General features: G+C 62.7%; 57 protein-coding genes and 1 pseudogene (2 of these 58 only partly in view). 23 read left to right on the top strand and 35 right to left on the bottom strand.

The genetic code is table 11. The features are described 5' to 3' along the window. On the bottom strand, positions 1-1429 hold the 5' portion of the coding sequence (locus GC088_RS07950; protein WP_323958483.1) for a M13 family metallopeptidase. It extends 521 nt beyond the left edge of the window; 1429 of the gene's 1950 nt are visible here — the first part of the coding sequence; its start codon is at positions 1427-1429; its stop codon lies beyond the left edge, outside the window. Positions 1430-1654: 225 nt separating this feature from the next. Between GC088_RS07950 and leuA the strand changes: the two genes are divergently transcribed. The 3 genes from leuA to GC088_RS07935 all read left to right on the top strand — a co-directional run bounded on the left by leuA (position 1655) and on the right by GC088_RS07935 (position 4996). After that, complete coding sequence (gene leuA / locus GC088_RS07945) at positions 1655-3385, top strand: 2-isopropylmalate synthase (RefSeq protein ID WP_323961998.1); 1731 nt, start codon at positions 1655-1657, stop codon at positions 3383-3385. 70 nt (positions 3386-3455) lie between these two features. Further along, on the top strand, positions 3456-4205 hold the full coding sequence (recO, locus tag GC088_RS07940) for a DNA repair protein RecO (protein ID WP_323958482.1): 750 nt from the start codon (positions 3456-3458) through the stop codon (positions 4203-4205). Continuing rightward, a complete protein-coding gene (locus tag GC088_RS07935; protein ID WP_323958481.1) occupies positions 4202-4996 on the top strand; it encodes an isoprenyl transferase in 795 nt (264 codons plus the stop codon). Before recO ends, GC088_RS07935 begins: the two co-directional genes overlap by 4 nt. A gap of 21 nt (positions 4997-5017) precedes the next feature. On the opposite strand, the gene GC088_RS07930 is transcribed toward GC088_RS07935, so the two are convergent. Next, a complete protein-coding gene (locus GC088_RS07930; protein ID WP_323958480.1) occupies positions 5018-6100 on the bottom strand; it encodes an alpha/beta hydrolase in 1083 nt (360 codons plus the stop codon). 65 nt (positions 6101-6165) lie between these two features. Between GC088_RS07930 and GC088_RS07925 the strand changes: the two genes are divergently transcribed. Further along, the gene (locus GC088_RS07925; protein ID WP_323958479.1) at positions 6166-7245 is read left to right on the top strand and encodes a quinone-dependent dihydroorotate dehydrogenase; all 1080 of its coding nucleotides are present in this window, start codon (positions 6166-6168) and stop codon (positions 7243-7245) included. 131 nt (positions 7246-7376) lie between these two features. On the opposite strand, the gene GC088_RS07920 is transcribed toward GC088_RS07925, so the two are convergent. Continuing rightward, on the bottom strand, positions 7377-7823 hold the full coding sequence (locus GC088_RS07920; protein ID WP_416377442.1) for a DUF3043 domain-containing protein: 447 nt from the start codon (positions 7821-7823) through the stop codon (positions 7377-7379). A gap of 197 nt (positions 7824-8020) precedes the next feature. Here GC088_RS07920 and GC088_RS07915 point away from each other — a divergent pair, with 197 nt between their 5' ends. From GC088_RS07915 to GC088_RS07890, 6 genes are all read left to right on the top strand, one after another. Beyond that, a complete protein-coding gene (locus tag GC088_RS07915) occupies positions 8021-9421 on the top strand; it encodes a dipeptidase (RefSeq protein WP_323958477.1) in 1401 nt (466 codons plus the stop codon). Between the two features lie 219 nt (positions 9422-9640). Next, positions 9641-10021: a HesB/IscA family protein gene (locus tag GC088_RS07910; protein WP_323958476.1), complete on the top strand. Its 381-nt coding sequence runs from the start codon at positions 9641-9643 to the stop codon at positions 10019-10021. A gap of 207 nt (positions 10022-10228) precedes the next feature. Then, positions 10229-11113: an aa3-type cytochrome oxidase subunit II gene (coxB, locus tag GC088_RS07905; RefSeq protein ID WP_323958475.1), complete on the top strand. Its 885-nt coding sequence runs from the start codon at positions 10229-10231 to the stop codon at positions 11111-11113. Positions 11114-11117: 4 nt separating this feature from the next. Next, positions 11118-12845: an aa3-type cytochrome oxidase subunit I gene (ctaD, locus tag GC088_RS07900; RefSeq protein ID WP_323958474.1), complete on the top strand. Its 1728-nt coding sequence runs from the start codon at positions 11118-11120 to the stop codon at positions 12843-12845. Beyond that, on the top strand, positions 12846-13247 hold the full coding sequence (locus GC088_RS07895; protein ID WP_323958473.1) for a cytochrome c oxidase subunit 4: 402 nt from the start codon (positions 12846-12848) through the stop codon (positions 13245-13247). Positions 13248-13409: 162 nt separating this feature from the next. Next, the gene (locus GC088_RS07890) at positions 13410-14192 is read left to right on the top strand and encodes a GntR family transcriptional regulator (RefSeq protein WP_323958472.1); all 783 of its coding nucleotides are present in this window, start codon (positions 13410-13412) and stop codon (positions 14190-14192) included. A gap of 81 nt (positions 14193-14273) precedes the next feature. Here GC088_RS07890 and GC088_RS07885 read toward each other — a convergent pair whose 3' ends face one another. From GC088_RS07885 to GC088_RS07870, 4 genes are all read right to left on the bottom strand, one after another. Beyond that, the gene (locus tag GC088_RS07885) at positions 14274-15959 is read right to left on the bottom strand and encodes a cytochrome bc1 complex cytochrome b subunit (protein WP_323958471.1); all 1686 of its coding nucleotides are present in this window, start codon (positions 15957-15959) and stop codon (positions 14274-14276) included. Positions 15960-15961: 2 nt separating this feature from the next. Beyond that, entirely contained in the window at positions 15962-16987 is a 1026-nt protein-coding gene (locus tag GC088_RS07880) for a cytochrome bc1 complex Rieske iron-sulfur subunit (RefSeq protein ID WP_323958470.1), read from the bottom strand. A 72-nt stretch (positions 16988-17059) separates the two neighbouring features. Next, positions 17060-17854 carry a cytochrome bc1 complex diheme cytochrome c subunit gene (locus GC088_RS07875; protein WP_323958469.1) on the bottom strand — a complete coding sequence of 265 codons (795 nt, stop codon included), beginning with the start codon at positions 17852-17854 and terminating at the stop codon, positions 17060-17062. 111 nt (positions 17855-17965) lie between these two features. After that, positions 17966-18604, bottom strand: a complete 639-nt coding sequence (locus tag GC088_RS07870) for an aa3-type cytochrome oxidase subunit III (protein ID WP_323958468.1) — start codon at positions 18602-18604, stop codon at positions 17966-17968. Between the two features lie 148 nt (positions 18605-18752). Between GC088_RS07870 and trpD the strand changes: the two genes are divergently transcribed. Continuing rightward, positions 18753-19811 (top strand): anthranilate phosphoribosyltransferase, encoded by a 1059-nt coding sequence (trpD, locus tag GC088_RS07865; protein ID WP_323958467.1) that lies wholly within the window; start codon positions 18753-18755, stop codon positions 19809-19811. 57 nt (positions 19812-19868) lie between these two features. Here the strand turns inward: trpD and GC088_RS07860 are convergent, their stop codons facing one another. After that, positions 19869-20150: an Lrp/AsnC family transcriptional regulator gene (locus tag GC088_RS07860; protein ID WP_323958466.1), complete on the bottom strand. Its 282-nt coding sequence runs from the start codon at positions 20148-20150 to the stop codon at positions 19869-19871. Further along, complete coding sequence (locus GC088_RS07855; protein ID WP_323958465.1) at positions 20147-20593, bottom strand: DUF3054 domain-containing protein; 447 nt, start codon at positions 20591-20593, stop codon at positions 20147-20149. The genes GC088_RS07860 and GC088_RS07855 overlap by 4 nt, the downstream gene beginning before the upstream one ends. An 85-nt stretch (positions 20594-20678) precedes the next feature. Between GC088_RS07855 and GC088_RS07850 the strand changes: the two genes are divergently transcribed. The 3 genes and pseudogenes from GC088_RS07850 to GC088_RS15470 all read left to right on the top strand — a co-directional run bounded on the left by GC088_RS07850 (position 20679) and on the right by GC088_RS15470 (position 22319). Further along, on the top strand, positions 20679-20954 hold the full coding sequence (locus GC088_RS07850) for a DUF2277 domain-containing protein (RefSeq protein WP_323958464.1): 276 nt from the start codon (positions 20679-20681) through the stop codon (positions 20952-20954). Between the two features lie 133 nt (positions 20955-21087). Beyond that, positions 21088-21507, top strand: coding sequence for a VOC family protein (locus GC088_RS07845; protein ID WP_323958463.1), 420 nt, complete (start codon positions 21088-21090; stop codon positions 21505-21507). Positions 21508-21690: 183 nt separating this feature from the next. After that, positions 21691-22319 (top strand): annotated as a pseudogene (locus tag GC088_RS15470) (peptide deformylase). A gap of 6 nt (positions 22320-22325) precedes the next feature. Here GC088_RS15470 and GC088_RS07830 read toward each other — a convergent pair. Then, positions 22326-24341 (bottom strand): S9 family peptidase, encoded by a 2016-nt coding sequence (locus GC088_RS07830; protein ID WP_323958462.1) that lies wholly within the window; start codon positions 24339-24341, stop codon positions 22326-22328. A gap of 65 nt (positions 24342-24406) precedes the next feature. Between GC088_RS07830 and GC088_RS07825 the strand changes: the two genes are divergently transcribed. The 4 genes from GC088_RS07825 to GC088_RS07810 all read left to right on the top strand — a co-directional run bounded on the left by GC088_RS07825 (position 24407) and on the right by GC088_RS07810 (position 27377). Further along, positions 24407-25270, top strand: coding sequence for a putative RNA methyltransferase (locus GC088_RS07825; protein ID WP_323958461.1), 864 nt, complete (start codon positions 24407-24409; stop codon positions 25268-25270). Between the two features lie 100 nt (positions 25271-25370). Further along, a complete protein-coding gene (locus GC088_RS07820) occupies positions 25371-25850 on the top strand; it encodes an NfeD family protein (protein WP_323958460.1) in 480 nt (159 codons plus the stop codon). Between the two features lie 35 nt (positions 25851-25885). Next, on the top strand, positions 25886-26839 hold the full coding sequence (locus GC088_RS07815; protein ID WP_323958459.1) for an SPFH domain-containing protein: 954 nt from the start codon (positions 25886-25888) through the stop codon (positions 26837-26839). A 190-nt stretch (positions 26840-27029) separates the two neighbouring features. After that, positions 27030-27377: an RNA polymerase-binding protein RbpA gene (locus GC088_RS07810; protein WP_026543576.1), complete on the top strand. Its 348-nt coding sequence runs from the start codon at positions 27030-27032 to the stop codon at positions 27375-27377. 86 nt (positions 27378-27463) lie between these two features. Here GC088_RS07810 and GC088_RS07805 read toward each other — a convergent pair whose 3' ends face one another. From GC088_RS07805 to GC088_RS07720, 18 genes are all read right to left on the bottom strand, one after another. Continuing rightward, positions 27464-28213, bottom strand: a complete 750-nt coding sequence (locus GC088_RS07805) for a polyprenol monophosphomannose synthase (RefSeq protein WP_323958458.1) — start codon at positions 28211-28213, stop codon at positions 27464-27466. 515 nt (positions 28214-28728) lie between these two features. Next, a complete protein-coding gene (locus GC088_RS07800) occupies positions 28729-30357 on the bottom strand; it encodes an amidohydrolase (RefSeq protein WP_323958457.1) in 1629 nt (542 codons plus the stop codon). A gap of 28 nt (positions 30358-30385) precedes the next feature. After that, positions 30386-33202, bottom strand: coding sequence for a DEAD/DEAH box helicase (locus tag GC088_RS07795; protein ID WP_323958456.1), 2817 nt, complete (start codon positions 33200-33202; stop codon positions 30386-30388). A gap of 58 nt (positions 33203-33260) precedes the next feature. Next, positions 33261-34088, bottom strand: coding sequence for a twin-arginine translocase subunit TatC (gene tatC, locus GC088_RS07790; RefSeq protein ID WP_323958455.1), 828 nt, complete (start codon positions 34086-34088; stop codon positions 33261-33263). Between the two features lie 8 nt (positions 34089-34096). Beyond that, on the bottom strand, positions 34097-34372 hold the full coding sequence (gene tatA, locus GC088_RS07785; protein WP_323958454.1) for a Sec-independent protein translocase subunit TatA: 276 nt from the start codon (positions 34370-34372) through the stop codon (positions 34097-34099). A gap of 39 nt (positions 34373-34411) precedes the next feature. Further along, positions 34412-34744 carry a hypothetical protein gene (locus tag GC088_RS07780; protein ID WP_323958453.1) on the bottom strand — a complete coding sequence of 111 codons (333 nt, stop codon included), beginning with the start codon at positions 34742-34744 and terminating at the stop codon, positions 34412-34414. Between the two features lie 9 nt (positions 34745-34753). Beyond that, positions 34754-36754 carry a helix-turn-helix transcriptional regulator gene (locus tag GC088_RS07775; RefSeq protein ID WP_323958452.1) on the bottom strand — a complete coding sequence of 667 codons (2001 nt, stop codon included), beginning with the start codon at positions 36752-36754 and terminating at the stop codon, positions 34754-34756. Between the two features lie 111 nt (positions 36755-36865). Then, positions 36866-37261, bottom strand: a complete 396-nt coding sequence (locus tag GC088_RS07770) for an FKBP-type peptidyl-prolyl cis-trans isomerase (RefSeq protein WP_323958451.1) — start codon at positions 37259-37261, stop codon at positions 36866-36868. A gap of 9 nt (positions 37262-37270) precedes the next feature. Next, positions 37271-38212, bottom strand: coding sequence for an FKBP-type peptidyl-prolyl cis-trans isomerase (locus tag GC088_RS07765; protein WP_323958450.1), 942 nt, complete (start codon positions 38210-38212; stop codon positions 37271-37273). 128 nt (positions 38213-38340) lie between these two features. Beyond that, positions 38341-39702, bottom strand: a complete 1362-nt coding sequence (pafA, locus tag GC088_RS07760) for a Pup--protein ligase (protein WP_323958449.1) — start codon at positions 39700-39702, stop codon at positions 38341-38343. Further along, positions 39702-40433, bottom strand: a complete 732-nt coding sequence (gene prcA / locus GC088_RS07755; protein ID WP_323958448.1) for a proteasome subunit alpha — start codon at positions 40431-40433, stop codon at positions 39702-39704. The genes pafA and prcA overlap by 1 nt, the downstream gene beginning before the upstream one ends. Positions 40434-40435: 2 nt before the next feature. Continuing rightward, positions 40436-41251 carry a proteasome subunit beta gene (prcB, locus tag GC088_RS07750; RefSeq protein WP_416377528.1) on the bottom strand — a complete coding sequence of 272 codons (816 nt, stop codon included), beginning with the start codon at positions 41249-41251 and terminating at the stop codon, positions 40436-40438. Between the two features lie 6 nt (positions 41252-41257). Next, positions 41258-41467 carry a ubiquitin-like protein Pup gene (locus GC088_RS07745; RefSeq protein WP_323958446.1) on the bottom strand — a complete coding sequence of 70 codons (210 nt, stop codon included), beginning with the start codon at positions 41465-41467 and terminating at the stop codon, positions 41258-41260. Between the two features lie 38 nt (positions 41468-41505). Further along, a complete protein-coding gene (gene dop, locus GC088_RS07740; RefSeq protein ID WP_323961995.1) occupies positions 41506-43089 on the bottom strand; it encodes a depupylase/deamidase Dop in 1584 nt (527 codons plus the stop codon). A gap of 65 nt (positions 43090-43154) precedes the next feature. Then, entirely contained in the window at positions 43155-44918 is a 1764-nt protein-coding gene (gene arc, locus GC088_RS07735; RefSeq protein ID WP_323958445.1) for a proteasome ATPase, read from the bottom strand. 109 nt (positions 44919-45027) lie between these two features. Beyond that, the gene (locus GC088_RS07730) at positions 45028-46092 is read right to left on the bottom strand and encodes a tRNA (adenine-N1)-methyltransferase (protein WP_323958444.1); all 1065 of its coding nucleotides are present in this window, start codon (positions 46090-46092) and stop codon (positions 45028-45030) included. A 78-nt stretch (positions 46093-46170) separates the two neighbouring features. Beyond that, on the bottom strand, positions 46171-47325 hold the full coding sequence (locus GC088_RS07725; RefSeq protein ID WP_323958443.1) for a site-2 protease family protein: 1155 nt from the start codon (positions 47323-47325) through the stop codon (positions 46171-46173). Beyond that, a complete protein-coding gene (locus tag GC088_RS07720; RefSeq protein ID WP_323958442.1) occupies positions 47322-48071 on the bottom strand; it encodes an HAD family hydrolase in 750 nt (249 codons plus the stop codon). The genes GC088_RS07725 and GC088_RS07720 overlap by 4 nt, the downstream gene beginning before the upstream one ends. Positions 48072-48217: 146 nt before the next feature. Between GC088_RS07720 and GC088_RS07715 the strand changes: the two genes are divergently transcribed. Then, the gene (locus GC088_RS07715; RefSeq protein WP_323961993.1) at positions 48218-49060 is read left to right on the top strand and encodes a proteasome assembly chaperone family protein; all 843 of its coding nucleotides are present in this window, start codon (positions 48218-48220) and stop codon (positions 49058-49060) included. Here GC088_RS07715 and mshC read toward each other — a convergent pair. Together mshC and GC088_RS07705 are read right to left on the bottom strand one after the other, a co-directional pair. After that, the gene (gene mshC, locus GC088_RS07710) at positions 49057-50340 is read right to left on the bottom strand and encodes a cysteine--1-D-myo-inosityl 2-amino-2-deoxy-alpha-D-glucopyranoside ligase (RefSeq protein WP_323958441.1); all 1284 of its coding nucleotides are present in this window, start codon (positions 50338-50340) and stop codon (positions 49057-49059) included. The genes GC088_RS07715 and mshC overlap by 4 nt on opposite strands. Positions 50341-50392: 52 nt before the next feature. Beyond that, complete coding sequence (locus GC088_RS07705; RefSeq protein WP_323958440.1) at positions 50393-51217, bottom strand: undecaprenyl-diphosphate phosphatase; 825 nt, start codon at positions 51215-51217, stop codon at positions 50393-50395. A gap of 49 nt (positions 51218-51266) precedes the next feature. Between GC088_RS07705 and GC088_RS07700 the strand changes: the two genes are divergently transcribed. Further along, entirely contained in the window at positions 51267-52193 is a 927-nt protein-coding gene (locus GC088_RS07700) for an aldo/keto reductase (RefSeq protein ID WP_323958439.1), read from the top strand. Positions 52194-52203: 10 nt separating this feature from the next. On the opposite strand, the gene GC088_RS07695 is transcribed toward GC088_RS07700, so the two are convergent. Beyond that, on the bottom strand, positions 52204-52446 hold the full coding sequence (locus GC088_RS07695; protein WP_323958438.1) for a hypothetical protein: 243 nt from the start codon (positions 52444-52446) through the stop codon (positions 52204-52206). Positions 52447-52487: 41 nt separating this feature from the next. Between GC088_RS07695 and GC088_RS07690 the strand changes: the two genes are divergently transcribed. Next, positions 52488-52721, top strand: a complete 234-nt coding sequence (locus tag GC088_RS07690; RefSeq protein ID WP_323958437.1) for a DUF5703 family protein — start codon at positions 52488-52490, stop codon at positions 52719-52721. A 6-nt stretch (positions 52722-52727) separates the two neighbouring features. On the opposite strand, the gene GC088_RS07685 is transcribed toward GC088_RS07690, so the two are convergent. Together GC088_RS07685 and GC088_RS07680 are read right to left on the bottom strand one after the other, a co-directional pair. Beyond that, positions 52728-53879, bottom strand: coding sequence for an acyl-CoA dehydrogenase family protein (locus GC088_RS07685; protein WP_323958436.1), 1152 nt, complete (start codon positions 53877-53879; stop codon positions 52728-52730). Continuing rightward, positions 53879-55180, bottom strand: a complete 1302-nt coding sequence (locus GC088_RS07680) for a M20/M25/M40 family metallo-hydrolase (RefSeq protein ID WP_323958435.1) — start codon at positions 55178-55180, stop codon at positions 53879-53881. Before GC088_RS07680 ends, GC088_RS07685 begins: the two co-directional genes overlap by 1 nt. Before the next feature lie 176 nt (positions 55181-55356). On the opposite strand from GC088_RS07680, the gene GC088_RS07675 reads away from it, so the two are divergent. Continuing rightward, positions 55357-55956, top strand: a complete 600-nt coding sequence (locus GC088_RS07675; protein WP_323958434.1) for a DUF6318 family protein — start codon at positions 55357-55359, stop codon at positions 55954-55956. A 69-nt stretch (positions 55957-56025) separates the two neighbouring features. On the opposite strand, the gene GC088_RS07670 is transcribed toward GC088_RS07675, so the two are convergent. Continuing rightward, entirely contained in the window at positions 56026-56787 is a 762-nt protein-coding gene (locus GC088_RS07670; RefSeq protein WP_416377441.1) for an NAD(P)-dependent alcohol dehydrogenase, read from the bottom strand. Further along, positions 56745-56984, bottom strand: a complete 240-nt coding sequence (locus tag GC088_RS07665) for a hypothetical protein (RefSeq protein ID WP_323958432.1) — start codon at positions 56982-56984, stop codon at positions 56745-56747. The genes GC088_RS07670 and GC088_RS07665 overlap by 43 nt, the downstream gene beginning before the upstream one ends. Before the next feature lie 155 nt (positions 56985-57139). On the opposite strand from GC088_RS07665, the gene GC088_RS07660 reads away from it, so the two are divergent. Further along, positions 57140-57671 carry the 5' portion of a TetR/AcrR family transcriptional regulator gene (locus GC088_RS07660; protein ID WP_323958431.1) on the top strand. Its footprint extends 134 nt past the window's final position, so the window shows 532 of its 666 coding nt (coding positions 1-532); its start codon is at positions 57140-57142; the stop codon falls past the right edge of the window.

Raw genomic sequence — 57671 nt, 5'->3', positions numbered from 1 at the left:
CTCCATAGTTGGCAGCGGGGTCCGCCTCGGCATCGAAGAAGGGTGGTTGTAGGATCGCCGCGGGGAACACAATCTCATTCATTGTCGGCATGTAGTAGGCGTTGACGGTCTGCGGCGTGAGATGCCATTCCTCTCGGTCAATCGGCCCTCCCAGTTTCGCCAACTGCCGCGCCGTCTCGAAGGCGGTCGCCCGCTGCACGTTGCCGACCAGGTCTCCGGGAACGATATTTAGGGAGGAGTAGTCGATCCAGCGTTCGGGGTAGCCGATCTTCGTGGTAAACAGCCGCAGCTTCTCCAGGGCGCGTCCGCGCGTTTCCGCGCTCATCCAGTCGAGGCGCTCAATGCGCTCGTGGTAGGCGGCCAGCAGGTTCTCCACCAGTTGGCGCATCTTTGCCTTGTGCGACTCCGGGAAGTGGCGTTCGACGTACTGCCGGCCAACGGCTTCTCCCAGGGCGCCTTCGACGACGGCGACACCTCGCTTCCAGCGGTCCTTCAGCTTGGGTGTTCCACTCAGGGCTGTCCCGTAGAAGGCGAAGTGGGCACTGACGAAATCGTCGCTTAGGAACGGCGCAGCCTGGAGCAGTACCCGAGCAGCGAGCCAGTTCTTCCAGACGCTTAGAGGTTCACTTTCAACCAGTTTCAGCATGGCCGAGAGGTAGCCCGGCTGGTTGATGATGAGTTCGGCAGGCAGGTCCGTACCTACAGTGAGTTCGGCTAGCCAGACTTCGAACAGCCCGGATTCAGAGGCGAGGTCGACGGTCCGCCGCAGATTGTAGGTCGCCTGTGGGTTGCGCCTCGTGACGGTATCCATATGCGACGCTGCCAGCCGGGTCTCGAGATCGAAGACTCCAGCGGCAGCGGCCCGGCTATCAGGCAGGTCCGCCAGCTCGAAGAGACGGGATAACAGGGCTGCATAGCCGATGCGCGCTTCTTCGAACTTCTCCTCCCGGTAGTAGGACTCATCGGGCAGCCCTAGTCCGGACTGATACAGGTGCAGCAGGTACCGGTCCGGGTTACCGGCGTCGTTGCTGACGTATGGCAGCACAAGACCCGCTGCTCCCGAGCGGGTCAGCTCGGCATCCAGTCGGACGAATTCGCTGACCGAGGTGACGCTGTCAATGGCATCGAGAACCGGACGGACAGGGGAGCTGCCTTGCGCATTGATCCGGTCCGTGTTCATGAAATCGGCGTAGAGGGTGCCCATCCGGAAGCGGTCGCCGGTGTTGTCGGGGTCATCAGCGGCATCCTCAATGATCTCGCGGACCGCGATTTCTGCGGCATCGGCCAACTGCGAGAAGGAACCTTCCCGGGGTCGATCGTCGGGGATCGGCGTCTTTTTCAGCCAGCCGCCGTTGACGTGGCGGAAGAGGTCATCCTGTGGGCGGACGTCGGGATCTACATTGGCAAGGTCAATGCCGGCAGCGGTCACGTGGGCTCCTTTGTTGGTGCGTCCTCTCATCCTAGGGGCGTGCTAGTGTTGAAGGGTGCGCGCAGAGCTGCTCCTTCTTAGCTGCCGTGGCGGGGCTCAACCGACTGGCTAGTCACTGATTGACTACCCTTTCGCAGGCCGAACCCCCGCCGCGGAGTCTGTGTTGCCGGCCAACATCCTGTGAAACAGAGCCAACAGCTCATCAACGGAAAGGCCACCATCGCCATGCGCAACGCACAGAAAACCTCCGGAATGCCGTTCCATAAGTACGTGCCGTTCCAGGACCAGATCACTGTGGAGCTGCCCGACCGGACCTGGCCGGACAAGATCATCACCAAGGCACCACGTTGGTGCGCTGTAGACCTCCGTGACGGCAATCAGGCGCTCATCGATCCCATGAGTCCGGAGCGCAAGCACAAGATGTTCGACCTCCTGGTGCAGATGGGCTACAAGGAGATCGAAGTCGGGTTCCCGTCGGCATCGCAGACCGACTTCGACTTCGTCCGCCAGCTGATTGAAGGCGACAAGATTCCCGACGACGTCACTATCCAGGTCCTGACGCAGGCGCGGGAGCACCTCATCGAGCGCACCTACGAATCGCTGGTCGGTGCCGACCGTGCGATCGTCCACCTCTACAACTCGACGTCGGTCCTTCAGCGCCGCGTGGTGTTCAACCAGGACATGGACGGCATCATCGACATCGCGCTCACCGGCGCACGCCTGTGCCGGAAGTTCGAGGAAACCATGGGTGATACCCAGATCACCTACGAGTACTCGCCCGAATCCTTCACAGGGACCGAGCTTGAGTTCGCAGCTCGTATCTCCAATGAAGTCGCCGCTGTCTTCGAGGCTTCCACCGACCGGCAGATGATCCTGAACCTGCCTGCAACCGTGGAAATGGCCACCCCCAACGTCTACGCGGACTCCATCGAGTGGATGTGCAGGAACCTGGCCAACCGTGACAGCATCATTCTCTCCCTGCACCCGCACAATGACCGGGGCAGCGGAGTCGCGGCAGCTGAGCTTGGTTATATGGCCGGCGCAGACCGCATCGAAGGCTGTCTCTTCGGCAATGGGGAGCGGACTGGAAACGTTGACCTGGTCACGCTCGGCATGAACCTGTACGGACAGGGAATCGACCCGCAGATCGACTTCTCGGACATGGACCACATTCGCCGCACCGTCGAATACTGCAACCAGCTCAGCGTTCCCGAGCGCTCTCCCTATGGCGGAGACCTGGTGTTCACAGCATTTTCCGGATCGCATCAGGACGCGATCAAAAAGGGCTTCGAGCGGATGGAAGCCGATGCCGCTGCTGTGGGAAAGACCGTCGACGAAATTCCCTGGGCCGTTCCGTACCTTCCGATCGACCCCAAGGACATCGGACGCTCCTATGAGGCAGTTATCCGCGTCAATTCGCAGTCGGGCAAGGGCGGCGTGGCCTACCTGCTCAAGCACGAGCACAGCCTGGACCTGCCGCGCCGCGCCCAGATCGAGTTCTCCGGCGTCGTGCAGCGGCGTACCGATACTGTCGGCGGCGAAGTGAGCGGCGCGGAACTGTGGGAGATCTTCCAGGACGAGTACCTGCCCTCGCGCGAGGGAACCTGGGGCCACTATGTCCTGACCTCCACCAACACGGACACCTCGGAGGACGGCCTCCTCAATATGACCGCAACGCTGGTCATCGATGGAGTCCAGCAGCGCCGCACCGCACAGGGCAACGGTCCGATCGATGCACTGCTTGGAATCCTGGGGCAGGACGGCGTTGACGTGCGGGTGCTCGATTACACCGAACACGCGCTGTCCTCGGGCGGTAATGCCCGGGCGGCCGCCTACGTCGAGTGCGCAGTGGGGGAGCGGGTCCTGTGGGGCATCGGGATCGACGCCAACTCCACCATGGCCTCCCTCAAGGCGGTTATCTCGGCCGTCAACCGCGCTATCAGGGACGCGCACTAGTTTCCTGGCACCACCCCGGTCGGGCGCGGCGCGTGCGCCGCGCCCCACTGAAGAATGGGAAAATGAGAGCGTGGCCAGATCATTCGCCTCGCGGACCTATCGCGCAGAGGGAGTCGTCCTGCGCACCTACAAGCTGGGCGAAGCCGACAGGATCATCGTCCTGTTGACCCGTGAGCACGGACAGGTTCGGGCCGTTGCAAAAGGGATCAGGCGCACCAGCAGCAAGTTCGGTGCCCGCCTAGAACCGTTCATGACGGTAGACCTGCAGCTCGTCTCGGGCAGAACCCTCGATGTCGTGACGCAGGCGCAGACCCGGGGCGCGTACGCCCAGAACATTGCATCCGACTACTCCCGCTATACAGCAGCTGCAGCGATCGCGGAGACAGCTGAGCGCCTGACTGACACCGATGGCGAATCCGCAGGTGCCCAGTACGCCCTGGTGATCGGCGCGTTTTCGGCACTGAGCCGCGGGCTGCACGCGGCCGAACTCATCCTCGATTCGTACTTGCTTCGTGCACTGGCAACAGCGGGCTGGGCCCCCAGCTTCACCAGTTGCGCGCGGTGCGGAGCCGAGGGACCCCACTCCGCTTTCTCCGCCGCACTGGGCGGCGCCGTCTGTCCGGACTGCCGGCCACCCGGGTCAGCATCGCCGTCGCCGGCCGCGATGATACTGCTCGGAGCGTTGCTTTCCGGCAACTGGGACATCGCTGATGCATCCGACGACGCCGCGAGGCGGGAAAGTGCGGGCCTGGTGGCCGCTTACGTACAGTGGCATTTGGAACGAGCAGTAAAGTCCCTCAAGCATGTGGAGCGCGTGTGACAACATTCCCCCGAACGGTGCTACAGCCCTGGCCCCATCCCAGCGGTGCGGTACCCCCGGTGCTGCCCGCCGAGCTGGTTCCCAACCACGTCGCGATTGTGATGGACGGTAACGGGCGTTGGGCAAACCAGAGGGGCCTGCCGCGCACGGAGGGTCACCGCGCGGGTGAGGCTGCGCTGTTGGACGTCGTGGCCGGTGCGATTGACATCGGTATCAGGCACGTCTCCGTCTACGCGTTCTCGACCGAGAACTGGAAGCGATCACCGGATGAGGTCCGGTTCCTCATGGGCTTCAGCCGTGATGTCCTAAGGCGCCAGCGCGACCAGCTGAATGAGTGGGGAGTGCGGATCCGGTGGGCCGGCCGGCGCCCACGACTGTGGCGATCGGTGATCAACGAGCTGGAGACCGCGGAGGAATATACGCGGGGAAATTCGGTCTGCACGTTGACCATGTGCGTGAATTACGGCGGCCGTGCCGAGATCGCGGACGCCGCGCGCGCCATTGCGGAGGACGTGGCGGCAGGCCGGCTCAAGGCCTCAGCAGTGTCAGAGCGCACGGTGCAGCGTTACCTGGATGAACCCGACCTTCCCGATGTGGACCTGTTCCTGCGCACCTCGGGTGAGCAGCGCACGTCGAACTTCATGCTGTGGCAGGCAGCGTACGCCGAGATGGTATTCATGGACGTCCTCTGGCCGGACGTCGACCGCCGGACGCTGTGGAAAGCCGTCGAGGAGTACGCCTCGCGCGACCGACGCTACGGCGGCGCGGTTGATCATGCGAAGGCCACCTGACGATTCTGGCCGTTTCGGTCATCATTGACCCTCGGCTGGTCCCGCTTCCGCATCCACCATCGGGCGCGTGTAGCACTGCACCCAACGTTCCAGCTCGGCATAAACCCGTTCGCGTACGGGTGCGGGCGAGAGCAGCGTGTCATGGAGGGCGCCGTCGAACCGGCAGACCGTCACATGCCGGCCGAGCTGCAGCGCGCGCTGGGTCATGACAGTCACGTCCAGCACGCTGTCGGAAGCAAGCATCGCCTCATTCCACACCGGACTGATCGTCGATTTTGACGAGGCCAGGACCAGCACGGGCGCGTCGATGTCCAGTCCCTTGCGCACTTGGGTGTGGCCGGAAAGCACGGCAGTGAGCCAACCGGCGCGGATGGGAAAACCGAACTGCGGCCGCCACCGGCCGTCCAGCTCCCATTCGCCGTCCGCCTGATTACTGATGCTGCGCCAGTAGAAGCCGAACTCGGGCAGCTTCAGGCGCGCTTTGGGCCGGAACCGCGTGATCGGTTCCAGCAGTCCCTGGGTGGTGCTTCGGACAATGGAACTGCCCTGCACGTCCAGCCACGGACTGTTCAGGATCAGGCTCGTAACCCTCCCGGGGAAGCGGTTGGCCCAGAGCGAGGCGATGAGGGCTCCGGTCGAGTGGGCCATGAGGGTGATGCCTGTCGGCACGGCGCCGGTCTTGGCGACCACATCCGCGCTGAGGGTATCTAGTGCCGCGGTGATGTCGTCGTCGTACTCGGAGAGGTCGCCCACGTAGCCGGGAGTCTGCCAGTCGCGGAGGCTGCGGCCGTACTTCCGCAGGTCCAGGGCGTAGAAGGCGATACCCCTGTCTGTGAAGAAGCGGGCTAATTCCCGCTGGAAGAAGTAGTCGCTCCACCCGTGGACATACAGCACGGCCTGCACGGGAACCGCCGGCTCATTGCCTCCCGTGACCCGCCGAACCACCCTGCGTGCGGTGCTCCGCAGGTCGGGCTTGAGGTCGGGAAGGGGCGGTGTGTAGGAGATGAGCGTGGCAACGCAGGGACCCTCGTCGTCGGCACCCAGGTCGAGCTCGGTCAGCGCGAATCCATCGCCGAGGTGGTCCGGCTGCCAGTTGATCCCCATGTCCTGAGGATATCCATGCACCCATCAAGTTGGAGAAGGGGCGGCAAGCGTGGCAACTTTGAAGGATGCGTATCTACCCCGTCTTCTTCCGCATCGTCTTCAGCGGCATGGACCCTGAGCGTGCACACCGGATCGGATTCCGGTTGATCCGGTGGGCGGGCGCGACGCCGGCAGGAGCGGTTCTGCGCAAGCTGACCGCACCCGCACCTGCTCTTGAGACCACTGCCTTCGGGGTCACCTTCCCGTCTCCATTTGGCTTGGCTGCGGGATTCGACAAGGAAGGGCACGGCATTGCGGCTCTGACGGACCTCGGCTTCGGTCATATCGAGGTTGGTACCATCACCGGGCAGGCCCAACCCGGTAATCCCAAGCCACGGCTCTTCCGGCTGGTGGAGGACCGGGCAGTCATCAACCGGATGGGCTTCAACAACGACGGCGCCGCGGCAGTCGCACCGCGCATCGCCGCTGCCCGGCGAACCCTGGAGCGGCGCTATCCCAACCGGCGGCCGGTCATCGGCGTCAATATCGGCAAGACGAAGAATGTCGACCTTCGCGACGCCATCTCCGACTATAGGATTTCCGCGTCGACGCTCGCCCCGGTCGCCGATTACCTGGTGGTGAATGTCAGCTCACCGAACACTCCTGGGCTGCGTCTCCTTCAGAGCGTGCGTTCCCTGCGTCCCTTGCTCACTGCCGTCCGAAAGGCAGCGGATGAGAGCGCCGGCCGGCATGTGCCGCTGTTGGTGAAGATTGCACCGGACCTTACCGACGAGGACATCGACGACGTGGCTGCACTTGCCCTCGAGCTCGGGCTGGACGGCATCATTGCAACCAACACCACGATCACCCGCGAGAACCTCGTCACGGATACCCAAACGGTCATGTCTTATGGCGTCGGCGGGTTGAGCGGAGCCCCGCTGAAGGAGCGCTCCCTTGAGGTGCTGAACCGGCTGCGCCGGGCCGTGGGACCTGAACTCGCGCTCATTTCCGTGGGGGGTGTGGAAACGGCTGACGACGTCGAACGCCGCCTGGACGCCGGCGCAACGCTGGTGCAGGGCTACACCGCATTCCTCTACGAGGGGCCCTTCTGGGCTTCGTCGATCAACCGGGCGCTCAAGCGCCGGGCAACTGTCGAGGCCAAGTAGGCGCGCGGGCCTGATCCGAGCGGCCGGACCCGGACGGGGCAGGCCCGACCTGCAGCATTGAGAAAGCGCCGGCAGCGGAACCGTATCTGGTCCGCGCCGGCGCTTCTTTATTGGACGAATCCGTTGAAGGGCTAGGCGGGGTATTGGCCGCGGCCGACCAGCGGCTTGGGGAGGCGCAGGCGCCGGATCTGCATGGCGCGCGTGATGCCGTACCAGAGGTCGCCCTGGGCGGCCCCACCAAACTTGTCCGTAAGCCGCTTCCGAAGCTTGCGCCGCAGCACGATGCTGTCCACGACCACGGCGACGATGATGATCCAGAAGGCGAGCATGACGTAGCCCTGGAGGGTGAGGTTCGGAATGAAGCTCAGGAAGACGAAGATCAGGGCAGCGAACATCAGGAACTCAGCGATGTTCCAGCGGGCATCGACGTAATCGCGAATGTAGCGCCGGTTCGGGCCCTTGTCACGGAACGGCAGATGACGCTCATCGCCGGTCTCCAGCGCCTGGCGCATTTTGATCTGCGCCTCGCGGCGGGCGAGCCGGTTGGCTTCGCGGGCAGCCTTCCTGTCGTTCGGCACGAGCGGCCGCTTGCGGGCAGCTTCCTGGACACTGCGCTTCGGCGTGGGTGCTCCCTTGCCTACGGCCCTAGCGGCCGTTTCCGGTGCAGGGGCTTGCGTGGCTACGTCAGAGGCAGAGTCTTTTTTTCGTCCAAACACCCCTCTAGGATACCCGTCCCACCCGATCGGTTTCCCCGCGCCTGTGTAGGCTCTGGAGCATGACTGCCCAACCTTCTGAAGTCCTGTCCGAGACCACCGTTGCCGCCCTCAGCCGGAGCATCGACGCCGCGTTCGGCAGGACGGTCGAGGACCTCACCCGTCTAGTCTCGATCCCGGGTATCGCCTGGACCAGCTTCGATCCTGCCCAGCTGGACCGGAGTGCTGAAGCGGTGGCCGAGCTTGCCCGCACTGCCGGGATCGAAGACGTGCAGATCCTCCGGGTCGACAACGACGGCGCGCCGGGAGGTCCCGCCGTCGTCGCCCGGCGGCCGGCCGCTGACGGCAAGCCCACGGTGCTGCTGTATGCGCACCACGATGTCCAGCCTCCGGGGGAGCGAATCCTGTGGGACAGCGAGCCGTTCACGGCAGAGGAACGGGACGGGCGCCTGTACGGCAGGGGAGCGGCAGACGACAAGGCCGGCATCCTGGCGCATATCGCCGCATTCCGTGCACTCAAGGAGGTGCTGGGTCAGGATTTCGGGGTCGGCATCACCCTCTTCATAGAGGGCGAGGAAGAAGCCGGGTCACCGACCTTCCGAAGGTTCCTCGAGACGCACCGGGAGCTGCTGCGTGCCGACGTGATTATCGTCGCGGACTCCAGCAACTGGAAGATCGGCGTTCCTGCACTCACCACCAGCCTCCGTGGCCTGGTGGACGGCACGATTGAGGTGCAGGTGCTGGAACATGCCGTTCACTCGGGTATGTTCGGCGGTCCCGTGCTGGACGCACCAACGCTCCTGTCGCGCCTGATCGCTACCCTTCACGACGACGACGGCAACGTCGCCATTCAGGGCCTGGTCGCACAGGACTCCGCAGAAGTGGATTACCCGGAAGCGGATTTCCGCGCCGATGCGTCCGTTCTCGACGGAGTTCAGCTTGCCGGCACGGGCTCCATCGCGTCCCGCCTGTGGACCAAGCCTGCCCTGTCGATCATCGGTATGGACGTGCCGGCTGTCTCGGTTTCGTCCAACACGCTGTTGCCCACCGCCCGTGCCAAATTCAGCCTGCGCCTGGCCCCGGGGCAGGACCCCGAGGACGCGATGGCGGCGGTCGAGCGCCACGTCCTCGCCAACGCCCCTTTCGGTGCGAAAGTGGTGTTCACCGCGGGGGAGACCGGTAGTCCCTTTCTGACTGATACATCCCGCCCGGCAGCGCAGGTTGCTCTGTGGGCACTGCAAACTGCATGGGGGACGCAACCGGTTGAGTCCGGAATCGGAGGCTCGATCCCGTTCATCGCTGACCTGACGGAGGTCTACCCCGAGGCCCAGATTCTGGTCACCGGGGTAGAGGACCCGGATTCCAGGGCCCACAGTGCGAACGAGTCGCTCCACCTGGGCGAGTTCCGTCGGGCTGTCCTGGCTGAAGCGCTGATGCTGGCCCGGTGGAACGCAATGGCGTAAGCGGTCCACTCGACTCGGGGGAGCGGCCGGCGGTCGCCTCCGCCCGGAATGATTGAAGGGCATGGTTCGTTACATAGCTGGGCATCGGATCACCGCTGGACGTACCATTGAACGGACAGTACCGCCAGTACCGCCAGTGCTGACGCCGTGACCGCCCCGGCGTCGTTCCCACGGCCAGGGAAACGGAGCGGCAGCACAATGCTAAGGAGAACGCACATCATGAGCACATCAACGAGCGAACCGACCACCACAGCTGCAGAAAGCGAGCTGCCGGTACACGAGGTCACCCTGTCCGATGTAGCTGCCGACAAGGTACGCAGCCTGCTTGAGCAGGAGGGGCGCACCGACCTTCGCCTTCGCGTCGCGGTCCAGCCGGGCGGCTGCTCAGGTCTCATCTACCAGCTGTACTTCGATGAGAGGGTTCTGGACGGTGACGCAGTCCGGGATTTCGATGGTGTCGAAGTGATCGTGGACCGCATGAGCGTTCCTTACCTTGCGGGTGCGTCAATTGATTTTGAGGACACGATTTCCAAGCAGGGCTTCACGATTGACAACCCCAACGCAGGCGGTTCCTGCGCCTGCGGAGACTCATTCCACTAAGGAATAAGAGGGGTCAATCCAACAGCCTCCGTCACGTGTCCGAAACGGGCACCTGACGGAGGCTTTGTTGTCACAGGATGGCTACCGTTGCGGGTAAGCTCTACAGTGAGTAGTAAAACTGGAAGTGCATTGCGGTCATCGGCCGGTCTGCACCGGAGATGCTGCCACTGTCTGTGGCACGGCACGTAAGAAAAGGAAGGGCCGTCTGTGAGTTCGCAGGACCGAACCGGCAGCCGACGCGCGAAGATCTTCAAGGTTTCCAGCCTCGTGGTCATTGCAGCGCTGTTTTTGTCTGGTTGTTCATCGGAAGTCCAAAGAGGTTGGTTGCCTGCTGAACGCGACAACACCAACCACACCGGCCGGATCATCGATCTGTGGGTCAACTCCTGGATCGCCGCCCTCGTTGTCGGCGTCATCACCTGGGGACTGATCATCTGGTGCATCGTTGCGTACCGTCGTCGCCGCAATGAAACCGGATATCCCCGGCAGGTCAGCTACAACCTTCCGCTGGAAGTGTTCTACCTGACAATCCCGCTGTTCATGGTCCTGGTGTTCTTCTACTTCACCGACCGCGACCAGCAGGCTATTGACACCCGCGTCGCAGACCCGGACGTCATCATCGATGTCCGCGGAAAGCAGTGGTCCTGGGACTTCAACTACGTCAACGAGAACAAGTACGACGCAGGTGTTCAGGGACAGCTCACGGGCGAGCCAGGCGCCGAGGAAGCACTGCCCACGCTTTACCTGCCGGTGAACCAGACGGTCGAGTTCCGCCTGAATGCACGCGACGTCCTCCACTCCTTTTGGATCCCCGCATTCCTGCAGAAGCGGGACATGATTCCTCAGCGTGAGAACTACATCACGCTCACACCCACCCGCGAGGGTGTCTTCCAGGGCAAGTGTGCAGAGCTTTGCGGTGAGTACCACTCGGAGATGCTGTTCAACGTGGCGGTTGTCTCCGAGGAGGAATATGAAGCGCACCTCGAGACTCTCGAAGATGGACAGCTTGGCGAAGAGTACGATCGCAATCCTCAGCGTGATGTAGAGGGCGAAACTCCGAGCAGCGTCAACGATCAAATTGGGCAGGATTAATCGGATGTCTACTTACGAATACACAGCTGAGGACGCCGGCACCACGGTTGCCCCGCGCGTTGTGCCCCGTTCCAAGGGACGCATCGTCGTCAACTGGATCACCTCCACCGACCACAAAACCATCGGGTACATGTACCTGATTGCATCCTTCGTGTTCTTCTGCCTGGGCGGCGTGATGGCTCTGGTCATCCGTGCCGAACTCTTCGAGCCGGGCATGCAGATCCTGCAGACCAAGGAACAGTACAACCAGCTGTTCACGATGCACGGCACCGTGATGCTGCTAATGTTCGCAACTCCGCTGTTCGCCGGGTTCACCAACGTGATCATGCCCTTGCAGATCGGTGCCCCGGACGTGGCGTTCCCGCGGCTGAACGCCCTGGCCTTCTGGTTCTTCCTTTTCGGTAGCACCATTGCGGTATCCGGCTTCATCACTCCGCAGGGCGCTGCTTCCTTCGGTTGGTTTGCGTACGCTCCGCTCTCCAACACAACGTTCTCGCCCGGTGTCGGTGGAGACCTATGGGTGTTTGGTCTCGCACTTTCGGGCTTCGGAACCATCCTTGGCGCGGTCAACTTCATCACCACGATCATCTGCATGCGTGCACCGGGTATGACCATGTGGCGTATGCCGATCTTCACCTGGAACGCGCTTGTCACGTCCATCCTTGTCCTGATGGCGTTCCCGCCGCTCGCAGCGGCACTGTTCGCGCTGGGTGCGGATCGTCGTTTCGGAGCGCACATCTTCAATCCGGACAACGGTGGAGCCATCCTATGGCAGCACCTCTTCTGGTTCTTCGGACACCCGGAGGTTTACATCATCGCGCTGCCGTTCTTCGGTATCGTCTCGGAGATCTTCCCGGTATTCAGCCGTAAGCCCATCTTCGGTTACAAGGGCCTGGTCTACGCAACGATCGCTATTGCAGCGCTCTCGGTGACTGTGTGGGCACACCACATGTACGTCACAGGTGCAGTGTTGCTTCCGTTCTTCGCGTTCATGACCATGCTCATCGCAGTCCCCACCGGCGTGAAGTTCTTCAACTGGATCGGAACTATGTGGCGGGGCTCAATCACGTTCGAGACGCCGATGCTCTGGAGCCTCGGCTTCCTCGTGACGTTCCTCTTCGGCGGTCTCACCGGTATCATCCTGGCTTCTCCTCCGCTGGACTTCCATGTTTCCGACACTTACTTCGTTGTCGCACACTTCCACTACGTGGTCTTTGGCACCGTCGTATTCGCTATGTTCGCCGGCTTCTACTTCTGGTGGCCGAAGTTCACTGGAAAGATGCTGAACGAACGCCTGGGAAAGATCCATTTCTGGCTGCTCTTCCTCGGTTTTCACGGAACGTTCCTCATCCAGCATTGGCTCGGTGTGATCGGTATGCCCCGTCGGTACGCCGACTACCTCCCCGAGGACATGTTCACAGCAATGAACCAGTTCTCGACCATCGCTTCGTTCGTGCTCGGCGCGTCACTCATTCCTTTCTTCTGGAACGTGTATGTGACCTGGCGCAGCGGGACCAAGGTCGAGGTCGACGATCCCTGGGGCTTCGGCGCCTCGCTCGAGTGGGCAACCTCCTGCCCTCCGCCGCGACATAACTTCACGTCGCTGCCGAGGATCCGCTCGGAGCGTCCTGCACTAGATCTGCACCATCCGGAACTCGCTCAGTGGCATACCCCCAGCTCACCGGCACCGGCGGCACAGCTGCTCGGTTCCGCAGACCGGAAGGACGCATAAGTGAAAGTAGAAACTCGGCTCTTCTTTTGGGGCGTTCCCTTCTTCGTCCCGGTTGCGCTTATCTACGGTTTCCTGACCAACTGGTCGGAGTGGGTCGGTATCCTGGGCATCCTACTCGTGGGTGGACTGGCCGGTATGATCGGCTTCTACCTCGGCTTCACCGCTCGCCGTGTTGGACTTCGGCCGGAAGACCGCCGAGACGCTGAGATCCACGAGGGATCTGGCGAACAGGGTCACTTCAGCCCATGGAGCTGGTGGCCACTGGTACTGGGCCTATCTGCTGCGGGTGGTTTCCTGGGTCTCGCTGTAGGCTGGTGGATCCTCTACATCGCGGCAGGACTCGCAGCGATTGCGCTGGTTGGCTGGGTCTACGAATACAGCCGCGGAGATCACGCCCACTAGGGTTACACAAAGTCGAAAGAGCCTCGCACATCAGTGCGGGGCTCTTTCGTTGTATGCCCATCTCTGTAGAACGCAGTCCGTCTACCGATCTAGACTGGGATAGTTCCTATACCGGTATAGCCGGGTTGCTGCTGTTTGCGCCGCCCGGCCTCAGGAGGCAGAGTGCACGATTCACTGGCAGGGTTACGAACGTCCTTGGATGGCAAGGAAGCCAAGCATGTGCAGTTGCGGGAGGCTTTGCGCGAGTACATCCTTGAGCATGCGGAGCCCGGAACGGCCATACCCTCTGAACGTCGCTTGACGGAGCATTTTGGTGTTGCACGAATGACTGTGCGACATGCCATCGATGCCCTCGTTGCCGAGGAGGTGCTGGAGCGCATCGTTGGGCTTGGCACCTTCGTGGCTCACACCAAGCTTGATCTGCAGATGAAGCTGACCTCCTACAGCGAGGAAATGCACAGGCGTGGGATGGTCCCGGATGCCCGTGTGCTCACCTTCGAGCAGATGGCCGCTACGCCCCTGATCGCAAGAGAGCTGCAGATTGACCAGGGCGCTCCGGTAATCCGCTTCAGGCGGCAATTGCTGGCCGACCGTGAACCAATGAGCGTCGACGAGAACTTCATTCCCGCACACCGCGTCCCCGGCATCTTGGATGACGAGCCGCCAACGTCCCTGTACAACGTGCTCAGCGAGAAATACGGCCTTGTGATGGAGTGGGGGGAGGACACCGTGGAGGCGACGGCTGCGTCCCCTTCTATCGCCCGTCTGCTCAACGTAGAAATGGGGGCACCGTTGCTCAAGATTCAACGACATGCCTACGTTGCGCGGGCGATGATCGATTATTCGGTCTCGTACTATCGCGCCGATCGGTACAAGCTCTGGGTACCGCTGCAGAGACCAGGCGTAAGGACGCCGCGAACCTACACAGCCAAACGCGTCGGGTGACCGGGTAGGGCGGAGCTCAGCACAAAAAGAGGCGGGACGCACGATGTTCGTGCGTCCCGCCTCTTTCGGCTGTGCTAGAGATTAGTGGCTCGAGATCGAAGCCTTGTCATGCTCGCTGGCCACTTCGCCGTGGTGGCCGTGTGCGTGTGCCGCTTCGAGCTCCGCCGGCGTCACCGGTGCCACGCGATCCTCGAAGAAGAACCGGGAGGCCCAGGCGCGACGCTTCTCACCCTTCGAGATGTGTCCGTTGACGTCGGCCTGCGCAGGCACTGCAGCCGGCGAGTCGAAGCTGACCAGCCTGTACCGCTTGTATTCGTCGAGGGGCTCGTGCACCTCGATGAACTCACCGTGGGGGAGCCGCACGATACGCCCGGTCTCGCGACCGTGAAGCACGATCTCACGATCCTTTCGCTGTAGCGCGAGGGCGATGCGGCGCGCCACGATGAACCCGATGACCGGGCCGATGAAGAAGAGTGCCCGGAGCCAGTAGGTCACATCGTTCAGAGAGACCATGAAGTGGGTGGCAATGAGGTCCGAGCTGGCAGCTGCCCACAGGACACAGTAGAAGATGACACCGGCAACACCGATTCCGGTACGCGTAGGAGCGTTACGGGGCCGATCAAGCAGGTGCTTCTCGCGACGGTCCTTGGTTACCCAGGCTTCAATCCAGGGCCATGTGAACATCAGGCCGAGAACGATCATCGCAGGGACGAGGGCGGGCAGGAGCACGTTCAGCGACAGCGTATTCACACCCCATGGGAGCGGGATCTTCCACTCGAAGGGGAAAGCACCCAGTACACCCGGCATGAGACGCAATGCGCCGTCAACCCATCCGATATACCAGTCAGGCTGGGTACCCGCAGAAACCGGCGAGGGGTCGTACGGGCCGTAATTCCAGATCGGGTTGATGGTGAATGCAGCTGCAATTGCGGCCACGATTCCGAACACGATGAAGAAGAAGCCGCCAGCCTTTGCCGCGTAAACCGGTCCCACCGGGTAACCGACCACATTGTCATTGGTACGGCCCGGGCCAGGGAACTGGGTGTGCTTGTGAACCACGACCAGGAAAAGGTGGATCGCAATCAGGAGGAGGATCAGGGCCGGAATAAGGAGGATGTGAAGTACGTAAAGGCGCGGAATGATGACTGTGCCAGGGAACTCGCCTCCAAAGAGGAAGAAACTGAGGTAGGTTCCGACGACCGGGATCGCCTTCATGACACCGTCAATGATCCGCAGGCCATTGCCGGAGAGCAGATCATCGGGGAGGGAGTAGCCGGTGAAGCCGGCTGCCATCGACAGGACGAGCAGGACGCCGCCGACAACCCAGTTCAGCTCCCGGGGGCGACGGAAAGCACCCGTGAAGAAAACGCGAAGCATGTGCACTGAGACTGCAGCAACGAACAGGAGTGCTGACCAGTGGTGCACCTGCCGCATGAAAAGTCCGCCGCGGATGTCGAACGAGATATCCAGCGAAGACGCGTAGGCCATGGACATCTCGATGCCTCGAAGAGGTACGTAGCTTCCGTCGTAGTGGGTTTCGGCCATTGACGGATCGAAGAAGAACGTAAGGAAGGTGCCGGAGATCAAAAGGATGACGAAGGAGTACAGCGCCACCTCGCCGAACATGAAGGTCCAGTGATCGGGGAAGATCTTTCGCCCGAATTCCTTCACAATGGCGGACCCGCCGACGCGGGTATCCACAAAGTTGGTGATCTTGCCGACGTTGGTCTTGGGCTGGTAGTGCTGCCCAGTTGCCGAGCTGCTCATGATCAGCCACGCTCCCAGTAACTTGGTCCTACGGGTTCTTGGAAGTCGCTCGTCGCTACCAGGTAACCTTCCTCGTCAACGGAGATTGGAAGCTGGGGGAGCGGTCGGGCGGCCGGGCCGAAGATAACCTTGCATTCCTGAGTCAGGTCGAAGGTCGACTGATGGCACGGACACAGCAGGTGGTGCGTCTGCTGCTCGTAGAGGGCTACCGGGCAGCCCACATGTGTGCAGATCTTGGAGTAGGCAACGATGCCGTCGTATCCCCAGTCTTCGCGTCCCGGCGACGGGTTCAGCGACTCCGGGTTCAGACGCATCAGGAGGACAACGGCCTTGGCCTTCTCTTCGAGCTTGTGCTCAGATTCGTTGAGTCCTTCAGGAATAACGTGGAAGGCGGAACCGATAGTCACATCGGAAGCCTTGATCGGTGTTCCACTCGGATCGCGGGTCAGGCGAACGCCCTCGTCCCACATGGTGTGGCGGAGAACGTCACCCGGCAGGGGCCCGAGGTCGCGGAAGATTGCGATGGCCGGGAAGATTGCCAGGATGCCTGCGCCCAGCAGGGTGTTGCGGATCAGCGGGCGACGCTTGATTCCGGACTCTTCGAGAATGTCACCAACGATCTTCTCTGCGTCAGCGCGGTCCGCTTCCGGCCGGATTTCGTGCCGATCCTCAGCGATCTCATGGTCCGGCATGAGCGTCTTAGCCCAATGGACAATGCCTACGCCAATTCCCAGCATCGAGAATGCGGTGCCCAGCCCGAGCAACAGGTTCTGGAGACGGAGGGTTCCGATGGTCTGGTCGAGCGGTATGAAAAAGTAGCCGAAGAAGAACAGCAGTGTTCCCAGGACCGAAACGAGGAAGAGCACCCCGACCTGACGTTCTGCGCGCTTCTCCGCACGGGGATCTGTGTCCGCCAAACGGGGCCGGTGCGGCGGAAGCCCAGGGTCCTGGAACTTCTGAACGCCGCCCTGACCAGGCTTAGCTACGGTGCCCGCACTGTCCGGGCTGCCGTGACTATGGTCGGCCATGATCCCTCTCATCCTTCTTTAGATACTTCACTCATCAATCCTGTGTACTTGTACTTCTGCCGGGCCGCGCCGCTACGACGAGCGGGAAGTGAGCCAGACGGTGAACGCGATGATTACCCCAAGGCCCGCAACCCAGATGAAGAGACCTTCAGATACGGGACCCAGCGAGCCGAGATCTGCTCCACCCGGTGAGCCCTGATCCTCGATCATCTTGAGGAAGGCAATGATGTCCTGCTTGTCCTCAGGAGTGATGTTGGCATCGCTGAAGACCGGCATGTTCTGGGGGCCGGTCACCATTGCCTCGTAGATGTGCTTCTCGCTCACGCCTTCAAGGGTCGGTGCGAACTTGCCGCGCGTCAGGGCGCCACCGGCTGCGGCGGCGTTATGGCACATCGCGCAGTTCACGCGGAAGAGCTCGCCACCGGCTGCAGGATCCACTCCTTCACCCGAGGTGCTCAGTATCTCCTCGCCAGGGATGGCGGGGCCGGCTCCAAGGGAGGCGACGTAGGCAGCCATCTGCTGGATCTGCTCTTCGGTGAACTGAACCGGCTTCTGAAGCGCCTGGGGGCCCTGCATCTGTAGGGGCATGCGTCCGGTGCCAACCTGGAAGTCGACAGCGGCCGCGCCGACGCCTACCAGCGATGGCCCATCCTCGGTTCCCGAGGCGCCCATACCGTGGCAGGTTGCGCAGTTGGCGATGAAGAGCTTCTCGCCTTCCTCGATATCGCTGGCTGAGAACCCGGTCTGCGCTTTGGCTTCATTCGCGTTGCTTGCGACGGCGTAGATGCCTCCGGTGAGCAACAATCCCATCAGCAGCAGTGCTATCGCTGTAAGGGGGTGGCGCCGCCTCTGCGAAAGTGCCTTCACGTCCTGTTTCCTGCCTTCTGTATTGCCTTTTTACGTTTCACAGTTGGTGTCAGCCCAGCTTGCGACCGCCACGCTAATTCTACCCCGGGTAGAAAAGGGTTCAAGAGAAATCTACTTCAAGAAGTAGATGATGATGAACAGGCCGATCCAGACCACGTCAACGAAGTGCCAGTAGTACGACGTGACGATCGCCGAGGTTGCCTCAAAGTGGCCGAACCGTTTGGCAGCGTATGCCCGGCCGATGATGAAGAGGAAGGCAACGAGGCCGCCGATAACGTGCAGACCGTGGAAGCCGGTGGTGATGTAGAACGAGGAGCCGTAGGCGTTGGAGGAGAGCGAAATTCCTTCGGCTACCAGCTCGGCGTACTCGTACGCCTGTACAGCGACGAACACTGCGCCCATGAGGAAGGTCAGCAGGTACCACTCAACCATGCCCCACTTGGCGATGTTGAAGACTCCGCCGACCCGGCGGGGCTGCAGCCTCTCTGCCGCGAAGACGCCCATCTGGCAGGTGAACGAGCTCGACACGAGGATGATCGTGTTGATAAGTGCGAAGGGCACATTGAGCTTCTCGGTCTCAGTGGCCCACATTTCACCAGAGGTGGAACGCAGGGTGAAATACATCGCGAAGAGTCCTGCAAAGAACATGAGTTCACTGGAAAGCCATACAACAGTGCCAACCGAGACCATGTTCGGTCGGTTCAGTGTTGGATGCGCAGTGGTGCTGGGGGCATGGGTCGCTGTCGTCACCCTGACATTATGTCTCTAAAAGTTCCCAGTTCACCAATGCGAAGGGGCCCCGGCGTGGCACAGCAAGAGGCCTGCGCGGCCCTAACCCAGTAACGGCGCGGGAGTAACCCCATAATGACTTTCTACATTTCGTAGATAACCTAGGGGAGTGACTGCGAATTCCGGATCCGACGTGCTCTCCACCACATGGCCGCAGCTGATTTCCACTCTCATTGCGGGCAGGGATCTGACGGCGTCGCAGACGCGATGGGCGATGGATTCGATCATGGAAGGCATTGCCACGCATGCGCAGGTGGCCGGGTTTCTGATCGGCCTCCGCGCGAAGGGGGAGTCCGTGGAAGAGCTGGTGGGCCTGGTTGAGGCGATGCTGGCCCGGGCCCACCGCATTGCTGTACCGGGCGAGGCACTCGATATCGTCGGTACCGGCGGTGATGGGCTGAACACACTCAATATCTCAACCATGTCCTCGCTGGTGGCAGTAGGGGCAGGGGCGCGAGTCATCAAGCACGGCAACCGCGGCGCTTCATCATCCGCCGGCGCCGCCGACGTCATCGAAGCCCTGGGGGTACGGCTCGACCTCCCGATCGCGGACGTTGCACGTTCAGCTCAGGAGGCGAACATCACGTTTTGCTTCGCGCAGGTCTTTCACCCGTCCATGAGGCATGTGGCGGTTCCGCGGCGCGAGCTTGGAGTGCCCACGGCCTTCAACTTCCTGGGCCCTCTCAGCAATCCCGCTGGCGTCGAAGCGCAAGCCCTTGGCTGCGCAAGCGATCGCATGGCGCCGCTCATGGCCGGGGTGCTGGCAGCGCGCGGAATCCGTGCACTCGTGTTCAGGGGAAGCGACGGTCGCGACAAGCTCACCACCAGCGGGTCCTCCACGGTGTGGGAGGTTCGCGACGGGTCCATCACCGAGCACACCGTCCATCCGGAGGAATTCGGTCTGAAGGTGGCGCCGGTCGAGGCCCTCCGCGGCTCGGACGCCAAAAGCAACGCAGGAGTGGCCCGCGCGCTGCTGGCGGGGGAGAAGGGACCGGTGCGCGACGCCGTCGTACTCAATGCCGCAGCGGGGCTCACCGCTTTGGACACCGATTACAGCGCACCGCTGGTTGACCGTATCTCCCGGAATATGATGCGGGCCGTCGAATCGATTGATTCCGGTGCCGCCCAGGCCGCACTCGACCGGTGGATAGAGGTGACCAGCCGGTAAGGTTTCGGGCCGCGAGCGGGAAGCGCGATTGAGCGCTTCCCGCCCCGAACTCTGTTGCTAGCTGTCGAAGCCGAGGGTGAAAGCTGCGTCCAGGTCGTGCTTGGAGTACGAGCGGAAGGCTATGTGGGTTGTGGTCGACTCCACGCCTTCAACTTTGGAGAGCCTGTCCGCGATGACGTCCGCAAGGTCTTCATGACGGTTCACTCGTGCCATAGCGATCAGGTCCCAGTCGCCCGTGACTGAATAAACCTCGCTGATGCCCTCGATCTCGGAAATTTCCTGCGCGGTTTCCGGAATGCGGGAGGCATCGGTCTGAATGAGGACGAACGCGGTAATCATCTGGCAACTCCTTGGCTTGGGCTGGCGGAGGAACTCGGTGTCTGGGAGGAACGACGGCGCACTTCAGTGAGGAGGGCAGCCAGTAGTCGGGGAGTCAGCAGGAAAAGGCCAAGCGTGACAATGCTGACAATCTGGAAGGGAAGTGCAGCACTGTTGCCCAGAACCACCCGCAAAAGCAGTCCTCCGACCGCCGTACCGACCCACAGCGGCACGCCCGTACGGACAAGTGATTCCGGCCGGCGCCAGGCCAGGCACAGCACGAACGAAATCCCATAAGCGGCAAGAAAGGGCGCGGCCGTCCCGGCCACACCGGCAGGGGAGAGGGTGCCGTAATGGGACAGGTGCCCGATAGCAGCAAACACGATCACAAGCACGACGTCGGCAGCCGCCCACAGCGCCGGGCGGCTCTGCAGTCCCCGTTCGGAGATTCTCCTGCTCCTCATCTCCTCAGACTACTGCTTCCTGGTCATGGAATTTGCCCTTCCGCAGGCGTTCCGTGGCGCCATTCACCGACCTAACCTTGAAGATATGTGCAGGAACATCAGGACCCTTCATAATTTCGAGCCGGCAGCCACGAGTGATGAGGTGCATGCCGCAGCGTTGCAGTATGTCCGGAAGATCAGTGGGGCCACCAAGCCTTCCAAGGCAAACCAGGAGGCTTTCGATCGGGCAGTGAAGGAAATCGGCGTCGCGACTGAACGTCTGCTGGCCTCCCTCGTCACGACTGCGCCCCCGAAGGACCGCGAGGAAGAGGCCGTGAAGGCTAAGGAACGTTCGGCGCGCCGCTTCGCGTCAATCGCCTAGAAATTCGTCGAACCCTCTCTGTGAAGCTGCATCAACCTGGGGCAGTATTGTCCGTGAGGCAGCTCTGGGACCCGTGCATCTGGGCGTCCCAGGCGCCCAGCCCAGGAACGCACACCCTTCCGAGGAGACAGACATGAGCACCCGCCTAAATCCCTACCTTGGTTTCCGCGACACCGCCAAGGAGGCAATGACCTATTACCAATCGGTTTTCGGCGGTGACCTCACGCTGAGCACCTTCCGTGACTTCCAGGCCAGTGAAGACGAAGCCGAATTGGACAAGATCATGCACGGGATGCTCACCACCGACAACGGCATGGTCCTGATGGCGGCCGATACGCCGAACAGTATGGAGTACAACCCGGGCAACACTTTCTCGATCTCGCTGAGTGGTGAGGATGAGAAGGAGCTGCGCGGATACTGGGACCGGCTGGCGGGTGAAGGCTCCGTGACCGTTCCACTCGAGGTCGCGCCCTGGGGTGACCGTTTCGGCATGTGCACCGACAAGTTTGGTGTCGCATGGCTCATCAACATCGCTGGAACGCCTCAGCAATAGCGTTCCACTGTAGGCGTCGTGGCCGTGCTGTTCTCCTGCGCGCAGGGGACAGCACGGCCAAATTTGATCCGGCTTTCTCGCTGTTAGTTGACATAATGTAGATTATCGGCTCTTTATATGGCTAGCGGGAGCGGCACATGGTTGGCTCACTACGAGCCATGCTGAGCTGACTACGATGAGCCAGTGAGTTCATACACACGGCATGAAATTCGGTTAGCCGTCCAGCGAGTTCTGGAGCAGGAGCATCCGCAGATCGTCCAGCTCGGCGATCCGGTGCTGCGTACGCCGGCTGCCGAGTTTGACGGGCAACTCAATAACGTGAAACTTATCGAACTGCTGGCAGCAATGCGCAAAGCCATGCATGACGCTCCCGGCGTGGGTCTGGCGGCTCCGCAGCTCGGCATTCCGCTGCGTATCGCAGTGATCGAGGATGTAATCCCGCAGCCCGACGAGATTGTCCTGGCCCGCGAGCGGAGTCCGCTGCCGTACTTCGCTGTTATCAACCCCAGCTACACGCCCACATCCCCGGACAAGGCAAGCTTCTTCGAGGGCTGCCTGTCTTTCAACGGCTGGCAGGCCGTTGTCGAGCGCCACCGCGAAGTCCAGCTGGACTACCTTACGCCTGACGGAGTTCATGTCACGCGGCACCTCAGGGCTGGGCCGCGCGGATTGCCCAGCACGAGACCGACCATCTCAACGGAACCATCTACATTGACAAGGCAAATACGCGTTCGCTTGTCAGCAGCACAGCCTACAGCGAGCGCTGGGCTCAGCCCGGAATAGAGCTGGCCCAGCGTTCCCTGGGTTTCTAAGGGTTCTCAGGCCGGCTGATTCTTCTTGCTGGGAAGCTTCTCGGCCCACCACCGCAGGATGTGCTCAAAGCGTTGGCGCCGGTGCCATGGCGTGCCCGTTCGTGACAGCTCATGGGTCTCCCCCGGAAAGATAAGCATTTCCGCCTCGATGCCGTGACGCTTCAGCGCCGTGTAGTAGCGCTGGGCCTGCTCGAGCGGGCATCGCAGGTCCTGTTCCGAGTGGATGACGAAGGTCGGCGTACGGACCTTGTCCACGTGCGCGTACGGGCTCTGTGCGCGCATCTTTTCGGGCTCTGCACCGGTATACGCCTCCGAGAAGAACCAGCCGATATCCGAGGACCCGATGAAGGATTCGGGATCCAGGAATCCCCTCTCCACGATTGCTCCCTGGAAACGGTGGTCGTGCGCAATCAACCATGCAGTGAGATACCCTCCGTAGGACCCGCCCATCACCCCCAGACGCTGGCCGTCGAGCTGAGGATAGGCGGCGACGGCGCCCTCCAGGAAGGCGAGGACATCATGCATGTCCACGGTTCCCATGGCTTCCTTGATAACGCGGCCGTGCTCTTGCCCGTAGCCGGCGGCCCCGCGAGGGTTGCACATCACTACCGCATATCCAGCCTCAACGTAGACCTGCGCCTCGTCGAAGTAGCCCCATCCGTACTGGGCGTACGGCCCACCGTGAATGTTCAGAAGAACGGGATGGGGTCCGTCACCTTCGGGAACCAGGACCCATCCGTGGACCGGATATCCGTCCGGAGCCTCGAATACTTCCTCCCGCATGTCCGCAATAATCATGTTGGTTCGCAGGTTTGCGGAGAAATCGGTCAGCGTGGCAAGCTCGCCACCCTCGACGCGGGCTACGTCGCCCGGAGTTTGCGGATCGGTGAACGCCACTACGAGCGTTCTGCCTGCGCAGGCAGCGCCGGTCACGATGTACTTCCCACCGGCAAGAACGCTTGCGCTTCCGCTGGAAGCGATGTGGAGGATCTCCCCCGCGCCCCGGCTACGGTTGAAAACGACGACGCTGTCCCCATCCGCCGGGACAATGTCACCGATCTCCCCCAGGTCCGTGGTCTCGGGGTCGGTCAGGACACGCACCTCTTCAGGGCGGCCCACGGGCGCAGCATAGAGTGCGGTGTTGCGCGCAACGAAGTCGAGGCCGGAGGGTGACAGGTCGCTGCCCAGGTAGAACAGCCACTGGCCGTCAGCGCTCTCGACAGCCTTACTGCAGCTGACAATCTCATTGGAGAAGTTGCTGAGGCGCTGACGGTCGACTCCGTCGAGCGATACGGAGTAGATGTCGCTGCGAAGTGTTGTCTCGGAATCAGCTTCCAGTGCGGCGGTGAACAGCAGACGTGCGCCGTCCGCGGAGAACGACGGCGAGGTGTGGTCCGCGTCGTCTTCGGTCAACTGGCTTGCCTCAGGGAAGGGTGAGGGTCCCTCCTCACCCAAGGATTTCTGGGCCCGGCCTACCGGCTTGACGAACGGCTCCTCGTCGAGCGGTGGAACCTCAAGGAGGAACAGTTGAATTCGCTTGTCGCGAATGTAGCCCACGCCGTTCATCTGGTATTTGAAACCGCGGACGAGGCGGGGGTCTTCTTGTCCCGGAGAAATGCCGTCCACGGTTCCGTAGCGGCCCTCCTCCGGTACGCGTGCGCAGAAGGCTAGGCGCCGGGAGTCCGGCGACCAGGCGAACTCCGAGACGCCGAGGGGTTGGTCGGTGATCTGCCGGGGTTCTCCTCCCCTGCTGTCCATAATGAACAGTTGGGGCTTGCCTCCCTGTTCGGCGCGCAGGAAGGCGGCGCTTCGACCGTCCGGAGCGAATTGAGGGGCAGTGTCACGGAAGCCCCGGGTCAGGCGTCTTGGTGGTCCGTCGTCGAGCGGTACTTCCCACAACTGGCCTACGTACGCGTCGGCGTCGAAATCCGGTCGGGTGACGGAAACGATGCAGCGCTGACCATCCGGATGGAGCGAGGGTGTGCTCACTGAATTGAGGAGATTGAGTGTGTCTGGTTTCACATGCCGAGCCTATGCGCCCGGGGTGCTCCCGCTCAAAGCGGGAGCACCCCGCCTACGATGGTCACGTGCCGCCATTCTCAGGACCCGCCATTGTCTGCCCAGTCTGCACCGGGGATCTCACCCTTGAGCGGGCAGCGCGGCCGGACTCAACTGACGACGGCGCCCCCCGGCTTCTGCGCTGTGAGCAGGGGCATCGGTTCGACGCCGCCAGGCAGGGATACTTCAACCTGTTGACCGGGCGCGGAACCGTGTTCGAAGCGGACACCGCTGCCATGGTGCAGGCGCGCATCGATTTCCTGGGGCGCGGACACTACCGGCCCCTAGCCGATGCGGTTTGTGCCGCAGTGGAGGACCATGCCGCTTCACACCCCCGCATCCTGGACGCAGGAGCCGGCACAGGCTACTACCTCAAATCGGTAATGGAACATACGTCTTCCCCTGGCGCCGTTGCCATCGACATCTCTAAGTTCGCATTGCGGCGTGCCGCCCGGGAGTTGGCAGGAACCGTCTGCCTTGTCTGGGATGTATGGCGGCCCCTGCCCCTGGCGGATGCCAGCGTGGATGTGCTGCTGAATATTTTTGCCCCGCGAAATCCTGACGAATTTGCGCGGACGGTTGCGCCGGGCGGCCTTGTAGTAGTGGTCACTCCCCTGCCGAACCATCTTGAGCAGGTTGCTGAATCGGCGGGTCTGCTTGGCATCCCGCCCGACAAAAGCCGCGACGTCGCCCAGAGTCTGGCGGAAAACTTCACCGAGGTCGCGTCTACTCAAGTTGAATACACAATGCTGCTTTCAGCGCTGGACATCACCAACGTTGCGGCGATGGGGCCGGCGGGACACCACGGGCTTCGGCCCGAAACCGTTGACGGACCGGCCGAGACGACCGTTACTGCCGCCTTCACGGTGCAGGGCTTTCGCAGACGGACCTGATATTCCCAAAGAGCTATATTTGCGGCGTCGGCTTTGGCATGATGGTAAGAGGCAACTACTTCGGCAAGCCCTTGCCGCCCGCCCGCTTGAGGGAGAGCACATGTTCGATTGGCTCGTACAGAACACCTGGGTCCTATGGCTGGCTGTCATGCTCGGATTGGCCGCAGTCGAAACCCTCACCCTCGACCTTTTCTTCATCATGCTCTCAATGGGCGCCCTTGCCGGATTGGTTGCAGCGCTCGCCGGCGCCGCCTTCTTTATTCAGGTCATCGCATTCTGCGTTGTCTCACTGATGATGGTTCTGCTTGTCAGGCCGGTCGCACTCCGGCATCTGAAGCGGGGACCAGCTGACCAGAGAAGCAACATCGATCGCCTCGTCGGCGAATCGGCGCTGACCCTGGAACCCGTCACCGGGCTGGCCGGGACGGTTAAGATCGGCGGGGACACCTGGACGGCCCGCACGATCGACGGCTCAGCGCTTCCGGCAGGTGAGAGGGTGACGGTCTCGAAGATCGAGGGAGCCACCGCCGTCGTCGCCCGTGTCCAGCCGTCGGAGTCAGGACCAAAGAACGCTTCCTGATTGCCAAGTTACAGCCGCCACTTGAAGGGGGAACCATGTTCACAGACTCAGGGACAATCGGGCTGACAATCGTTCTGGTTGTTCTGATCGTTTTCGTCCTGATCGTCCTGGTGAAATCCGTGCGGATCATTCCACAGGCGCGGGCAGGTGTGGTGGAGCGGCTCGGCAAGTACCAGCGCACCCTGCAGCCCGGCCTCACCATCCTTATCCCCTTCGTCGACCGGTTGCTGCCCTTGATGGACCTACGTGAGCAGGTTGTTTCCTTCCCGCCGCAACCGGTTATCACCGAGGACAACCTGGTGGTCTCCATCGACACGGTGGTGTACTTCCAGGTGACGGACGCCCGTGCTGCCACCTACGAGATTGCCAACTACATCCAGGCTGTGGAGCAGCTCACCACTACTACGCTGCGAAACGTCGTGGGTGGTCTGAACCTTGAGGAAGCCCTGACTTCGCGCGACCAGATCAACGGACAGCTGCGCGGCGTGCTCGACGACGCCACCGGAAGGTGGGGAATCCGCGTGTCCCGTGTAGAGCTCAAGGCCATCGATCCACCGCTGTCCATACAGGATTCGATGGAGAAGCAGATGAGGGCTGAACGGGACCGACGCGCCGCAATCCTCACGGCGGAGGGTACCAAGCAGTCGCAGATTCTGACCGCGGAGGGCCAGCGGCAGGCAGCAATCCTGGCAGCCGAGGGCGACGCGAAGGCCGCAATCCTCCGTGCCGATGGTGAGGCGCAGGCCATCCAGAAGGTCTTCGATGCAATCCATAAGGGAAACCCGAGCCAGAAACTGCTCGCCTACCAATACCTGCAAACCCTTCCGAAGCTGGCAGAGGGCAATTCCAACAAGCTTTGGATAATCCCTAGCGAGGTGGGCGAGGCACTCAAGGGCATTGGTAATGTGCTGGGAACGGCCGACGGCGATAATCCCCTTGCGCGGGCAACAGCTCCAACACCCCGGTCCGGGGAGAACTCACAACCCTGATTGGGCGACCAGACGGCATATCGACTATAGTTGGGTGTTTGCCGTAGTACCTCACGCCTTGGGAACACACGGCGTTGATTCCGCGTTATACCTAGGTAGCACGGCATGGACGTCGCCGTGGGGTGCGCACCGGCCGTGTGCATCAAGGCATCTGGGAGTCCAGGATGCCATGCGTAATTAGGGAGAGAAGATGAGCGACCGTAGCCTCCGGGGCATGCGCCTTGGCGCCCAGAGCATGGAGACCGAATCCGGCGTCGAGCCGGCACCCCGGCAACGTATTGAGTACCGCTGTGAAGACGGTGAGCGTGTGTTTGTGACGTTCGCGGCAGAGGCGGAGATCCCACCTGTATGGGTATCGAAGACCGGCAAGGAAGCACTCCTCGTTGACGGCGAGCGTCCGGACACTTCGGGTGACAAGCCCGTACGCACCCACTGGGACATGCTCCTCGAGCGTCGTTCCATGGAAGAACTGGAACAGATTCTTGAGGATCGGCTGAACATCCTCCGCGAGCGTCGCGGTGAGCGTCGCTCCGCCTAGGCAAGACCGCATGTCTTGAGACAGGGAGCCCGGGTACTGGTTGCAGTACCCGGGCTCCCTGCGTTAACTGCTGGCCAGCAGGGTGTTCAGGAAGATGCGTGGTTCGGCTTGCGCCATCTTCCGACCAGCGTGGCCCATCGCGCAGCCATGCCCCAGCGGGTGACATTGGCGATGGCTTCGAGAACGATATTTCCGCTCATCTTCGAGTCACCGTATTCACGTTCGACGAAAGTGATGGGTACCTCCACGATCTTCAGGCCCTCCTGGGCTACGCGGAAGGTCATATCCACCTGGAAGCCGTAACCCACCGAGTCAACGCTGTCGAGATCGATGCGTTCCAGGGTTTCCCGCCGGAATGCGCGGTAACCGGCTGTGATGTCACGGACTCCCAGGCCAAGCATCATTCGGGAGTAGAAGCTGCCTGCGCGTGAAAGTAGCTTGCGGTGGAACGGCCAGTTCACCACGGATCCGCCCGGCACCCACCGGGATCCGATGACAAGGTGCGCCGCCGAAACTGCATCGAGCATTGCGGGCAGCTGCTCCGGCTGATGTGACCCGTCCGCATCCATCTCCACCAGAACGTCGTATCCGCGTTCCAGGGCCCAGCGGAAACCGGCCTTGTACGCCGCGCCAAGGCCCTCCTTGCCTTTACGGTGGAGCACGTGCACACTCTCATCCGTCCCTGCAATCTCGTCCGCTAGAACGCCTGTACCGTCGGGGCTGTTGTCATCCACCACCAGGACGTCCGAACTCGGGACGGCTGCCCTGAGCCTGCCTAGGGTCAGCGGCAGCGATTCACGCTCGTTGTAAGTAGGAATGATCGTGACAACGCGCACGCAGGAACCTTTCGACAGTGAGGGTGCGCATGGCGCAGCAGCTCGCGATCAGGACGGAATTCCCAGTATAGGCAGACCGGCGCGAGGACTTTTACGCTTGCCTATCCGCGGCGCGGTCGCGCGCGAAGGCAGAATCCTGCGGCAGGGACACGCGTTAGCGGACAGCGTTCGGTAACGAGGAAGGGAGCGCAGATTACGGGTAGGCTTGCACGCCTTCGGGCCAGCAGTGATCACCGATCGGCGCTGTTTTCTACTGGCGTGCAAACCTACCCGTTTTGAGTACCAAGCCTTCCACCGCCGCGAGGAAGAGTTACCAGCACGTCTGGTCCCCCTTGGCGTAGTCTGCGTGGCTTGGCCAGGTCTGTCCGTTGTCGGATTCCGACCCGTAGATCTAACAGCTTACGTGGTGTGGAGGACGTGTCAACAGCGCCCTGACCTGCGGTTATGGATGTTCCCGCAGGTCAGAGTCCGCCTGTCCTACATCAGAGTTCATCCGTCGTTAACCAGTCCCGTTCCTACCGTCCCGGCAGGTCACCGCTGGCGTAGAGCCGCTCCCCGAGGTGAACGGTTTCCAGGCATCGCGGCTCCTCTCCGCCATCCAGGGCGGGCAGCAGGGGCGTTCCCGCCCGAGGGTCCGTGCTCCACGACTGGACCCGGGTATCCGGTGTCTGAATCATCAACTCGGCCACTTCCCAAACCGCGAATGAGGCCGGAGCACCCGGCACAAGTTGTCCCAGCATCGGGTGCCCTACTCCGGCCGCGCGCCAGCCGGCACGGGTGTGCGCAAGGAAGGCTGCACGCGCAGAGATTCTTTCCTCCGGACTTGCGTGGGTGAGGCATGCGCGCACCGACTGCCAGGGCGACATTCGAGTCACCGGAGAGTCCGAGCCGAGACAGACCGGGACGCCCTGGCTTAGCAGGCTACCGACCCGGTTCATGGGACGATAGCGGGATTCTCCCAGCCGCTGCTCGTAGAGCCCACCCGGCGCACCCCACAACGCGTCGAATCCAGGCTGAGCGCTAACCGTGATGCCGAAGCCGGCCAGTGCGGAGATAGCTGCGTCGTCAGCCAGCTCCACGTGTTCCAGCCGATGCCGGGCCGCACGCACCCTGTCGATCCCGTGACTGGTGGCAGCCTTTTCGAGGCCGGCGATTACGGTGTCCAGGCCTGCATCACCGATAACGTGGAACCCGGCCTGAGTGCCCAGCGCGGTTGCCGCGCCAAGGTGGGCGGCGACGTCGTCGGCATGCATGAAAGCGGTTCCGCAGGAGGGTTTATCTGCATAGGGCACGCGCATCCTGGCGGTATGCGAACCAATGGAACCGTCCACGTTCAGGTCTCCCCCAAGGCCCAGCACCCGCCCTTCGAAGCCTGCCAGCAGCGAACGCATCTCCTCCTCGGAACTCGCTGCCTGGCCCCAGTACGCCAACACTTCGGGTAGCGGGCCTGAAAGGGCGGTAAGCGAGAGGAGGTCCTCACGGGGGGCGATATGAGGAGCCGCCATCTCCACAACTGCCACAATGCCCTGTGAAGCGGCATGCGTGAGTGCTGTCCGCTGCAGGTGCTCCCGGGCTCCCGCTTCGAGGGTTCGCACTGCCGTCCGTGCCGCGAGATGTGCTTCCCGAACCACAAAGCCCTCATCCCAGCCGTCGAGGGTGTGCAGATCCAGTCGCTGCCCAAGTGAGGCGGAAACCACCGCTGAGTGCACATCTGCGCGGACCAGATAGACGTCTCGGCCACCGCCCGAGGCATTCTCCAGCTCATCGGCAGTGGGCGCCCGGCGCTCCGGCCACCTGGACTCGTCCCAACCGTTTCCCATGATGGTGCCGGCGTCCTCCTTCGCCGCCCGGGCGACCATGTCCAGCAGCTCACCCATGCTGTTCACTCCATTGAGGTCGAGGGAGGTAAGCGCGAGTCCGGTCTCAGTCGTGTGCACGTGTGAGTCCACGAAGCCGGGAGTGATCAGGGCCCCCTGCAGGTCGGCGACGTCCATGCTGCTGTCAGCAAGCGCCTCGGCAGCGTGCTCTGATCCCACCCACGCAACCGTGTCACCGGTTACGAGCATTGCGGTGGCGAAGGGGTCCGCTGCACTGTAGACGGAGCCGTTGCGGTAGAGGACAGGCTTGGACTCGTTTGGCGACACGTATACAACTTTCGGGGTTGGAGCGGGATTATTCGGAGACGGCGGAGTATGCAACGACGCCGCGGCGTACCAGGTCGATGGAGTTGATGCACAGCTTGCGGAAACCGGGCGGCAGGTCAGGTACCTTGGCGAGCTGATCCACCAGGTCGATGATCTGCTTCGCCCAGCGGACGAAGTCGCCGGCCGCGAGGTCGGTTCCCTGCAGCGCGCTCTGGAGGCCCTTCCCCCGCGCCCACTTATAGACCGGCCAGACGAGCCCGAAGTCCGGTTCGCTCGTGACGGACAGGCGGTGCTGTTCCTCAAGGTCGGTGAGCTTGGACCACTGCCGGATTACGACGTCGACGGCGGACTCCAGCGACACGCTCGGCATGCGCGGGCGCAGGCCCCGCTCCTCCCGCTTAGCTTGGTACACCAGTGCCGAAGCCAGGGCAGCCAGTTCTGCGGCGTCGAGGTCGTTGAAGGCGCCATGCTCCAGCGACAGGGCGATCAGGAGATCCTTCTCCCCGTAGATGCGGCGGAGCTTCTGCCCGGCAGGTGTGATGGCGAGGCCCTGCTGCTCATGTTCCTGCAGGTAGCCGTAGGTCACAAGTACTTCCGATACCCGGTCGAACGTCTTGGCGATCGTGTTGGTGCGTCCCTGGATCTGCTGCGCGAGGCGGTCCGTCTCCCTGCGCAGCTTCCACCAGCGCTCGGCCCACCGGGCGTGCTGCTCGCGATCGCTGCAGCCATGGCAGGGATGTGCTCGCAACCGCCGGCGAAGGTCGGCTATAGCCTTCTCCTGGCGGTCGGTGCCGACTATGCGGAACTCGGGGGTGGAGTGCGTTGTAGGGGGACGCCTCTCGTTCAAGGAGTTTCGGAGCGAGGCAGCAAGGTCCCGACGGTCCTTCGGCTTTCGGGCGTCGAACTGCTTCGGAATCCTGATCCGCGAAAGTACCTCAAGGGGACCGTCGAGGTCCTGAACTGATACCCGGCGCACGTGCTTTTCCATGGTGAGCACTGTGGGCCTGGGCTCCCGCGCCGCCTCATTGGTTAGAACTACCGCGTATCCCGCGATCCGGCCGGCAGGGATATCGACGACGTCCCCTGGGCGGAGTGCCTCCAGGGAGGAGGCTGCCGCGCTGCGGCGATTCCGCGCGCCCGCCTTGGACGCAGCTGCCTCCAGATCCGACAACTCACGCCGCAACGCCGAGTATTCCGAAAAGTCCCCGAGGTGGCAGGTCATCGCCTCGGCGTAACCCTTGAGCGATTCTTCCCGCGTACGCACTTGGCGAGCGAGGCCGACAACGGAGCGGTCCGCCTGGAATTGCGCGAACGAGGTCTCGAGGATCTCACGCGTCCGGTACTGACCGAACTGGGACACGAGATTGATGCTCATGTTATAGGTCGGCCGGAAGCTGGAATTGAGGGGGTAGGTGCGGCGTGATGCAAGTCCCGCCACAGCGCCGGGATCGGTTCCCGGCTGCCACAGAACCACCGCGTGGCCTTCGACGTCGATTCCACGTCGCCCCGCGCGTCCGGTGAGCTGCGTGTACTCCCCCGCGGTGATGTTCACGTGTGCTTCACCGTTGAACTTGTCCAGCTTTTCCAGCACGACGGACCGCGCCGGCATATTGACGCCGAGTGCCAGGGTCTCAGTAGCGAAAACGGCCTTGACCAGGCCCTCTTCGAACAACTTCTCCACCACCTCTTTGAAGGTGGGAAGCATGCCGGCATGATGCGCTGCGAAGCCGCGGATAAGGCCCTCCCGCCAGGACCAGTATCCGAGGACTTCGAGGTCTTCCTCCGGGATATCGAGAGTGGCTTCCTCGATTCGGTCGCTGATGATGCCCCGCTCGTACTCCGTGGTTAGCCAGAGGCCGGCCTCCAGGCATTGCCCCACCGCGGCCTCGCATCCGTTGCGGGAGAAGATGAAGGTGATCGCGGGCAGCAGGCCCTCCCGGTCGAGGGCGGTTATCACCTGGGGACGGCTGGCACGTCGGATCGCAGTTGGCGCCGGCCGCTGGTACCGGTTCGGGGCACCGCGGCCCCGCTTGGCTCCCGCGCCCCATCGGGCCCGCTGGTTCAGGCGCGTTTCGCTGGTTGCCAGGTCGAGCAGTTCGGGGTTCACCGCAAACTTTTCCTCCGCTCCGCTGGAGCCCTCCGGAGCCGCCTCATCGAAGGCAACCTCTCCAGCGAAGAGGTCCAGCAGGTCCGAGCCCACCATCACGTGTTGCCACAGTGGAACGGGTCGGTGTTCAGAAACGACCACGTCGGTGTCACCGCGAACGGTGTGGAGCCAGGCTCCAAACTCCTCGGCATTGGATACCGTGGCGCTGAGGGAGACCACCTTGACCTCGGTGGGCAGGTGGATGATCACTTCTTCCCACACTGCACCCCGGAAACGGTCCGCGAGATAGTGGACCTCATCCATCACTACGTAGCCGAGACCGGCGAGAGTGTCGGAGTCGGCGTACAGCATGTTGCGGAGCACTTCCGTTGTCATGACGACGACGGGGGCTTCTGAATTGATGCTTGTGTCACCGGTGAGCAGCCCCACCTGGTCGGCGCCGTGCAGCGCCGCGAGTTCGGCGTATTTCTGGTTGCTGAGCGCCTTGATCGGGGTGGTGTAGAAGGCCTTCAAATGATTGGTGAGCGCCATGAACACGGCGAACTCCCCGACTACTGTCTTGCCTGCTCCGGTCGGCGCGGCAACCAGCACTCCCCTGCCGGCTTCCAGCGAGGTGCATGCATCCCGCTGGAACTCATCCAGCTCGAAGTCGAGGGTCTGCTCAAACTGGTGGAGCCGGGTTTTCGCGTACCGGTTGCGTGCCTGCGCTGCCTGATACCGCTCGGCTGGGGAGGTCATGGTCCAAGCCTAGACTCTCCTGACCTGCATGAACGCACCCGTTGGGTTCAGAGGGCGTTCAGAGATCGTCTATTTTGGACGCCGTGTCCGCGTTGGCCTCGATGTAGGCGTCGCGTTCGGCGTTACGCTTCTCGCGGCGCTTGTCATTGAGCATGCACAAACCGATCGCGACGAAGAACAGCAGCAGCAGCGGGACCGCGAGGTAAAACATGCTCATGGCATCTCCGCCCGGCGCAGCCATAGCCGCGAACAGGCAGATTAGGAAGACGGTGATCCGCCAGGCCTTCAGCACCTGCTTGCCCTTGATGATGCCCACCATGTTGAGGCCGAACAGCACAACTGGCAGCAGAAACGCAATACCGAACGCAAGCATCAGCCGCAGCATGAAGGTGATGTACACCGGAACGGTGATGAAGTTGGCGAAGCCTTCCGGTGTGAAGTCAGTCAGCACCCGCACGGCGCTGGGCAGGATGAGCCAAGCCAGATACAGACCGGCCAGGAACAACGGCACGGCTACAGCGATGAAAGCGAGGGCAACCCTGCGCTCCTTCGTCTTCAGGCCGGGAGTTATGAACGCCCAGAGTTGATACAGCCAGACCGGACTGGCGATCACCAAACCGAGGAAGACCGAGATCTGGATCATCAGGTCAAAGGGTGATCCGACGCCGTCGAAATTCAGCGCAGCGTTCCGTCCGTCCACCTGATTGATCTGGCGGACTGGTTCCGACAGTGCCGTAAGCACCGGGTTGTAGATGAAGAACCCGATTACGGTACCAACGACAACCGCGATTGCGGACTTGAACAGCCGGTTGCGCGCCTCAATGAGATGTTCCTTGAGCGCCATCCGCCCTTCAGGGTTTGCCTTGCGCCCTTTCACCCGCGGCATACTACTGCTCAGGTGGTGGAAGACGTGCTACCCGGCTCCGAGGAGCGGGTGGAACCGGTGTTCCGGTGGGTGTCCTGGCGCGGGGAATCGACGACGCGGCCTTCTACCGGTGAGGAAGCGTCGGCGTCGTTAGGGCCGTTCTCTTCCTTCATCTGCCGGACTTCCGACTTGAAGATGCGCAGCGACTGCCCCACGCTGCGTGCGAGACCCGGAAGCTTGGGCGCACCAAACAGCAGGATCGCAATGACGATGATGATGAGAATGTGCCAACCCTGAATCTGCATGACGAAAAGTCCTCTCGGTGCGTTCGTGTTAAGTCTAGGTCATAGGTGCGGCATGTCACGCAGCAGCTGCGGCTGGCCGCGCAGTGACCGGCGTCGCACTCTGCGTTCCAGTCGCCGCCACCTGCGTTCCCGGGCGGCAACCGCGATGTGCGCCCGCACTTCCGCCGGGTCGCGGAATGCCGCGGGCAGTTGTTGCACCGGGTCGCTTTCCTCGTTGACAGGATTCGACGGCGTCAGCAGCTCGCCTGCCCGGCCCAGTTCGTCCATCAGGGCAGTGAACCCCTTGAAGAGCCGCCAGGCGAGGAACCCCAGGAAGAGAAGGGACAGCGCAACGAGGGCAAGCCACAGCAGTATCCAAGTCCACCATTCCATAGGGACAGTCTAGGTGCCGCGAACCGGTGCGTAATTCTCAAGCGCCGCCCGCGCAAAAGTGAGGGCCTTTTCCCTCAGAAGGGAAGGCGCGGCAACCGTGCATTCGCCGCCCTGTCCCGCAATGAGACCGGGAATCCACGACGTTGTTGTGACCTTGATCTCGGCAGCCAGGCGCCCGTCGTCCGTAACAGCGGAGCGCTCGGCCGTGTAGGACTGCGCAATCCATCGAGCGCTTGAGGCCAGGACCAGGATGACGGACTCGGAAGCAACGGAGCGGTCGAATACGTCCGGAGCCGGGTTGAGAGAGCTTTCATCCATGACTGCCGGCGCATCCGTGAGTTCGATTGCCCGGATCCGATCCAGGCGGAAATTCCTTCGTCCGCCTGCCCGATGGCACCAGGCGTCGAGGTACCAGGCGTCTTCGTGGAGGAAGGCACGCAGCGGCTCAACGAAACGCTCAGTCATCTCGTCGCGCGCGGGAACGACGTACCGAAGGTGCACCTGCCTACGCTGCTCGATAGCTGTCCGTAGCGTGGACAGGACCGGAGTCAGCTCATCTTCGGTAAGCACGGCGGCCAACGAGTCGTTCAGCCTGGAGGTGCTGCCGGCCGCAGCGCGAAGTTTCTCGCGGGCAGACCGGACCGCGGAATCGTCGGGCAGCCCCGGCAGGTTGGCCAGGGTATCCAATCCAACCAGTAGCGCGCACACCTCATCGAGCCCGAATCGGATGGGCTCCCCCAATGCCTGTGGATCACTGAGCTGGATGCGTCCCTCCTCCAACTGAATGTCGATCAACCCGTCCGGATAGAATCGCGGACCGCTTACGAACAGGAGCTCCACGTCCTTGATGAGCTGCGCAGGCGAGATACCGAAGTCCCGCGCGGCGGCGGCCACCTCTACCCCGGGATGGTTGAGCAGGTACGGCACCAGGTCGAGCAGCCGCAGCAACCGGTTTTCAGCGGAGCTGCTTTCTCTTCGGCCCGTGGCTCCAGCCGTCTGCGGCTCCGGCTTTTCAGGCAGAGTGAACGACGGCGGCGCGGCCTCCAGCCCCGCAACGGCACCTTCCAGCCTGCGTACAACCTCAAACGCAAGCGACGGGGGCGATATAACGACGGCGTTGGCGCCGAGCGAGGCAATCTCGGCGGCGGCGGTGGCCTCGTCGGTGAACCCATAGTCCACGACGTCCCACTCATCGCTGCGCACCCCTACGACTGCCCCGGGACGGGTTCGCAGCAGCTGACAGGTTCCCTTGCGCACCTCCACAGTTGCGCGGCTGCTTCCATGTACAGCGGGCAAGGAGGCAAGGGAAGCCGACATCAAGAAATCGGCAGGCACGCTGTAGGTGCCCTCGACCGTCAGCGGAGCTGAAGTCATGCGGCTGAGCCGGAACCAACGCTCGGCGCGGCGGTCGACGTCGTAACCTACGAGGTACCAGTGGCCGAAACGGGTCCCGAGGCCCCAAGGCTGAACCGTGCGCTGCCGTTCATCCCCGGTACTTGCCGCCCGGTAGCCGAATCGAACCGTCCGCCGTTTCGCCGTTGCCTCCCACAGCGCATCCCAGAACGGTTCATTGGTGTGAATGCGCACGTCGATCGGACTTGTGGGGCCTGTCCCAGCGCCCACTCCGAGGCCCTCAAGCTTCCGGAGGGCCCGGGCGGCAGAGGATCCGAGTGCGGCTTCGGCCCACATGCCTGCGGCAACCGTAAGTGCGGCTGACTCCGCCGCCGTGAAGCTCATGCCCGGCAGGCGGTAATCCTCGGCGTTGATCCGGTAGCGGATGGATGTATTGTCCTGTTCGAACAACGGATCCTCGCTGAAGGACTCCACGGGAATCCCCTGTTCCCGGAGGGTCGCCTTGTCCCGGTCGAACAGCTTCTCCCTCGCCGCGGGAGTGGGTGCCTCCGCGTACAGTTCGATCTCGCGAAACAGCTCCTCCTTGGTCCAGCCCCTCCGGCTGGACAGGAGCAGCATCACCAGAGTGAGCAGACGCTCGGTTCGTTTCGCTGACACGGTGGAAAGGATACCCTTTTCCCTCTTCGACACATGACGAGGGGCGGGCAACACCGCTTGGTGTTGCCCGCCCCTCGCTCGTCGACGGATCCGGTTTCAGAAGCTGCCGGACTAGCGGACGCCCATCAGGTCCACCACGAAGATCAGGGACTCGCCGGGCGCGATTGCAGAACCGGCGCCCCGGTCTCCGTATGCCAGATGCGGCGGAATCTCCAGGCGGCGACGGCCACCGACCTTCATGCCGGGGATTCCCTGGTCCCAGCCCTGAATGACCTGTCCCACTCCGATTCGGAAGTCGAGCGGCGTACCCCGGTTCCAGGAGGAGTCGAATTCCTCACCCGTGGAGAAAGCCACACCGACGTAGTGCGCGGAGACGGTGTCGCCAGGCTGGGCTTCCCTGCCCGTACCCTCGATGAGGTCCTTGATCACGAGATCCTGAGGAAGATCGTCGCCGGGGAAATCCACTTCCGGCTTTGTGCGGTCGTAATCACGCTGTCCAAATGACATGGGTGTTCCTTACTGTGCGGGTACTTTTTCAACGATCTCGACATAGAACGCCAGCGGCCCTCCGGGCTGGCCTCCTGCCGGTGCGTCACCATAGGCCATGACGGACGGGATGACCAGCAGGACCTTGGAGCCGACCTTCAGCCCAGAGAGTCCCTGCGTCCATCCGGGAATCACGCCACTGAGCGGGAACTCCGAAGGCTCTCCCCGGTCAAAGCTGGAGTCGAACTTGTCGCCCTGCCAGCTCCATCCGGTGTAGTTGGCAGCAATGGTGTCTGCCTCGGTGACTTCCTCACCGGAGCCCTCTTCAATGACCTTTACCACCAGGTCAGCGGGAGCCTCATTCTCGGGGAACTCAATCGACGGAACCCCTTCTCCGTCCACGGTGACGGTCGGCAGCTGTCCTGCTTCCTCCAGCCCCGCAACTTCCTCCGAAGAGAGCTTCTTCGGCGGGTTCTCGGCGCTGATGACCTGCAGGACGAGGAGCACGTCCTGGCTCTGGGGCTGCGCCGCGTCGGCGGGAATTGCGAACGCGATCTGCGAGCCGACCTTCGCGCCCACCAGCACCTCGTAAAGCGGCGGGTAGATTTCCTTGAGCTGCTCGTCCATGGCCAGCATCTGCGGTGCGCCCGACTGGTATGAGTCCTGGATCGACGAGCCGTCCTCGGTGTTCAGGGAAACTACGTGCAGGTCAACGTTCTGGCCGGCTTCCACGACTGCTCCATCACCTTCCGTAACGGAGCGCGCGCCCTGTTCGGTGATGTCGAGCGGAGTGTCAAAGGTGACCTCCGGAGCGGTATCGGGTCCGGCGTCTTCAACCTCGACAGATTCGAGGCTTTCGGCGGCTCCGGCGGTCCTGCCGCCGTCGTTGCCGAAATCAGCGGGAGTGCTGGCGCCGCCGCACGCTGTCACGAACAGCAAAAGGGGCAGCAGGAATGCTAATACTTTTCGCACGGTATTTCTTTCGAGTGGGATGGAGAACGCGGTTTCGCGATCCTGCCGGCCGCCCTCTCGGCACCGGACTTTCCTACCCTAACGGGTCTGATCGGCCAGTTTCTCCCGAACAGTCCCGAAAGGGTGCATCAGAGGTGTTCCAGGAGGGCGCTCACGCGCTCGTCCTCGGAGGCAAACGGATCCTTGCACAGAATTGTTTGCTGCGCCCGATCATTCAGCTTCAGGTGCACCCAGTCAACCGTGAAGTCCCGGTTGGCCTCCTTCGCCCGGCGCACGAAGTCTCCGCGCAGCCGCGCCCTGGTGGTCTGCGGAGGTACGTCAACTGCTGCCTTGATATCGACGTCGTCCACCACGCGTTCGACCTCTCCCCGCCCCTGCAGCATGAAGAACAGGCCGCGCGAGCGCGAAATGTCATGGTAGGTGAGGTCGATCTGTGCGACGCGCGCCGAATCGAGGTCAAGATCATGCTTGGACATGTATCGCTCAATCAGCTTCTTCTTGACCGCCCAGTCGATCTCACGTTCCACCAGTGAGTGATTGTCAGTCTCGATTGCGCGCAAAGTACGTTCCCAAAGCTCGAGAACCCGGCCCAGGTGCGGCGTATGGGCGCCCTCCGACTCAACAAAGCTGCGGGCGCGGGCCAGATACTCGCGCTGGATGTCCAGGGCTGAAACGCGCCTGCCGTTGGCGAGCTTCAGCGGCTGGCGACCGGTGAGGTCATGGGAGATCTCGCGGATGCTGCGGATCGGGTTCTCAAGACGGAAGTCGCGCATGATGACTCCGGCCTCGATCATGCGCAGGATCAGGTCCACGGATGCGACTTTGAGGAGGGTGGTGGGCTCAGCCATGTTCGAGTCGCCGGCAATCACGTGCAGCCGGCGGTAGAACTCGGCATCGGCGTGCGGCTCATCGCGGGTATTGATGATGGGCCGGGACCTGGTCGTCGCCGAGGAGACGCCCTCCCAGATGTGGTCGGCCCGTTGCGAAAACGCGTAGATGGACCCTGACTGCGTCTTCAGCACCTTCCCGGCACCAACCAGCAGTTGGCGCGTAACCAGGAACGGGATCAGGATGTCCGAGAGACGTGAGAACTCAAGTTTGCGCGGAATCAGGTAATTCTCGTGCGAGCCGTAGGAATTGCCCGCCGAGTCCGTATTGTTCTTGAACAGGTAGACCCGGCCGTCGTAACCCTCCTGACCCAGCTTCCGCTGGGCTTCGGTGATGAGGTCCTCGAGGATGAGCTCGCCGGCCCGGTCGTGTGCGATCAGTTGGGCAACGTCGTCGCACTCAGCCGTGGCGTACTCGGGATGGGATCCGACGTCGAGATACAGTCGTGAGCCGTTGGTCAGGAAAACATTCGATGACCTGCCCCAGCTCACCACCTTCCGGAAAAGGTAGCGGGCTACCTCCTCCGGGGAGAGCGGACGGGAATTCGGTCCGGAATACGCAATTCCGAACTCCGTCTCAATTCCGTAGATCCGCCGGTCCATTACAGTGTCGCCCGTTCACTGTTCAGCATGGAGTCCAGCTCACCGGCTGAGATTCGCCGGAAGGCGCGGGCGCTCCCGCGGGCAGTATGGGGATCGCGGTCTAGAACGGCCACTTCGAGCGTCTTCGAGCCCAGCTCGGCACGCGGCTCAGAGGAGGTGCCGCCGTCATACCGGAGAGAATCGACCGCGGCACGAATTGCCTCGCTAAAGTCCAGTTCCGGGCTCCACCGGCCCCGTAGGGCCTCGACAACCGCGTCTGCCTGACCGCCCATAACGATGAATCCGGTTTCATCCGCGATCGAACCGTCGAAGGTGAGCCTGTAGATGTGGTCCTGTTGCACAACGGCGCCCACCTCGGCGACGGCGAGCTCAACCTCGAACGGCTTGCTTTCGGCAGTGAAAACCGCACCCAGGCTCTGGGCATAGACGCTCGCCAGCCCCCGCGCAGTGACATCCTCGCGGTCGTAGGAGTACCCGCGCACGTCGGCGTAGCGAACACCGGCCTGACGGAGGCTCTCAAACTCGTTGTACTTGCCGACAGCCGCGAAAGCGATGCGGTCGTAGATCTCACCGAGCTTATGAAGGGATGGAGAGGGATTCTCTGCCACCAGGGCAATGCCCTCCCGGCAGCTGAGAACGACGACGGATCGCCCGCGTGCAATGCCCTTCCGCGCGAAATCGGCGCGGTCCTTCATCAGCTGTTCCGGAGACACATAAAACTGCTGTGTCATGGTCACGCCTCCCTTCCGGACACGGAGCGGGACGCGATGACCTGCTCGGCGGCTTCAGCCAGGCTGCGCTCCGGAATCCGACGTGCGCCGGCTCCGTTCACCGTGTAAACCACCGGCCACAGCTGGCGCACGACGTCGGGACCTCCGGTAGCGGAATCGTCGTCCGCGGCGTCGTACAGCGACTCAACGGCCACCCTCACGGCATCATCTTCCGAGAGGTTCGGCTTCCAGAGCTTCTTGAGAGCACCACGGGCGAAGACCGATCCTGATCCGACCGTGTGGTGCTCCTGCTCCTCGTACCGTCCACCAGTGACGTCATAGGAGAACAGGCGCCCGATCCTTCGTGTGGTGTCGAACCCGGCGAACAGGGGAACCACCGCAAGGCCCTGGAGCGCAAGCGGAAGGTTGGCCCGGATCATTGCCGCAAGGCGGTTGGCCTTCCCGTCGAGGCTCATGCGCGTACCCTCGATCTTCTCGTAATGCTCAAGCTCCACCTGGAACAGGCGGGTGATGTCCAGGGCGATGCCTGCACTTCCGGCGATACCCAGGACGGAGAACATGTCCGCCGGAAACACCTTCTCAATGTGGCGGCTGGCGATCACGTTGCCCATGGTGGCCCTCCGGTCGCCTGCCATCAGCACGCCTCCGGCATAGGTCAGGGACACGATGGTGGTAGCGTGCGGCACCAGATCCGACGTAGCGCCCTGACCCGCGACGGCGCGGGCTGACGGCAGGGCGGCTGGGTTTTGATCAGCTATGTATTCAGAGAAGGAGGTGGATGCGGCCCGGCCGATCGCTGCGGCCGCGTCTTCCGGCAGCATGCGTTACTGTCCGCCCTTCTGTACGAACCCGCGGACAAACTCTTCGGCGTTGGACTCCAGCACGCCGTCGATCTCGTCAAGCAGGTCGTCCACGCCCTCCGTCTGGTTGGTGTCCTGGGCCTGGCCGCCGGTGGCGGCGGGTGCGGGGTCAGGCGCGACCTCATCCTGTTCCTCGGGGCGCGATCCGGTGTTTCGCTGATCCTGTGTTGCCATGATGAGAGCCTTTCTCTTCGGCCTGTTATCCGCTACTTCTATGGTGCCATGCTGGGTTCTGGACCGCCTTGAAGGCGGGAAACAAATTCCTCAGCCGTGCGCGAACCCGCGAACAAGCCTTCCGTGAGAGCTGCGGTCCCGCGCAACGGCTCCCGCGTCTGAATACGCTGCAGCCGCCGCTGAGATGGAAGCTCGAAAATGATCGAATCCCAGCTGGCACCGACCACTTCCTTCGGGAAGGACGAGATGCACCTGCCCCGGAAGTAGGCGCGCGTGTCGCGGGGCGGCTCGCTTACCGCACGAACGACGTCGTCATCAGTAATCAGCCGCTCCATCGCGCCCCGCGCGGCAAGGCGGTAGTAGATTCCCTTGTCGGGCCGTAGGTCCGAGTATTGAAGATCGATGAGCGCGAGGCGGGGGTCGTGCCATTCGAGGCCGTCCCTGTCCCGGTAGGCCTGGAGCACCTTGAGCTTTGCGATCCAGTCCACCTGCCGGGCTGCCTCAAGCGGGTCACGCCTCAGCGTTGCAATCAGGGACTCCCAGCGGGACAAGACGTCAGAGGTCTGGGAGTCGGCGCCGCCCTGCCCATCGATCGCCCGCTGTGCCGACTGCAGGTACATCTCCTGAATATCCAGCGCCGTGACTTTGCGCCCGTCGGCCAACCTCACCAGATGGCGAAGGGAGGGGTCGTGGCTCACGGCCTGGAGTTCGCGCACTGGCTCCGCAATTTCGGGGACCGGTGCCAGTTCGTGCTCGATAAGCGCCAGGATCAGGGATGTTGTTCCGAGTTTGAGGTAGTTCGACACCTCGCTGAGGTTGGCATCGCCGATGATGACATGCAGCCTCCGGTACTTCTCCGCCACAGCGTGCGGCTCATCACGGGTGTTGATGATAGGCCGGCGGACGGTGGTCTCGAGTCCCACCTCGTTCTCGAAGAAGTCGGCGCGCTGGCTCACCTGGTAGCCGGGTTGCTGGTTTAGGGCGCCTATTCCGATCCGGCCGGCGCCGCAGATCACCTGCCGTGTCACGAAGAACGGAATGAGCGCCGTCGCGATCCGGCCGAACGGAACGCTGCGCGGCACCAGATAGTTCTCGTGGGAGCCGTAGGAGACGCTCTTGCCGTCAGTGTTGTTCTTGTACAGATGCACCGGCGCGAAGCCCGGGGTGGCGGCAATGCGCCGCATCGCGCGCTGCACGACGACGTCGCCGGCCCGGTCCCAGCGGACCGCATCGAGCGGACTGGTCACCTCCGGGCTGGAGTACTCGGGGTGCGCGTGGTCGACGTAGAGACGGGCGCCGTTGCCCAGCACCAGGTTCATCAGCACCGCGGGATCTTCCGCCGGGTCGTTTATGCCCTGGTCCACCAGCGCAATTTGCTCTGCGGACAGGACGGGCGGTTCGTCAGTGAGCTGCGAGGGATCCGCGGAGTTCCTGCCGATCTGCCAACCCCTGGCATCCGAGAGCGGCGCCTCATCCGTGTAATCCCACCGTGTGCCGGCCAGGTTGCCCAATCCCTCCCGGAGCGTGGCCGCGTAGGCGTTGATTACCTGGGTGGAGAGCACAGTAGCGTTCGCATCGGCGATTCCGGGCGCGATGATTCCGTACTCGGTCTCGGTGCCCATCACTCGATGGACGGTGAGGGTGGAAGGACCATTTCCGGAGGGAACAGGAGCGGTGGGGACTTCTGTCACAGATACTGTCCGGTGTTGGGTGTGGTTTCGATAGTCTTGCCGGGCTCCTGCCCCGCCTTGCCCTGCACGATGGTGCGGATATACGTGATTCGCTCGCCCTTCTTTCCCGAAATCCGTGCCCAGTCATCGGGGTTCGTGGTGTTGGGCATGTCCTCATGCTCGCGGAACTCATCAACCACGGCGTGCAGGAGATGCTCGATGCGGAGACCTTTCTGGCCATTGAGGAGCAGGTCCTTGATGGCGTTTTTCTTGGCCCTGTCCACTACGTTCTGGATAACGGCTCCCGAGTTGAAGTCCTTGAAGTAGAGCATCTCGGTGTCGCCGTTTGCGTAGGTGACCTCGAGGTACTCGTTGGACTTCTCAGTCGAATACATCTTCTCGACGGTTCGCCCGATCATCGCCTGGATGGTCGCGGGCACGCTCCCGCCGTATTCTGCCAAGTCATCGCGGTGCAGCGGGAGGTCCTCGGTGATGTACTTGCCGAAGATCTCGGCCGCACCCTCTGCGTCCGGCCGGTGGATCTTGATTTTCACATCCAGCCGTCCGGGGCGAAGAATCGCCGGATCGATCATGTCCTCGCGGTTGGAGGCACCGATGACGATTACGTTCTCAAGCTTCTCGACGCCGTCGATCTCGCTGAGGAGCTGCGGCACGATCGTGGTTTCGACGTCCGAGGATACGCCTGTTCCCCGGGTTCTGAAGAGTGAGTCCATCTCGTCGAAGAAGACAACAACGGGCGAACCGTCCGAAGCCTTCTCCCGTGCACGGGCGAAGATCAAACGGATATGGCGCTCAGTCTCGCCGACATACTTGTCCAGCAGCTCAGGACCTTTGATATTCAGGAAGTAGCTGCGCGTCTCCTCCGAGCCTGTCCGCTCGATGGCGCGCGCGGCGAGCGAATTGGCCACTGCCTTGGCAATAAGGGTTTTGCCGCAACCCGGAGGGCCATAGAGCAGGATGCCTTTCGGAGCCTTCAGTCCATGCTCCCGGTAGAGATCAGGGTGAAGGAAAGGAAGCTCAACGGCATCGCGGATCTGTTCAATCTGCGGGCCGAGACCGCCGATGTCTTCATAGGCAATATCCGGAACCTCCTCGAGCACAAGGTTCTCCACCTCGCTGCGCGCGATCTTTTCCAGCGCATACCCGGTTCGGCTGTCCACGGACAGGGCATCCCCAACCCGAATCTTCTCCTTCTGCAGCGGCCCGCTGAGCCGGACGACGCGTTCCTCATCGGCGCGGCCGATCACAAGTACCCGGTCTCGGCCGAGCAGCTCCTTGATCGTGACCAGTTCACCTGTTCGTTCAAACGACAGGGCTGCAACGATGGTGAGCGATTCGTTAAGCAGAACTTCCTGCCCGGGCATCATTTGATCGACGTTGACCAGCGGACTGACAGACACACGCAGCTTCCTGCCGGACTGGAAAATGTCCGCGCTGTCCTGGAGGGCCGCCTGCGCTCCCTGGGCATCACCGGTGGAACGCGCGTTGACCTGAACAACTGTCGCGAAGCTGAAGGGTGCGGCGCCTTCCTTTTCAAGCGCGGCCTTCAGACGGACAATCTCAGCCCGGGCCGCCTCGAGCGCGGTGACCAGCTTTGAATTGTTCTGCGTAGCCGCGGCCAACTGCCGGTCAATATGCCGGATCTTGTCACGCAGGACATTGATCTGGCGCTGGGCAACCGCAAGTTGGCCGTCGGTCTGTGTCCTGGCAGATTCGGGCACTGACGTGGGCGTTTGGGACCTGTCATCCGGAGTATCCATCACACTCGCCGCCTTCACCGTTGTCTGATGCGTCCACTTTCGACGATAGCGCAGTAGGGCTGGAATTAGGCTGAAAGAGATGACTTCGTCACCTTGAGCCCCTGCGACTTCAGTCCGTGATGCCCTGCGACTTGCGCCGCGCCTCGGCTTCCTCAGGCGGCAGGGCTCCGCGCTGAATTGTCGAGCTCGCATCCCGTGCCACCCTGCGCAGCCGCTTGTCGGAGACTTCACGCTCCCCGACCGCCTGCGGCGTCCAGGCGTTGAGGTCCTCTTCGCTGAAGCCCGTCTTCGACGGCCGTCGTTTGGTGCTGATCCCCGTTACCCCGTGAGCAAGCCGCCGGGTGGTCAGCAGGAACCCGGTGTGCGCCACCATCCGGTGGTCGGGCCGGACTGCGAGGCCCTCAAGATGCCAGCCGCGCACCATCGATTCCCAGGCATCGGGCTCGGTGAAACGGCCGTCGGCGCGGATCGCTTCGGCCGTACGCGACAGCTGGGTGACCGTGGCAACGTAGTTGATCCATACCCCGCCGGGCGCCAGTACCGTAGCGACGGCGTCCAGGCACTCCCAGGGGGCCAGCATGTCCAGAACAACCCGGTCAATGCTTCCCGGGGCTTCCGTCTCGATTACCTGCTCCTGGAAGTCACCGAGCGTAATCTGCCAGGCGGGGTGCTCACCGCCGAAGATGGTTTCCACGTTGCCCTTGGCGATATCCGCGAACTCCTCGCGCCGCTCGAACGAGTGCAGGTATCCCTGGTCGCCGACAGCCCGCAGGAGCGAGATGGACAGTGCGCCCGAGCCGACGCCTGCCTCGACAACCCGCGCTCCGGGGAAGATGTCCGCCATCGTCACGATCTGGCCGGCGTCCTTCGGATACACAACTGCGGCACCCCGCGGCATCGAAAGCACGAAATCCGACAGGAGCGGTCGCAGCGCCTGATACTGGGCGCCCGTGGTGTTGGTGACGATCGTGCCCTCGGAGGCGCCGATCAGCTGATCGTGGCTGAGAAAACCTTTGTGGGTATGAAAGGCCCCGCCTGGTGTCAGGGTGATCGTGTTCATCCGGCCCTTCTCGTCCGTCAGCTGTACGCGTTCACCTGCGCGTAGCGCCCCTCGTCGGGCGGCAGCACCGTGCGGTTGCACAGCTGTCTCGGGCTCAAGGCGGCTGGTATTCATGGGGTCCTCCGGAAGATGTGCCGGGCGGCCATCGGCGCCCGCGTGCTGTCTGAACTTGCTGAATGGATGCTGTCTGAACTAGTTGCTGCTGGGGTGGGAGCGGCCGGTGATGGCCGCGATGACGACGGACTGGTGCAGCAGGCCCGTGACGGTACCGTGCCGATCGGTTACGGCGTACTCGCTCCCGGCCAGGCGCGCCAGGTATTGAATTAGCTCCTGCCCTTCAGCAAACTCGGGAACGTAGGCTCCCGGCGCTAGTGCCCTTGCGACGGCGTTCGCCGGTGTGCTTTCAGCCTGCGGTTCGGGTACGGCTGACAGCGCATCGTGGTCCACTACCGCCTCCGGCAAACCTTCGGGGCTGGTCAGCACCACGCTGATGCCGGGCCGGTCGGCGAGTAGTCTCCGGACCTGGGCAACCGAGGTTCCGGCACGCATCCCGACTGCCGGCTGCTTGAGCCTGCCTGCGCTGACGGCCGGCAGGCGCAGTCGCATCTGAGCGTTGGCGATCGCGGAGCTGGCTCCCAGCCACAGGAACCCCGCCATCAAAACGGCGACGATCACCATGCTGGTGCTTGGCTGGCCACCCGCGAGGAGTGGGAAAATGACGACGGCGGCGACCAGCCCGACGGCGATGATGCGTCCGCTCCAGCCTGCTGCCACCGTGCCTTTCTCCTGGCTGCCGGTTACACGCCAGACGGCGGACTCGACGATCCGTCCGCCATCGAGTGGCAGCCCGGGCAGCACGTTGAAAGCGGCAACCAGGAAATTCGCCCAGACCAGGATGTTGGACAGGAGATTGACTACGCCGGCGGGCTCCAGAATTATGATCGCTACCCATCCTCCGAGGGCAAGCACCAGGTTGGCCGCCGGTCCGGCGAGTGCCACAACTAGGGAACGGCCCGGGCTGGCAGCGAAATTCTCGAACTGGGTATGGCCGCCCCACAGATTCAGCACGATCCGTGTGGTCGGCCACCCGAACACGCGGGCAGTAAGCGCATGCGCCAATTCATGCACCAGGACTGACGCTGCGAGAAGTACTGCGTAGGCGAGGGCTACGACGTAGGCGCCGATGCCGATGCCTCGGTAAAGGCCCGCCACCTGTGGACCGAAAACCACCACCACGAAGGCTGCAATGATGAACCAGGACCAGGCGAGCACCACCGGGATACCGGCAATGCGCCCGAGGGGTATGCCGTCCCGCCGTGCAGTGCGGCCTGGCCGGGCGTCGCTCACGGCTGCCCTCCGGCGGAGGGAATCAGCTCAGCCAGATCCTCGGCGCTCCTGCCCGCCAGCGTGCCCCACTCATGGTTTGCGGAATCAGGAGGAAGGGGAACGAAGTGCGGCACTCCCAGCGTGACCAGTCCGGCTGCGCGGGCTGCCGTAACACCTGGAATGGAGTCCTCAATGGCAATTACGCGGTCCTTCTCGAGCCGGCTGACTTCCGACATCTTCTCGAAGGCCAACAGGTACGCCTCAGGATTCGGCTTACCGTGCTCCACCATGTCACCGGTGACCATGAGGGTGAAGGTTCCCTCGGGCAGCTGGCGCTCCACCTCCCTGGCAAGCATCTGCTCCGACATGGTGACCAGGGCACAAGGGATACCCCTCTCGCGGAGGTCCTGCAGAAGTTCACGCGCTCCGGGTCGCCAGGGCACGGACTGGCGGACCTTTGCGGTTACCTCTTCTGTGAGCGTGTCGATGATGTCCCGGACGCTCAGCTGAACGCCGGCGCTCTGGAGAACACGCGCTGAGAAGGTCAGTGCCTGTCCTACCAGGCCTTCCGCCTGCTCCTGAGTCCAAGTTCCACCGTGGGCTGCGACCAACTCCGACTCGGCCTGGATCCAGTACGGCTCCGTGTCCACGATTGTCCCGTCCATGTCCCACAGCACCGCCTGCAGCCCTGCACCCGAAGCTGTTCCGTCCACCGGTTTTCGGGCATGATCGGCGGGCACGACTGTAGCGCGGGAGGGGGTGGCCATGCCCCAAGTCTACGTTGCCGCCGTCGGGCTTTCGGTGGGTGCGCTCTGCGCGAAGCGGGCAGGTAGCGCCTGACAGCGCAGCTACGGAGGTTTAGGGTGAAACGGTGAGTACGTTCGAAGAAGGCCAGGCTCAGGGCATCCCCGGGATGTTCTCCGCCGATGGCGCCTCCGACAGGGTGACAGTCATGCTTGCCGCTTTCGAGGGCTGGAACGACGCCGGCGAAGCCGCCAGCGATGCGTTGAAGTTCCTTGGGAAGCAGTGGGACGGGCAGAAGATCTCAACCATCGACGCCGACGAGTTCTATGACTTCCAATTCACCCGACCCGTCATCAAGAGGAACAGCGCCGGCCAGCGCCGCATCAAGTGGCCCACCACCCGAATCAGTAAGGCGTCGGTACCTGATTCGAACCTGGACGTCATCCTGGTTCATGGGGTGGAGCCGTCCTACAAGTGGCGTGCGTACACGGCGGAGCTGGTCGGGATGGCCAAGGAACTCGACGTGGACTGCCTGGTGCTGGTCGGGGCCCTGCTCGCGGACGTCCCGCATACCCGACCCATACCGGTCACGGTCTCATCGGACGACGACCTTATCCGGACCAGCCTGAACGTCGAGCCCTCGACCTATGAGGGCCCGATAGGGATTGTCGGTGTGCTTGCCGAGGTGGGCCAACTGGCGGATATACCGACCCTGTCCATGTGGGCCGCTGTGCCTCACTATGTCGGCCAATCACCCTCGCCCAAAGCGCAGCTGGCACTGGTGAACCGGCTGGAGGAACTGCTGCACGTAGGCCTCGATACGCACGCTCTCGCTGAGGAGGCAGAGGCTTGGGAACGCGGCGTCGACGAGCTTTCGACGGAAGACCCCGAGGTGGCGGCCTACGTTCGACAGCTCGAGGAGGCGAAGGACACAGTGGACCTGCCAGAGGCGAGCGGCGAGTCCATCGCCCGGGAGTTTGAGCGGTACCTGAAGAAGCGCCGTAAGGACTAATCCTTCAGCCGCACTCCCAGCAGCGCGTCGAAAACATCAGCTGCCAGGGCGGCGCCTTCGTCGCTACCCGTGTGATGTGCTGTATCAACAGTCCAGCGGTCCACGGCGGCAAGGGCGGACGGCGCGTCCAGGTCGTCGGCCAGAGCTGTACGTATCGACCCCATGAGCTCCGTGACGGATTGGACGGTCGCGGTGGACAGGGCGCTCCGCCAGGCGTCCAGGCGTACGCGGGCGTCAGCAAGGCCTGCCGAGGTCCAGGACCAGTCCGAGCGGTAGTGGTTGGCAAGGATCGCCAGCCGGATAGCTGCAGGATCCGTGCCTGCTTCCCGAAGCGCGGAGACGAGGACCAGATTTCCGCGGGACTTGCTCATCTTCTCGCCGTCCAGCCCGACCATGCCCGCGTGCGCGTAGTGCCGGGCAAGCGGCGCACCGGAGATTACCTGCGCATGCCCGGAACTCATTTCGTGGTGCGGAAACATGAGATCGGATCCGCCGCCCTGCACGGTGAACGGGGCCGGCAGATGCTCGAGTGCGATGACCGAACACTCAATGTGCCAGCCCGGACGTCCGGCACCGAGGCTGCGGCCTTCCCAGGAGGGTTCTCCGTCGCGGGCTACCCTCCACAGCAGAGGATCCAGTGGATTCCGCTTTCCGGGCCGGTCGGGGTCCCCTCCGCGTTCGGCGAAGATCGGGGCGAGCTCATCTGCTTGCAAATGGGAGATGAAGCCGGGCTTCCAGGCGTCTTCGCCTGCCTCTGCCGTAAGCTCCGAGGCGCTTTCGACCGAGAAGTAGACGTCGCCGTCGGGTTCGGAACCCGAGCCCTCCACCCGGTATGCCAGGTTGCGTTCCAGAAGGGATTCCACGACCGGCACGATGAGCTCGATCGATTCGACCGCTCCCACGTAGTGTTCGGGCGCCAAGACGTTCAGGGCTTCCATGTCCGTGCGGAACAGATCGGTTTGTGATTCGGCCAGCTCCATCCAGTCGACGTTTGTTGCGTCGGCACGTTCCAGGAGCGGGTCGTCGACATCGGTGACGTTTTGCACGTAGTTGACTGTCGAACCCGCGTCACGCCAGAGACGGTTGAGCAGGTCGAACGCCACGTAGGTTGCCGCATGACCCATGTGAGTAGCGTCATAGGGAGTGATTCCGCAGACGTACAGGCCCTGCTCAGTTTCGTGGGGGATGTTCCTGAGCGCGTCAGACGCGCTGTCCCATAAGCGAATTGCAGGAGGGCCTCCGGGCAGGCTGGAGACAGGGCGGGAGTTCCAGGAAATCACGTTTCTACCTTACGGGGTTGTAGGCGATGGACTGCTGCGGAGGATCAGCCGGTTAAGCGCTGATGACCCCGAATCCGAGCAGGAGGTAAATGACCAGTCCGAGACCGATGCGGTACCAGACAAAGAGGCCGTAGCTACGGGTGGAAACGAATTTCAGGAACCAGCCGATGATCACGTACCCGATCGCGAAGGCGATTGCGGTGGCCAGCAAAGTTTCAAGCGGCCCGTAAGGTCCGGGAGTGCCGGCGCTTTTGTACAGCTGATAGAAGCCGCTTCCGAAAACAGCCGGGATTGCGAGCAGGAAGGAGTAGCGAGCCGCTGCTTCGCGCGTGTAACCCATCAGGAGCCCCGCGGTAATGGTTCCTCCGGAGCGGGAAACTCCTGGGATCAGCGCCAGAGCCTGGGCAAAGCCGTACAGCACGCCGTGCCGGTAACTGAGGCGGTCGAGCGTGAGACGTTGCCGGCCCACGCTGTCCGCAACAGCCAGAATTACACCGAAGACAACAAGCATGGTGGCAACGAGCCACATACTGCGGAAAGTACTTTCGATCTGCTCCTGAAACAGCAGGCCGAGGGTCACGATCGGAAGGCTGCCGATGATCACCAGCCAGCCCATCCGGGCGTCAGGATCGCTGCGGGGCACCGATCCCTTCAAGGACCCGAACCATGCCCGGATGATCCTGACAATGTCCCTCCAGAAAAAGACCAGCACGGCAGTTTCGGTGCCGAGCTGGGTGATAGCGGTGAATGCGGCTCCCGGGTCCTCCGCCCTCGGCAGCAACTCCCCTATGATGCGAAGGTGTGCGCTCGATGAGATTGGCAGGAATTCGGTAAGACCCTGAACAAGGCCCAAGATGGCCGCTTCGATCCAATTCACAGATATGACCCTACGTCACGGTTTAAACGCCAGGCTTTAGGCTTGGCCTATGCAGTGGCGAAATGTGGGCAAGAGCGGTCAGCTGGTTTCCGTGCTGGGACTAGGCACTATGACCTGGGGCACAGATGTGGACGAGGAAGCTGCACGCGAGCAGTTGCGCATATTTCTGGAGGCCGGCGGTACGCTCGTCAGCACTGCCCCGCGGTTCTCCGACGGACAATCCGAGGCGATTCTTGGCTCGCTGCTGGGTGATGTCGTCGCCCGCACGGAGGTTGTTCTCGCGGTTTTGGGCGGTGTCCCCAGGCAGTGGGCGGAGGGTGGACTGGATGCGTCGCGGAAAGGCCTGCTGGATAGCCTGGACGCCTCGCTGTCGCGGCTGGGGACTGACAGCGTTGACTTCTGGATGGCACCGGTCGACAGCGCCGCCCCGGCTGAAGAGACCCTCGCGGCACTGGAGTGGGCATATAGATCCGGCCGGGCAAGGTACGTAGGTGTGACCAATGTCGCAGGCTGGGAGCTTGCAAGGCTTTGCGCCACAGCCGCATTCCCCCTCACCGTTCACGAGACCGAATACTCCCTCATCAACCGTCGGGTGGAGGATGAGGTAGTTCCGGCCTCTGAGGCGTTCGGTGTAGGAACCCTCGCGTGGGGCGCGCTGGGACGCGGGGTTCTGACCGGCAAGTATCGCGGCCAGCTACCTTCGGACTCCCGCGGCGCATCCGATCTCTGGGCCCAGTACGTAGAGCCGTACCTTACGGGCCGTGCGCCCCGCATCACGGAAGCCGTCTGCACGGCTGCACGCGGCCTGGAACTCTCTCCGGCCGACGTTGCACTTCGTTGGCTCCTGCAGCGTCCAACCGTCGCCTCCGCAGTGGTTGGCGCACGCACAGGGGCACAACTTAAGGAACTTCTTGGATGCGGGCTAGCTCCGCTTCCGCCGCAAATTTCCGAAGTATTGGACGAGGTGTCGCGCTGAGGCCGGGCTCTCAGGAGCCCGTGACGATCTCTTCTTCTTCCTCTTCGTCATCGTCCTCATAGATGACGAGTGGAGTAACCTCGCCGTACGCCTCATAGAGGGATTCCTCGTAAGCCTCAAATGAGTCCGCTATGGAGAGGTACGCGGCTTCCACAGCAGGGTCATCATCTCCCCTGCGTGATGCGGCGGCGGCAAGGTGTTCCTCCAGCGAGGAAACCAGCGATTGCAATGCGACACGCGGATCGATGCTCATGACCTAGACGTTATCGGTAAAGTGAAGCAAATTGGAGGGAAATGCGCGAACAATTTCTGAACCCCGCCGTTGTCCGCAAGCGCGATTACGGGCGCCAATATGAGTACCTGGTGGTAACCGTGAACGCCGGAGAACCGCTGTCCGCTGCGCGCCAGCTTCTGACTGAGCACGCCGAGTACGGCAAGTGGGAATTGGAGCGAAGCTGCATCTACATGGGAGGCAGCCGGCGCTTCTGGCTCAGGCGAAAAGTTCTCCGCGTGCAGCGCACTGCGTGAAGCTGTCTACTCGTTTCCGAGCCAGGCGTTAGCCACCGTCCGGCGGGCAGAGTCCGGGCTGGACGGGTGGAAAGAACCTGCTGCCACATCCCGCATCAGGCGCGCTATCTCCGAATCGCTGTAGTAACTCCTTCCGCCGGCTACCGAAGAAGCCGTGGCTACAACCTCTCGGGCAAAATTCGTTGCGTGCGTCTTCAGCGCGACAAGCTTGGCGAACCACTTATCCCCGTGGTCCTTGCCTTCATCGATATCTCCAGCGACCATACGAAGGTGGCAATCGAGAGCCTCCCACTTCATGGCGGCGTCCGCCACGGCGGCCCTCACTCCGGGACGCGACACGTAGGGAGTGCCGTCCATCCCTGGGCCGTGTCCCTGCGCGGCTTCAACGGCAAGCTGAAGCGCTCGGTCCGCGATGCCTGTGTACACGGCGCTGATCAGAGTTTCGAACGAGGCAAAGATCGCAAAGACAAGCGGGTCGCGGTTGGGGCCGACGGGAAGCAGCCGGAAGATGCGCTCCGGCGGAACCACGACGCCGTCGAGCCGGGTGGTATGGGACTGCGTGGCGCGCATACCGACCGTGTTCCAGTCCTGGAGGATTTCGACGCCGTCACTCCCCCGCGTGACGAATCCGTGGACCAGGCGGCCCTCGCCACCGTCCGCATTCTTGCCGAATACGCCCAACCGGGTCCACACCGGGGAGAGACTGGTGAAGATCTTTACTCCAGTGAAGGCAAACCCACCGTCTTCCCGTTTTTCAGCCCGTGTCCGCGAATCGAACAGGACGGACTCGTTACCCGGTTCCGACAACCCGAAAGCGAAGACCTCGCCTTCAGCCGCCTCGCGCAGGACGAAGGTCAGTGAGTCGTCGCCGCCGGCCTGCATTAGCTTCGCTACCGCTGTCCAGACGAGGTGCATGTTGACGGCAAGGGCAGTGGCAGGCGCGGCGGCCGCCAGCCTGCGCTGGCATGCGGCCGCCGTTGAGATGTCGGCGCTGGCACCGCCGTCGTTCTGGGAGCACAGAAGCTTCAGGTAGCCGTGCTCGGACAGCTCGTCGAAATCTTCCTGGCAGAAGGCGTTACGGGCGTCGTAGTCGGCGGCACGACTGCGGAAGCGCTCCAGCAAGTCGTCCGGCAGCAGGGTCTCGGGAGGGAGCGTCATCAGCTGTTTCGCAGCAGCCGGTCAAGCACACGCGCGCCGAACCTAAGCGAATCCGTCGGTACCCGTTCGTCGACGCCGTGGAACATGCCGGTGAAATCCAGCTCCTCGGGCAGTCGCAGCGGAGCAAAGCCGTATCCGGTGATGCCCAGACGGCTCAGTGATTTGTTGTCGGTGCCTCCGGACAAGGTGTACGGCAGCACCTTCGCGCCGGGGTCTTCGGCCAGGAGAGAATCCACCATGCGGTCAACGAGGTTGCCCGCAAAGGGAACCTCCAGAGAGACGTCCTTGTGCTCGTAGGACACCTCGACGGACTCGCCGGCGAGCGACTTGATGGTGGCGAGGACTTCCTCCTCCTGACCGGGCAGTGTTCGCACATCGATGAGGGCTTCGGCGCTACCGGGTATGACGTTGTGCTTGTAGCCGCCCTTCAGAACGGTGGGGTTGGATGTGTTCTGGAGGGTCGCTCCGACAAATCGCGCTACCGTCCCCAGCTCTCGCAGGAGCGCCTCGGGGTTTTCGGCGTCGAACTCGACGCCCGTGAGTTCGGTGACTCCGTCCAGGAACCTGCGCGTTGTCGGAGTCAGTTGAATTGGCCATCGATATTCCCCGATCCTGGCAACAGCCTTGGCGAGCTGGGTGACCGCATTGTCAGTGTTGATCTGCGAGCCGTGCCCTGCGCGCCCATGAGCGGCCAGCCGCAGCCAGGAGATCCCTTTCTCCGCGGTCTGCAGGAGATAGGTCCGCTGGCCCCCGATCATCGCCGAAAATCCCCCGACTTCGGAGATTGCCTCTGACGCGCCGTCGAACAGCTCCGGGCGATTGTCCACCAGCCAGGATGCGCCGTATTTGCCTCCCGCTTCCTCGTCGGCGAAGAACGCGAAGATGAGGTCGCGCTTTGGCTTGACCCCGTCCCGCTGCATGGACCGCAGGACCGACAGGATCATGGCGTCCATGTCTTTCATGTCCACGGCTCCCCTGCCCCAGATGAGCCCGTCGCGTTCCTCCCCGCTGAACGGGTCGACGCTCCAGTCCTCCTTCTGTGCCGGTACAACATCCAGGTGTCCGTGCACCACCAGGGCAGCCTGCGTTGGGTCGCTTCCGGCCATGCGGGCAACGACTGACGCCCGCCCCGGGGCGGACTCAATCAGCTCGGCATTTAGGCCCACCTCGTCCATCAGCGCGGCCGTGTATTCTGCGGCCTTGCGCTCGCCCGGCCCTGCGTTGTCCCCAAAGTTCGAGGTGTCAATCCGAATGAGCTCCTGACAGATCCGAACTACTTCGTCCTCGGGTGCAATGCTCACGGCGAACCTCCATTGATAGTGGTTTTGACCCAGCCTACCGGCGCAGTTGCCGGAAGGTCGGGTGTGATCTGCGGCACGTCGGGGTGCCATTCCTGTCTTGTTGCCTCAGGCTACCGCTATTCTGTTGGGCGGTGCGCCGGAGTGGCGCAGGACCCATAACCTTCCACGGGGAGATCATGAAGCCCATCAAGATTGCGGCTACCGCCGCCGTCGCCCTTGCCGTCCTTACCGGATGCGGTGAATCCACCCAGTCTTCGGCATCACAGCCCGACGCCGGACCAACACCCGCAAGCTCGACGGCGCCCGCCGCGAACATCGCCGAGCCCGCCGTCAACGACCTGATGAGCGAGGCCACCGCGGAGGGCGCAAAGGCCTTCCTGCACCATGTCTTCGAGCTGAAGTCCTACGCGCAGCAGACCGGAGACGTGGAACCGCTGCTCGCCGCCCTGGACGGTGCCGACGCAGCAGTTGCAGAAGCCGAGAAGATCAAGGCGATCTACGCCGAGGGCGGCTGGATCCTTGGAGGACAGCCGAAGGTGAAGCAGCTCCTGATCACCACACCTGCCGAGGAGGTCAAGGAGGGCGTGGAGGTCGACGCCGTCATTCCGGTCAATCCCAACGCGTACACCCAGTTCACCGAGAGCGGCGACGTCGAGGAGACCCGCCCGTTCGACCCGGCGGGATCCATCTATTCCGCTACGGTGGTCTACTCCGAAGATGCCTGGAAGGTGACCTACCTCGAGGAAACCCCCGACGCAGAACTCCCGGCCGAGTAGTCCATCAGCTCTGCCTCAGACAGTGCCCGGTCCTGACCCAGTCAGGACCGGGCACTGCATTTTTCGGCTTCAGAGCGTGATGGCGACCTTGCCTCGGACCTCGCCGGCTTCGAGGGAGCGCAGGGCCAGCTGGGCTTGGTCGAGCGGAAAGGTGCGGTCCAGCGCCGGCACCAGCTGCCCGTCGTCGATCATTCGAGCGAGCTCCTCCAAATCCGCGGCTCGCACCAGCCCCAGGAACATGGCGAGGCGCTGGCGAATGAAAGGCGAAAGCATGACGGCGCCCAGCTGGCGGCCAATTCCCCCTGTGAGAGTGCCGCCTTCCTCCCCGCCGCCAATGACCGCAGTGCCGTTTTGAGTGAGTGCCGAACGCAAGCTTCGAAGAGACGGGTTGCCGGCGATGTCCAGTATGACGTCGTATCCGCGGGACGCGCGGGGAAAGCCGGTCTTCCGGTAGTCGATCAGGTGATCTGCGCCGAGGGACCGGACAAAGTCGAACTTCCCCGCGCTGCTCAGGCCCGTCACTTCCGCACCCAAGGCTTTCGCCATTTGGATGGCATAGCTTCCCACCCCGCCCGAAGCGCCCGTGATCAGGACCTGCTGGCCGGGTTCGATTCGACCTGCCTTGCGCAGCCCCTGCAGCGCGGTTACCGCTGAGACGGGGATAGCTGCTGCCTGGGCGAAGGAGAGCGCGGCGGGCTTCAGTGACACCATGTCCGATGACGCGGCGGCATATTCAGCGTAGGTACCCCTGCCGCTTCCGAACACCTCGTCACCTGGCTTGAGACGAGTCACCTCTGAGCCGGCGGCCACAACAGTGCCTGCCAGGTCCATGCCCGGGACGGGATTCCGGGGACGCCGTACGCCGAAGGCCAGGCGTCCAAGGTATGGAGTACCGTCATCATGTGCCAGACTCCCCGGTCGACACCGGCCGCCTGCACCCGGACCAGCACGTCCTTCGTACGGAAAGTTGGGAGCGCGCGATCCTCGAGGTGCAGGACGTCGGCCGAACCATAGCGATACTGCACCATCGCCTTCATGGTGCGCGGGAGCGTTTGCCCATCGGAAACCTGATCATCGAGCTTTATCGCGGAGGCGCCTTTCGTGGGTGACGGCAGTTTTCGTACACTGTACGGTGAAACGTTATCGTACGATGTACGAGAAGTCGATAGGCAGGAGGCCGCCGATGCCGACGAAGAAGGCGGCGAACACGGCAGTACGGCTGACGCGTGAGAAGGTGCTGGGAGCTGCATGCGATCTGGCCGACCGCGAAGGAATCAGCGCGCTCTCCATCCGGGCTCTCGCGGTTGAACTCGGAGCCAAACCGATGTCCCTCTATTACTACGTCGCCAACAAGGAGGAGATCCTTGACGGGCTGGTGGATATCGTCTTCGCGGAGATCAGGACGCCGGGGCCCAGCAAGGGATGGAAGGCCGAGATGCGGCGTCGTGCCCTGTCGGCGCGTGAGGCACTTCACCGGCATCCGTGGGCCGTCGGGCTTCTGGAATCGCGAAAGTCACCCGGGCCCGCAACCCTCACGCATCATGAGGCCACCCTTGCCACTCTTCGGGGCGCCGGCTTCACCGTTCAGCAGACAGCGCATGCCTACTCTTTGATCGACAGCTATATCTATGGCTTCGCCCTCCAGGAAGCCGCTCTCCCCCTGGCAGGTGACGACATTGGATCCCGAGCGCGGTCCATCACGGAGCACTTCGAGA

Origin of the sequence: Arthrobacter sp. JZ12 (genome assembly GCF_035189165.1) — a bacterium.
Taxonomy (GTDB): domain Bacteria; phylum Actinomycetota; class Actinomycetes; order Actinomycetales; family Micrococcaceae; genus Arthrobacter_D.
The sequence above is the reverse complement of the archived record's forward strand: the minus strand, read 5'-3'. Positions and strand labels throughout refer to the sequence as shown.

Coding starts and splice junctions, on each gene's coding strand:
- leuA (WP_323961998.1), top strand. CDS start 1,655: ATGCGCAACGCACAGAAAACCTCCGGAATGCCGTTCCATAAGTACGTG.
- GC088_RS07930 (WP_323958480.1), bottom strand. CDS start 6,100: ATGGGGATCAACTGGCAGCCGGACCACCTCGGCGATGGATTCGCGCTG.
- GC088_RS07925 (WP_323958479.1), top strand. CDS start 6,166: ATGCGTATCTACCCCGTCTTCTTCCGCATCGTCTTCAGCGGCATGGAC.
- GC088_RS07915 (WP_323958477.1), top strand. CDS start 8,021: ATGACTGCCCAACCTTCTGAAGTCCTGTCCGAGACCACCGTTGCCGCC.
- GC088_RS07910 (WP_323958476.1), top strand. CDS start 9,641: ATGAGCACATCAACGAGCGAACCGACCACCACAGCTGCAGAAAGCGAG.
- ctaD (WP_323958474.1), top strand. CDS start 11,118: ATGTCTACTTACGAATACACAGCTGAGGACGCCGGCACCACGGTTGCC.
- GC088_RS07885 (WP_323958471.1), bottom strand. CDS start 15,959: ATGAGCAGCTCGGCAACTGGGCAGCACTACCAGCCCAAGACCAACGTC.
- GC088_RS07880 (WP_323958470.1), bottom strand. CDS start 16,987: ATGGCCGACCATAGTCACGGCAGCCCGGACAGTGCGGGCACCGTAGCT.
- GC088_RS07860 (WP_323958466.1), bottom strand. CDS start 20,150: ATGATTACCGCGTTCGTCCTCATTCAGACCGATGCCTCCCGCATTCCG.
- GC088_RS07855 (WP_323958465.1), bottom strand. CDS start 20,593: ATGAGGAGCAGGAGAATCTCCGAACGGGGACTGCAGAGCCGCCCGGCG.
- GC088_RS07850 (WP_323958464.1), top strand. CDS start 20,679: ATGTGCAGGAACATCAGGACCCTTCATAATTTCGAGCCGGCAGCCACG.
- GC088_RS07845 (WP_323958463.1), top strand. CDS start 21,088: ATGAGCACCCGCCTAAATCCCTACCTTGGTTTCCGCGACACCGCCAAG.
- GC088_RS07820 (WP_323958460.1), top strand. CDS start 25,371: ATGTTCGATTGGCTCGTACAGAACACCTGGGTCCTATGGCTGGCTGTC.
- GC088_RS07815 (WP_323958459.1), top strand. CDS start 25,886: ATGTTCACAGACTCAGGGACAATCGGGCTGACAATCGTTCTGGTTGTT.
- GC088_RS07810 (WP_026543576.1), top strand. CDS start 27,030: ATGAGCGACCGTAGCCTCCGGGGCATGCGCCTTGGCGCCCAGAGCATG.
- GC088_RS07795 (WP_323958456.1), bottom strand. CDS start 33,202: ATGACCTCCCCAGCCGAGCGGTATCAGGCAGCGCAGGCACGCAACCGG.
- tatC (WP_323958455.1), bottom strand. CDS start 34,088: ATGCCGCGGGTGAAAGGGCGCAAGGCAAACCCTGAAGGGCGGATGGCG.
- tatA (WP_323958454.1), bottom strand. CDS start 34,372: ATGCAGATTCAGGGTTGGCACATTCTCATCATCATCGTCATTGCGATC.
- GC088_RS07780 (WP_323958453.1), bottom strand. CDS start 34,744: ATGGAATGGTGGACTTGGATACTGCTGTGGCTTGCCCTCGTTGCGCTG.
- GC088_RS07770 (WP_323958451.1), bottom strand. CDS start 37,261: ATGTCATTTGGACAGCGTGATTACGACCGCACAAAGCCGGAAGTGGAT.
- pafA (WP_323958449.1), bottom strand. CDS start 39,702: ATGGACCGGCGGATCTACGGAATTGAGACGGAGTTCGGAATTGCGTAT.
- prcA (WP_323958448.1), bottom strand. CDS start 40,433: ATGACACAGCAGTTTTATGTGTCTCCGGAACAGCTGATGAAGGACCGC.
- GC088_RS07745 (WP_323958446.1), bottom strand. CDS start 41,467: ATGGCAACACAGGATCAGCGAAACACCGGATCGCGCCCCGAGGAACAG.
- dop (WP_323961995.1), bottom strand. CDS start 43,089: ATGGGCACCGAGACCGAGTACGGAATCATCGCGCCCGGAATCGCCGAT.
- arc (WP_323958445.1), bottom strand. CDS start 44,918: ATGGATACTCCGGATGACAGGTCCCAAACGCCCACGTCAGTGCCCGAA.
- GC088_RS07730 (WP_323958444.1), bottom strand. CDS start 46,092: ATGAATACCAGCCGCCTTGAGCCCGAGACAGCTGTGCAACCGCACGGT.
- GC088_RS07720 (WP_323958442.1), bottom strand. CDS start 48,071: ATGGCCACCCCCTCCCGCGCTACAGTCGTGCCCGCCGATCATGCCCGA.
- GC088_RS07715 (WP_323961993.1), top strand. CDS start 48,218: ATGTTCTCCGCCGATGGCGCCTCCGACAGGGTGACAGTCATGCTTGCC.
- GC088_RS07700 (WP_323958439.1), top strand. CDS start 51,267: ATGCAGTGGCGAAATGTGGGCAAGAGCGGTCAGCTGGTTTCCGTGCTG.
- GC088_RS07695 (WP_323958438.1), bottom strand. CDS start 52,446: ATGAGCATCGATCCGCGTGTCGCATTGCAATCGCTGGTTTCCTCGCTG.
- GC088_RS07690 (WP_323958437.1), top strand. CDS start 52,488: ATGCGCGAACAATTTCTGAACCCCGCCGTTGTCCGCAAGCGCGATTAC.
- GC088_RS07685 (WP_323958436.1), bottom strand. CDS start 53,879: ATGACGCTCCCTCCCGAGACCCTGCTGCCGGACGACTTGCTGGAGCGC.
- GC088_RS07675 (WP_323958434.1), top strand. CDS start 55,357: ATGAAGCCCATCAAGATTGCGGCTACCGCCGCCGTCGCCCTTGCCGTC.
- GC088_RS07670 (WP_416377441.1), bottom strand. CDS start 56,787: ATGGACCTGGCAGGCACTGTTGTGGCCGCCGGCTCAGAGGTGACTCGT.
- GC088_RS07665 (WP_323958432.1), bottom strand. CDS start 56,984: ATGGTGCAGTATCGCTATGGTTCGGCCGACGTCCTGCACCTCGAGGAT.